At 70.3% G+C, this 45,182-nt stretch carries 44 protein-coding genes and 1 tRNA gene; 8 read left to right on the forward strand and 37 right to left on the reverse strand.

Annotation, left to right across the window (positions count from 1 at the left end):
* Nucleotides 1-147: 147 nt before the first annotated feature.
* The 3 genes from IM725_RS09140 to IM725_RS09150 all read right to left on the reverse strand — a co-directional run bounded on the left by IM725_RS09140 (nucleotide 148) and on the right by IM725_RS09150 (nucleotide 2,662).
* Nucleotides 148-627 carry an aromatic-ring-hydroxylating dioxygenase subunit beta gene (locus tag IM725_RS09140; protein ID WP_227753709.1) on the reverse strand — a complete coding sequence of 160 codons (480 nt, stop codon included), beginning with the start codon at nucleotides 625-627 and terminating at the stop codon, nucleotides 148-150.
* A complete protein-coding gene (locus IM725_RS09145) occupies nucleotides 627-1,952 on the reverse strand; it encodes an aromatic ring-hydroxylating dioxygenase subunit alpha (protein ID WP_193780273.1) in 1,326 nt (441 codons plus the stop codon). The genes IM725_RS09140 and IM725_RS09145 overlap by 1 nt, the downstream gene beginning before the upstream one ends.
* Before the next feature lie 65 nt (nucleotides 1,953-2,017).
* Nucleotides 2,018-2,662, reverse strand: a complete 645-nt coding sequence (locus IM725_RS09150; RefSeq protein ID WP_193780274.1) for a VTT domain-containing protein — start codon at nucleotides 2,660-2,662, stop codon at nucleotides 2,018-2,020.
* A 43-nt stretch (nucleotides 2,663-2,705) separates the two neighbouring features.
* Here IM725_RS09150 and mutL point away from each other — a divergent pair, with 43 nt between their 5' ends.
* The 3 genes from mutL to IM725_RS09165 all read left to right on the forward strand — a co-directional run bounded on the left by mutL (nucleotide 2,706) and on the right by IM725_RS09165 (nucleotide 6,380).
* A complete protein-coding gene (gene mutL, locus IM725_RS09155) occupies nucleotides 2,706-4,595 on the forward strand; it encodes a DNA mismatch repair endonuclease MutL (protein WP_193780275.1) in 1,890 nt (629 codons plus the stop codon).
* 175 nt (nucleotides 4,596-4,770) lie between these two features.
* Nucleotides 4,771-5,709: a tRNA (adenosine(37)-N6)-dimethylallyltransferase MiaA gene (miaA, locus tag IM725_RS09160; RefSeq protein WP_193780276.1), complete on the forward strand. Its 939-nt coding sequence runs from the start codon at nucleotides 4,771-4,773 to the stop codon at nucleotides 5,707-5,709.
* On the forward strand, nucleotides 5,700-6,380 hold the full coding sequence (locus IM725_RS09165; RefSeq protein ID WP_193780277.1) for an ABC transporter ATP-binding protein: 681 nt from the start codon (nucleotides 5,700-5,702) through the stop codon (nucleotides 6,378-6,380). The genes miaA and IM725_RS09165 overlap by 10 nt, the downstream gene beginning before the upstream one ends.
* An 87-nt stretch (nucleotides 6,381-6,467) precedes the next feature.
* Here IM725_RS09165 and IM725_RS09170 read toward each other — a convergent pair whose 3' ends face one another.
* Entirely contained in the window at nucleotides 6,468-7,448 is a 981-nt protein-coding gene (locus IM725_RS09170; RefSeq protein WP_193780278.1) for a threo-3-hydroxy-L-aspartate ammonia-lyase, read from the reverse strand.
* 133 nt (nucleotides 7,449-7,581) lie between these two features.
* Between IM725_RS09170 and IM725_RS09175 the strand changes: the two genes are divergently transcribed.
* Both IM725_RS09175 and IM725_RS09180 read left to right on the forward strand, forming a co-directional pair.
* Complete coding sequence (locus tag IM725_RS09175; protein WP_193780279.1) at nucleotides 7,582-8,064, forward strand: hemerythrin domain-containing protein; 483 nt, start codon at nucleotides 7,582-7,584, stop codon at nucleotides 8,062-8,064.
* 70 nt (nucleotides 8,065-8,134) lie between these two features.
* Nucleotides 8,135-10,693: an ABC transporter permease gene (locus tag IM725_RS09180; RefSeq protein WP_193780280.1), complete on the forward strand. Its 2,559-nt coding sequence runs from the start codon at nucleotides 8,135-8,137 to the stop codon at nucleotides 10,691-10,693.
* 21 nt (nucleotides 10,694-10,714) lie between these two features.
* Here IM725_RS09180 and IM725_RS09185 read toward each other — a convergent pair whose 3' ends face one another.
* Complete coding sequence (locus tag IM725_RS09185) at nucleotides 10,715-11,260, reverse strand: GNAT family N-acetyltransferase (RefSeq protein WP_287066236.1); 546 nt, start codon at nucleotides 11,258-11,260, stop codon at nucleotides 10,715-10,717.
* Between the two features lie 197 nt (nucleotides 11,261-11,457).
* Here IM725_RS09185 and IM725_RS09190 point away from each other — a divergent pair, with 197 nt between their 5' ends.
* Both IM725_RS09190 and IM725_RS09195 read left to right on the forward strand, forming a co-directional pair.
* Entirely contained in the window at nucleotides 11,458-12,528 is a 1,071-nt protein-coding gene (locus tag IM725_RS09190) for a lipocalin-like domain-containing protein (protein ID WP_193780281.1), read from the forward strand.
* A 24-nt stretch (nucleotides 12,529-12,552) separates the two neighbouring features.
* Nucleotides 12,553-12,795 (forward strand): hypothetical protein, encoded by a 243-nt coding sequence (locus IM725_RS09195; protein WP_227753708.1) that lies wholly within the window; start codon nucleotides 12,553-12,555, stop codon nucleotides 12,793-12,795.
* 9 nt (nucleotides 12,796-12,804) lie between these two features.
* Here IM725_RS09195 and IM725_RS09200 read toward each other — a convergent pair whose 3' ends face one another.
* The 6 genes from IM725_RS09200 to IM725_RS09225 all read right to left on the reverse strand — a co-directional run bounded on the left by IM725_RS09200 (nucleotide 12,805) and on the right by IM725_RS09225 (nucleotide 19,059).
* Nucleotides 12,805-12,999, reverse strand: coding sequence for a DUF3606 domain-containing protein (locus IM725_RS09200; protein ID WP_193780282.1), 195 nt, complete (start codon nucleotides 12,997-12,999; stop codon nucleotides 12,805-12,807).
* A 73-nt stretch (nucleotides 13,000-13,072) separates the two neighbouring features.
* On the reverse strand, nucleotides 13,073-14,629 hold the full coding sequence (locus IM725_RS09205) for a DHA2 family efflux MFS transporter permease subunit (protein ID WP_193780283.1): 1,557 nt from the start codon (nucleotides 14,627-14,629) through the stop codon (nucleotides 13,073-13,075).
* Nucleotide 14,630: 1 nt separating this feature from the next.
* Nucleotides 14,631-15,959 carry an efflux RND transporter periplasmic adaptor subunit gene (locus IM725_RS09210; RefSeq protein ID WP_193780284.1) on the reverse strand — a complete coding sequence of 443 codons (1,329 nt, stop codon included), beginning with the start codon at nucleotides 15,957-15,959 and terminating at the stop codon, nucleotides 14,631-14,633.
* Between the two features lie 53 nt (nucleotides 15,960-16,012).
* Complete coding sequence (locus IM725_RS09215) at nucleotides 16,013-17,461, reverse strand: efflux transporter outer membrane subunit (RefSeq protein ID WP_407692514.1); 1,449 nt, start codon at nucleotides 17,459-17,461, stop codon at nucleotides 16,013-16,015.
* A 5-nt stretch (nucleotides 17,462-17,466) separates the two neighbouring features.
* Nucleotides 17,467-18,009, reverse strand: coding sequence for a MarR family winged helix-turn-helix transcriptional regulator (locus IM725_RS09220; RefSeq protein WP_193780286.1), 543 nt, complete (start codon nucleotides 18,007-18,009; stop codon nucleotides 17,467-17,469).
* 126 nt (nucleotides 18,010-18,135) lie between these two features.
* Nucleotides 18,136-19,059, reverse strand: coding sequence for a hypothetical protein (locus IM725_RS09225; protein ID WP_193780287.1), 924 nt, complete (start codon nucleotides 19,057-19,059; stop codon nucleotides 18,136-18,138).
* Between the two features lie 126 nt (nucleotides 19,060-19,185).
* On the opposite strand from IM725_RS09225, the gene IM725_RS09230 reads away from it, so the two are divergent.
* Complete coding sequence (locus tag IM725_RS09230; RefSeq protein ID WP_193780288.1) at nucleotides 19,186-20,967, forward strand: ABC transporter transmembrane domain-containing protein; 1,782 nt, start codon at nucleotides 19,186-19,188, stop codon at nucleotides 20,965-20,967.
* Between the two features lie 57 nt (nucleotides 20,968-21,024).
* Here IM725_RS09230 and IM725_RS09235 read toward each other — a convergent pair whose 3' ends face one another.
* The 26 genes from IM725_RS09235 to IM725_RS09360 all read right to left on the reverse strand — a co-directional run.
* Nucleotides 21,025-21,456, reverse strand: coding sequence for a DUF1178 family protein (locus IM725_RS09235; RefSeq protein ID WP_193780289.1), 432 nt, complete (start codon nucleotides 21,454-21,456; stop codon nucleotides 21,025-21,027).
* A gap of 9 nt (nucleotides 21,457-21,465) precedes the next feature.
* Nucleotides 21,466-22,056 (reverse strand): NUDIX domain-containing protein, encoded by a 591-nt coding sequence (locus IM725_RS09240; RefSeq protein ID WP_193780290.1) that lies wholly within the window; start codon nucleotides 22,054-22,056, stop codon nucleotides 21,466-21,468.
* Nucleotides 22,053-22,358: a DUF2818 family protein gene (locus IM725_RS09245; RefSeq protein ID WP_193780291.1), complete on the reverse strand. Its 306-nt coding sequence runs from the start codon at nucleotides 22,356-22,358 to the stop codon at nucleotides 22,053-22,055. The genes IM725_RS09240 and IM725_RS09245 overlap by 4 nt, the downstream gene beginning before the upstream one ends.
* 23 nt (nucleotides 22,359-22,381) lie before the next feature.
* On the reverse strand, nucleotides 22,382-23,869 hold the full coding sequence (nuoN, locus tag IM725_RS09250) for an NADH-quinone oxidoreductase subunit NuoN (protein ID WP_193780292.1): 1,488 nt from the start codon (nucleotides 23,867-23,869) through the stop codon (nucleotides 22,382-22,384).
* A 21-nt stretch (nucleotides 23,870-23,890) separates the two neighbouring features.
* The gene (locus IM725_RS09255) at nucleotides 23,891-25,369 is read right to left on the reverse strand and encodes an NADH-quinone oxidoreductase subunit M (protein WP_193780293.1); all 1,479 of its coding nucleotides are present in this window, start codon (nucleotides 25,367-25,369) and stop codon (nucleotides 23,891-23,893) included.
* A gap of 25 nt (nucleotides 25,370-25,394) precedes the next feature.
* Complete coding sequence (gene nuoL / locus IM725_RS09260; protein ID WP_193780294.1) at nucleotides 25,395-27,479, reverse strand: NADH-quinone oxidoreductase subunit L; 2,085 nt, start codon at nucleotides 27,477-27,479, stop codon at nucleotides 25,395-25,397.
* 7 nt (nucleotides 27,480-27,486) lie between these two features.
* Entirely contained in the window at nucleotides 27,487-27,795 is a 309-nt protein-coding gene (nuoK, locus tag IM725_RS09265; protein ID WP_193780295.1) for an NADH-quinone oxidoreductase subunit NuoK, read from the reverse strand.
* Entirely contained in the window at nucleotides 27,792-28,448 is a 657-nt protein-coding gene (locus IM725_RS09270; RefSeq protein ID WP_193780296.1) for an NADH-quinone oxidoreductase subunit J, read from the reverse strand. The genes nuoK and IM725_RS09270 overlap by 4 nt, the downstream gene beginning before the upstream one ends.
* Nucleotides 28,449-28,453: 5 nt before the next feature.
* Complete coding sequence (nuoI, locus tag IM725_RS09275) at nucleotides 28,454-28,972, reverse strand: NADH-quinone oxidoreductase subunit NuoI (protein ID WP_193780297.1); 519 nt, start codon at nucleotides 28,970-28,972, stop codon at nucleotides 28,454-28,456.
* A gap of 12 nt (nucleotides 28,973-28,984) precedes the next feature.
* Nucleotides 28,985-30,061, reverse strand: a complete 1,077-nt coding sequence (gene nuoH / locus IM725_RS09280; protein WP_193780298.1) for an NADH-quinone oxidoreductase subunit NuoH — start codon at nucleotides 30,059-30,061, stop codon at nucleotides 28,985-28,987.
* Nucleotides 30,058-32,196 carry an NADH-quinone oxidoreductase subunit NuoG gene (gene nuoG, locus IM725_RS09285; RefSeq protein WP_193780299.1) on the reverse strand — a complete coding sequence of 713 codons (2,139 nt, stop codon included), beginning with the start codon at nucleotides 32,194-32,196 and terminating at the stop codon, nucleotides 30,058-30,060. The genes nuoH and nuoG overlap by 4 nt, the downstream gene beginning before the upstream one ends.
* On the reverse strand, nucleotides 32,193-33,521 hold the full coding sequence (gene nuoF, locus IM725_RS09290; RefSeq protein WP_193780300.1) for an NADH-quinone oxidoreductase subunit NuoF: 1,329 nt from the start codon (nucleotides 33,519-33,521) through the stop codon (nucleotides 32,193-32,195). The genes nuoG and nuoF overlap by 4 nt, the downstream gene beginning before the upstream one ends.
* Nucleotides 33,518-34,009 carry an NADH-quinone oxidoreductase subunit NuoE gene (nuoE, locus tag IM725_RS09295; protein WP_193780301.1) on the reverse strand — a complete coding sequence of 164 codons (492 nt, stop codon included), beginning with the start codon at nucleotides 34,007-34,009 and terminating at the stop codon, nucleotides 33,518-33,520. The genes nuoF and nuoE overlap by 4 nt, the downstream gene beginning before the upstream one ends.
* Nucleotides 34,006-35,259 (reverse strand): NADH-quinone oxidoreductase subunit D, encoded by a 1,254-nt coding sequence (locus IM725_RS09300; RefSeq protein WP_193780302.1) that lies wholly within the window; start codon nucleotides 35,257-35,259, stop codon nucleotides 34,006-34,008. The genes nuoE and IM725_RS09300 overlap by 4 nt, the downstream gene beginning before the upstream one ends.
* Nucleotide 35,260: 1 nt before the next feature.
* Nucleotides 35,261-35,875: an NADH-quinone oxidoreductase subunit C gene (locus IM725_RS09305; RefSeq protein ID WP_193780303.1), complete on the reverse strand. Its 615-nt coding sequence runs from the start codon at nucleotides 35,873-35,875 to the stop codon at nucleotides 35,261-35,263.
* A gap of 5 nt (nucleotides 35,876-35,880) precedes the next feature.
* A complete protein-coding gene (locus tag IM725_RS09310) occupies nucleotides 35,881-36,360 on the reverse strand; it encodes a NuoB/complex I 20 kDa subunit family protein (RefSeq protein ID WP_193780304.1) in 480 nt (159 codons plus the stop codon).
* 39 nt (nucleotides 36,361-36,399) lie between these two features.
* Nucleotides 36,400-36,771 (reverse strand): NADH-quinone oxidoreductase subunit A, encoded by a 372-nt coding sequence (locus IM725_RS09315; RefSeq protein ID WP_193780305.1) that lies wholly within the window; start codon nucleotides 36,769-36,771, stop codon nucleotides 36,400-36,402.
* Between the two features lie 58 nt (nucleotides 36,772-36,829).
* Nucleotides 36,830-36,914 (reverse strand) — tRNA-Leu (locus IM725_RS09320).
* Between the two features lie 143 nt (nucleotides 36,915-37,057).
* Nucleotides 37,058-37,462 (reverse strand): preprotein translocase subunit SecG, encoded by a 405-nt coding sequence (secG, locus tag IM725_RS09325; protein ID WP_193780306.1) that lies wholly within the window; start codon nucleotides 37,460-37,462, stop codon nucleotides 37,058-37,060.
* Between the two features lie 34 nt (nucleotides 37,463-37,496).
* Nucleotides 37,497-38,252 carry a triose-phosphate isomerase gene (gene tpiA / locus IM725_RS09330; protein WP_193780307.1) on the reverse strand — a complete coding sequence of 252 codons (756 nt, stop codon included), beginning with the start codon at nucleotides 38,250-38,252 and terminating at the stop codon, nucleotides 37,497-37,499.
* Between the two features lie 2 nt (nucleotides 38,253-38,254).
* Nucleotides 38,255-39,241: an NAD(P)H-quinone oxidoreductase gene (locus tag IM725_RS09335; protein WP_193780308.1), complete on the reverse strand. Its 987-nt coding sequence runs from the start codon at nucleotides 39,239-39,241 to the stop codon at nucleotides 38,255-38,257.
* Between the two features lie 3 nt (nucleotides 39,242-39,244).
* Nucleotides 39,245-41,545, reverse strand: coding sequence for a polyribonucleotide nucleotidyltransferase (gene pnp / locus IM725_RS09340; protein ID WP_193780309.1), 2,301 nt, complete (start codon nucleotides 41,543-41,545; stop codon nucleotides 39,245-39,247).
* Between the two features lie 180 nt (nucleotides 41,546-41,725).
* Nucleotides 41,726-41,989, reverse strand: a complete 264-nt coding sequence (gene rpsO, locus IM725_RS09345; protein WP_193780310.1) for a 30S ribosomal protein S15 — start codon at nucleotides 41,987-41,989, stop codon at nucleotides 41,726-41,728.
* Between the two features lie 197 nt (nucleotides 41,990-42,186).
* On the reverse strand, nucleotides 42,187-42,768 hold the full coding sequence (locus IM725_RS09350) for a hypothetical protein (protein WP_193780311.1): 582 nt from the start codon (nucleotides 42,766-42,768) through the stop codon (nucleotides 42,187-42,189).
* Nucleotides 42,769-42,771: 3 nt separating this feature from the next.
* On the reverse strand, nucleotides 42,772-43,944 hold the full coding sequence (locus IM725_RS09355) for a pyridoxal phosphate-dependent aminotransferase (RefSeq protein WP_193780312.1): 1,173 nt from the start codon (nucleotides 43,942-43,944) through the stop codon (nucleotides 42,772-42,774).
* Nucleotides 43,945-43,960: 16 nt separating this feature from the next.
* A partial coding sequence (locus IM725_RS09360; protein ID WP_193780313.1) for a branched-chain amino acid ABC transporter substrate-binding protein occupies nucleotides 43,961-45,182 on the reverse strand: 1,222 nt, incomplete at its 5' end.

Below are 45,182 nucleotides of genomic sequence, written 5' to 3' on the forward strand. Positions count from 1 at the left end.
GGGTGGTGGGTGACGCCGTGGGCGGCGGCCCGATCGGCACCCTGGGCGGCGCGGCCGCCGGCGCCTACATCGGCAACAAGGCCACCAAGTAAGAAGGCCGGATGCGCGGCGGCGCCGTGGGCGCGCCGCGCAGCAGCGCCCGGGCGCTTAGATCGGGTAGATCAGCGAGTTGAGCACCATCTCGCTGTCGTACACGCAGGTGCGGCTGGCCAGCTTCAGGCCGTCCGGGGCGCGAACGAACTCGTCGATGTAGCGGCCCACGTTGTAGACCTCGCTGGTGTCGCCCGGCCGGGTGCGGAACACGGCGTAGCTGGCCTGGGCCATGACCCGGTCCCCCTGCTCGCCCAGCACCCGCGCCGGGCCGACCACGTGCCGGGTGTAGTAGGGCGCGTGGTAGATGGTCTGGGTGATGCCGTAGACCCGGTCCTTCATCATCCCCTGGCTCTCGAAGGCCAGCAGCGCGAGCGGCAGGCCGCGGTCGAAGTTCTCGCGGGCCTGCACCTTGTAGCAGCCGTCCTCGGCGAAGAAGCCGGGCCAGTCCTCGAAGCGGCGCTCGTCCAGTGCGGCGCCGTAGTCGGCGTTGAAGCGGTCCACCGCCAGCTGCAGCATGAGGTCGTGGCCGGCCATCATTCCCCCATCACCTGGCGCCAGTAGGCGTACATGCTGCGGATCAGCGTCTCGGTGACCATGTGCTCGGTCATCTCGGTGCCGGTGCCGCCCAGTTCGCAGAGGGTCTCCCCGCCCTGCCCCCACTGCCGGAAGCCGTCCTGGCTCAGCTCGATCACCTCGCCGTCGTCGGCGCTCACGAAGCCGGCCGGGCCGAACAGGTTGGCCTGGCGCAGCCGGCGCCGCGTCATCTCGGGCGTGTCCTCGGTGAAGCCGAAGTGGGTCCAGACGAAATCGAACTCGCCCTCGCCGCGCGGCACGATGTGGCGCGTGGACAGCGAGTTCACCTGCTGCTGCACGATCAGGCTCGGAAACAGCGTGATCATGGTGACGGTGGGCGTGATGGATTCGCCCGGACGCGACGGGTCGGGCACGGTCCACCAGGGCTCGGGCACCACGTCCAGGATGCGCGCGTCGTTCAGTTGCATGCCGGCCTTGAAGGAGGTCACGCCCTGGGTCACCGTGCGGTTCTCGCCGCCCTCGTTGCGGCGCGAGATCATCACAGCGTGGCGCCCTTTCGCGTCCATCACCATCCGGCTCTTCTGGTCGGCGCGCCACAGGCCGAAGGTGACGAACCAGGTGTGCAGCAGCCCCGGGTGGTAGGGGTCCTTGATGTTCTCCATCATCAGCTTCCAGTTGCCCGGGATGCGCTGGCGGTTGTAGCCCAGCAGCTGCAGCTGTCGGCCCTGGAAGATGCGGTCCAGCCAGGGCATGACCTCGGCGCCCAGGTAGTCGCGCAGCGGCTCGACCGTGTCGCTGAAGGTGGCGAATACCAGCCCGTGCAGCACCTCCACCCGCAGCCGGGTCAGGCCGTGCTGCTTCAGGTCGAAGCCCTCGGGCATGCCGCCGTTCACGCAGGGCTGGCCGTCCTCGCCGGTGGCGGGGACGCCGTCCTTGAAGGGCAGGCCCGCCAGCTCGCCGTTGAGCTTGTAGGTCCACTGGTGGTAGGGGCAGACGAAGCTGCGCGCGTTGCCGTGCTGCTGCTGGCAGAAGCGCACGCCGCGGTGGGCGCAACGGTTCTCGACCACGCGGATGCCGGGGTCGGTGTCCCGCTCGCGTGGGGCGACCCGGTCGCGCACCATGATCACCTGGCGCTCGCCCACGTGGCTGAGCCGGTAATCGCCCACCTTGGGGATCTCCACCTCCAGGCCCACGTAGCACCAGTGCTCGCCGTAGAAGATCTTCTCCAGCTCGCGCTGATAGAGGGCGGGATCGGTGTAGGCCCAGAAGGGGACCCGGCTGGAGCCCGGGCCGGCCCAGCGCGAGAGTGCCTGCGGTGCGTTCATGTCGTGCCTCCTCGGGAAATGATACGCGTGCTTATCAATTCCCCGTGAAAGGCCCCGGCCTGCGCTCAGGCAGGTGCGCGGCGCCTGGCTTTCCAGGCCCCGGCCAGGATGATGAGGCCGGGGATGAGGATCATGGCCCAGATGATCTTGTCCAGGTGGGCCTTGACGAAGGGGATGCCGCCGAAGAAGTAGCCGGCGGTGACCACGCCGCCCACCCACAGCAGCGCGCCCGCCACGTCGAACAGCGCGAAGCGGCCGCGTTCCATCTGCGCCACGCCGGCGACGAAAGGCGCGAAGGTGCGCACGAAGGGCATGAAGCGCCCCGCGATGAGCGTGAAGCCGCCGTATTTTTCGTAGAAGGCGTGGGCCTGGTCGAAGGCCTGCCGGTTGAAGAAGCGCGACTGCTCCCACTGGAACACGCGCGGCCCGAAATGCCGCCCCAGAGTGAAGTTGCTCTGGTTGCCCAGCACCGCCGCGGCCACCAGCAGGCCGACCGCGAGCGGGTAGTTCAACAGCCCGACGCCGCACATCGCACCCACGACGAAGAGCAGCGAATCGCCGGGCAGGAAGGGCATGACCACCACGCCCGTCTCGACGAAGATCACCACGAAGAGCAGCGCATACACCCAGGCGCCATAGCTGGTCACGAAGGCCTCCAGGTGGCGGTCCACGTGGAGGATGAAATCGAGCAGGAAACCGAGGAACTCCATCGCCCGATTATCAGCGGCGCGGCAGGGGGCGCCCATCCCTACAATGGGCCCCGTGAGTGCTGTCCTCTCCCCCCTGGCGCGCCGGCCGATCCGCGACCTCCCCGATGAGCTGGTGAGCCAGATCGCCGCCGGCGAGGTGGTTGAACGCCCGGCCTCGGTGGTGCGCGAGCTGGTCGACAACGCCCTGGACGCGGGCGCCACCCAGGTCACGCTGCGCCTGGCCGCGGGCGGCGTGCGCCTGATCTCGGTCGAGGACGACGGCTGCGGCATCGCCCGCGAGGAGCTGCCCCTGGCCCTGCGCCGCCACGCGACCAGCAAGATCGCCTCCCTGTCCGACCTGGAGTCCGTGGCCACCATGGGCTTCCGGGGCGAGGCCCTGGCCGCCATCGCTTCCGTCTCCGAGCTGGCGCTGGTGTCGCGCACGCCCACGCAGCCCAGCGGCTTCCTGCTCGATGCGCGCAGTGGCGAGCTGCGCCCCGCCGCCCGGGCCACCGGCACCACGGTGGAGGTCAAGGAGCTGTTCTTCGCCACCCCCGCGCGGCGCAAGTTCCTGAAGTCCGACGCCACCGAGCTGGCGCACTGCATCGAGGCCGTGCGGCGCCATGCACTGGCGCGCCCGGACGTGGGCTTCGCCATCTGGCACGAGGGCCGGCTGGTGGAACAGTGGCGCGCCGCCGAACCCGGCCAGCGCTGGGCCGACGTGCTGGGCGAGGAGTTCATGGCGCAGAGCGTGGCCGTGGACTGGCGGTCCGGCCCGCTGCGGGTGACCGGCCGCGCCGGCCTGCCCGATTTCGCCCGCTCGCGCGCCGACCACCAGTTCGCCTACGTCAACGGCCGCTACGTGCGCGACAAGGTGCTCATGCACGCGGCCCGCAGCGCCTACGAGGACGTGCTGCACGGCCAGCGCCAGCCGGTCTACGCGCTCTATGTGGAGATCGCGCCCGAGCGGGTGGACGTGAACGTGCACCCGACCAAGATCGAGGTCCGCTTCCGCGACAGCCGCGAGGTGCACCAGGCGGTGCGGCATGCGGTGGAAAACGCCCTGGCCGCGCCGCGCGCCGCGCTGGTGGCGGCGCAGGCGCTCGCCCCGGGCGCCAGCCCTGCGGCCTACGGCGAGGCGGCCTCTTCCGGTGACCCCGGCGCGACGTCGGCCTGGCCCCCCGCCCCTCCCGCGGCGGCACCGGCCTGGACCCAGTCCGCCCTGCGCTATGCGCCGCCGCCCGCGGTCGGCCAGCCGGTGCGCGACCTGGGCCTGCTGTGGCAGCCCGCGGCGGCCGGCCCGGTCGCCGCGCCGCTCGCGATGGAAACGCCCGCGCCGGCCCAGCCGCTGCCGGCCGGCGAGTTTCCGCTGGGCCGCGCGGTGGCCCAGGTGCACGGCGTCTACATCCTGGCCGAGAACCAGGCCGGGCTGGTCATCGTCGACATGCACGCCGCCCACGAGCGCATCGTGTACGAGCGGCTCAAGGCCCAGATGGAGGCCGCGGGCGACGCCGGCCTCGCCAGCCAGCCGCTCCTGATTCCCGCCACCTTCGCGGCCACGCCGCAGGAGCTGGCCACGGCCGAGTCCTGCGGCGACGCCCTGGCCACGCTGGGCCTGGAGATCACGCCCTTCTCGGCCCGCACCCTGGCCGTGCGGGCGGTGCCGACCAGCCTGGCGCAGGGCGACGCGGTGGAGCTGGCGCGCAGCGTGCTGGCCGAACTGGCGCAGCACGATGCCAGCACGGTGGTGCAACGCGCACGCAACGAGCTGCTGGGCACCCTCGCCTGCCACGGCGCGGTGCGCGCCAACCGGCGCCTGACCCTGGCCGAGATGGACGCGCTGCTGCGCCAGATGGAAGCCACCGAGCGCTCGGACCAGTGCAACCACGGCCGGCCGACCTGGCGCCAGCTGTCCATGCGCGAACTCGACACGCTGTTCCTGCGCGGGCGCTAATCGCCGGGCGTGCCCGGTAGGGTCTCTGGCCCCGGGCTGCCGGTCGCGGACCACGGCTGGGGGCTGCGGCGCCCGCGGACCCCGCCAGCGCCTGCGCAGCCGATAGCCGCCCGGCCGCCTGCGCATTGCCCGCACGGCCCGGCCCGCTGCGGCCCTTCTGCTACCCTTGCGCGCGATGTCTTCCTCCCGCATGCCGCAGGCGCTGGCCCTCGCGGGCCCGACCGCCTCCGGCAAGTCGGCCGCGGCCCTGGCGCTCGCCGAAACCTTTGGCGCCGAGATCGTCAGCGTGGACTCGGCGCTGGTCTACCGCGGCATGGACATAGGGACCGCCAAGCCCAGCCGCGAAGAGCGGGCCCGCGTGGCGCACCACCTCATCGACATCCGCGACCCCCTGCAGGCCTACAGCGCGGCCGAATTCGCCAGCGACGCCCGCCGCCTCATCGGCGAGATCCAGGCCCGTGGGCGGCGCGTGGTGCTCGCGGGCGGCACCCTGCTCTACTTCAAGGCCCTGATCGAGGGCCTGGACGCGATGCCGCCCGCCGACCCGGCCGTGCGCGCGGCACTCGAGGCCGAGGCCGCCCGGCGCGGCTGGCCCGCCCTGCACGCAGAGCTGGCGGAGGCCGACCCGGTCACCGCCGCACGGCTCGCACCCGGCGACACGCAGCGCATCCAGCGCGCGCTGGAGGTGCTGCGCGTGAGCGGGCAGCCGCTGTCCAGCTTCCATGGCCGGCGCGAGGGCGGCCTGGCCGGGCTGCCCCTCGTGTCCCTGGAGCCGCAGGACCGCGCCTGGCTGCACGAGCGCATCGCGGCACGCTTCGACGCCATGCTGGCCGCCGGCTTTCTTGACGAGGTGCGCGCGTTGCGGGCCCGCGGCGACCTGCACCCCGGCCTGCCCAGCATGCGCAGCGTGGGCTACCGCCAGGCCTGGGAGGTGCTGGACGGCACGGCCCCGCCGGAAGGCCTGCGCGACCGCGGCGTCTTCGCGACCCGCCAGCTGGCCAAGCGCCAGCTCACCTGGCTGCGCGGCATGCCGCAGCGCCAGGTGATCGCCTGCGACGCACCCGGCGCCCTGGACGCGGTGCTGCAGGCCGCACGGGGGCTGGGATGGCACTGAACCTGGAACTGCAGGACCTCGCCAAGCGCTATGGCGAGACCCCGGTCTTCTCCGGGGTTTCGCTGCAGGTGGCGCCCGGCGAGTTCGTGGCCATCGTCGGTGAATCCGGCGTCGGCAAGTCCACCCTGCTCAACTGCATGGCCGGGCTGGACACCTGGGACGAAGGCCGGGTGATCGTGGCGGGCACCGACCTGGGGCCGCTGGATGCGGACCGTCGTGCACTGCTGCGGCGGCGCCAGGTGGGCTTCGTGTTCCAGGCCTTCCACGTGCTGCCGCACCTGGACGTGGCGCAGAACGTCGCACTGCCGCTGATGCTGCTGGGCCAGCACGACGACGCGCGCGTGCAGGGGCTGCTGGACGAGGTCGGCCTGTCCGGGCTGGGCGCGCGCCTGCCGCAGCAGCTCTCGGGCGGCCAGCTGCAGCGGGTGGCGATCGCGCGGGCGCTGGCCCACCGCCCCGCCCTGATCCTGGCCGACGAGCCCACCGGCAACCTGGACCCGGCCACCGCCGCGCGGGTAATGGACGTGCTGGTGGCCCAGGCGCGCGAGCACGGTGCCTCGCTGGTGCTGGTGACGCACTCCGAAGGCGCGGCGACGCGCGCCGACCGCGTGCTGCTGCTCACGCCGCAGGGCCTGCGGCCGCGCGTGGGCGACGACCCAGCGAGCGCGTAGCGGCGCAGCGCCGGCGCCGCGGGCCGGCGGGTGCCCGGGCAAGGGCAGCATCCCTGCCAGCGCACGGCCGCAGCAGCCAGGCGAAATTCAGCCGGGCCCGCCCGTGACCAGCGAGGCGAAGCGCGCCAGGTCCACGTTGCCGCCCGAGAGCACGATGCCCACGCGCTGGCCGGCCAGCGGCACGCCGGCGCCCAGCGCCGCCGCCAGCCCCAGGCAGCCGGTGGGTTCCACCAGCAGCTTCATGCGCTCGGCCATGAAATGCATGGCCGCGACCAGCTGCGCGTCGGTGGCGGTGAGCACGCCGGCGCAGTCGCGCCGGATGATGGGAAAGGTGAGCTGGCCCAGGTGCTGGGTCTGCGCGCCGTCGGCGATGGTGCGCGGCGTGTCGATGTGCACGATCTCGCCCCGGGCCATGGACTGCTGGCCGTCGTTGCCCGCCTCGGGCTCCACGCCCCACACGCGGCAGCCGGGCGCCAGCGCCCGCGCGGCGAGCGCGCTGCCGGCCAGCAGGCCGCCGCCGCCCAGGGGCACGAAGAGGTGGTCCAGCGGCCCCGCCTCCTCGAACAGCTCGAGCGCGGCCGTGCCCTGCCCGGCGATCACGTCGGCGTGGTCGTACGGCGGGATCACGGTCATGCCGCGCGCCTGCGCCAGCTCGCGCGTGAGCGCCTCGCGGTCCTGCGTGTAGCGGTCGTAGGTGATGACTTCGGCGCCGTAGCCGCGCGTGGCCTCCATCTTCAGCCGCGGCGCATCCAGCGGCATCAGGATGGCGGCGGGAATGCCCAGTTCGCGCGCCGAGAGCGCCACGGCCTGCGCATGGTTGCCGGACGAGAAGGTGGCGACGCCGGCCGCGCGTTGCGCGGGCGTGAAGCGCGAGAGCGCGTTGAAGGCGCCGCGGAACTTGAAGGCGCCCATGCGCTGCAGGTTCTCGCACTTGAAGAAGAGCTTTGCGCCGGCGCGCGCGTCGGCCGTGGCCGAGCGCAGCACCGGCGTGCGGTGGGCGTGGCCGCGCAGGCGCGCGGCGGCGGCGGTGACATCCTCGAAGGCCGGGAGCGGGCGGTCGGTCTGCATTCGCCGCAGCTTAGCGCAGGCTGCGCGCCGGTCGGCCGGCTTCGCCCGCGTGCTGCCGACCTTTTCCTACACGCCCTGCACCGGCCGCGCCGGATCATGCCCCGATCCCACGCCACAACCCGGAGAACGACCCATGGCCACCCGCACCGCCAAAGACGCCTGCGACCTGCTCGACGCCGACCATCGCAACGTCAAGAAGATGTTCAAGGAATACGAGGAACTGACGCAGTCGCGCGCGCGCAGCGCCGGCCAGCGCAGGCAGGAACTCGCCGAGCGCATCTGCCTGGAGTTGACCGTGCACACGCGCATCGAGGAGGAGATCTTCTACCCCGCCCTGCGCGACGCCCTGCGCGACACCGATGCGCTGGACGAGGCCGAGGTCGAGCACCAGAGCGCCAAGGAGCTGATCGCGCAGATCCAGGGTGCCGAGCCGGACGACCGGGTGGACGCCAAGGTCAAGGTGCTGGGCGAGTACGTGGACCACCACGTGAAGGAAGAGCGCAACGAGATCTTCCCCAAGGCCCGTTCGGCCCGCAAGCTGGACCTGGTGGCGATGCGCGACGAACTCGAGGCGCGCAAGGAGGAGCTGATGGCCGAGATGGGCGCCATGGCCTGAGCCTGCGGCGCGGCGGCGGGCCCGGCCCCACGGGCCGTAGGCCCGGGCGTGCGGCCCCACAATGCGGCCCATGCTCGCGCTGCTGCGCACCTTCTCCTGGCAGGAACTTAAGCGCCATCCCTGGCGCAACGCGGCCGCCGTCCTGGCCGTGATGCTGGGCGTCGCCCTGGCGTTCTCGGTCCACCTGATCAACCAATCCGCGCTCTCCGAGTTCGCGGGCGCGGCGCGTGCCGCCAGCGGCCAGGCCGACCTGGAGGTGCGCGGCATCGCGGGCCGCCTGGACGAGGCCCTGTTCGCCCGCATTGCCGCCGATCCCCGGGTGGCCCTGGCCAGCCCGGTGCTGGAGCTCAACACCTTCGTGCGCACGCCGGGCGGTGAGCGCAAGCCCTTGCGCGTGCTGGGCATCGACGCGCTGGTGGCACCCGCGGTCACGCCCGAACTGCTGCCCCGGCCCGCGCCGGGCAGCGACCGCTTCGCACTCTTCGCGCCGGCCCGGCTGTTCCTGAACGCGGCCGCCGCCGCCGCGCTGGGGCTGGACACGGCCCCGCAGGCGCAGGGCGGATCTGCCGCCGCAACCTTGCAACTGCAGGACGGCCTGCGCTGGGTGACGGCCCAGGTGGCCGGGCGCGTCGCCGCGGGCGGCACCCCGCTGGCCGTGATGGACATCGGTGCCGCGCAGGACCTGTTCGGCCGCGGCGGCGCGTTGAGCCGCATCGACCTGCGCCTGGCAACCGGCGTGCCGCCGCAGGCCGTGCGCGACAGCCTGGCCGCGCTGCCCGGCGTGGTGGTGTCGCAGCCTTCGGATGCCGCGCTGCGCGTGGGCAGCCTCTCGCGCGCCTACCGCGTCAACCTCACGGTGCTGGCCCTGGTGGCGCTGTTCACGGGCGCCTTCCTCGTCTACTCGGTGCTCTCGCTGAGCGTGGCGCGGCGGGCGCAGCAGTTCGCGCTGCTGGGCGTGCTGGGCCTCACGGCGCCCCAGCGGCGCTGGCTGGTGATGACCGAGTCCACGCTGGTGGGCGTCATCGGCAGTGCCCTGGGCATCGCCCTGGGCGCGGCCCTGGCGGCGCTCGCGCTGCGCCTGCTGGGCGGTGACCTGGGCGGCGGCTACTTCCCCGGGGTGGCGCCGCACTTCCAGTGGAACGGCCTGGCGGCGGCGGGCTACGGCCTGCTGGGCGTCGTGGCCGCGGCCGCCGGCGGCTGGCTGCCCTCGCGCGCGGCCGAGCAGCTGCCGCTGGCGCAGACGCTCAAGGGACTGGGCGGCGCCGGCCAGGGCTCGCGGGCGCGCCGCATCGCCAGCCTGGGCCTGCTGGCCACCGGTGTGGCGCTGGCCTTCCTGCCGCCCATCGCCGGGCTGCCGCTGGGCGCCTACGTCTCGGTCGCGCTGCTGCTGGTGGGTGGCATCACCGCCCTGCCGATGGGCGTGGCCCTGGTGTACGACCGCCTCGCGCCGCTGATCGCGCGGCGCCCCCTGCCCCTGCTGGCGGTGGAGCGCGCGCGCCGCGTGCGCGAGACCGCGGCGGTCGCCGTGAGCGGCGTGGTGGCCGCGCTCAGCCTGGCGGTGGCGCTCACGGTGATGGTGGCGAGCTTCCGCGATTCGGTGGCGCGCTGGCTGGACGTGGTGCTGCCCGCCGACCTGTACGTGCGCACCGCCGCCTCCAGCGGCAACGCCGACAGCGCCTTCCTGCCGCCGGGCTTCGTGGACCAGGCCGCGCGCCTGCCGGGGGTGCGCGAGGCCACCGGCCAGCGTCTGCGCGCCCTGCTGCTGGACCCCGCGCGGCCGCCGGTGACGCTGCTGGCGCGCCCGCTGGGCGAGCCCTCCCGCTCCATGCCGCTGGTGGGCGACGCGCTCACGGCGCCGGCGGGCCGCATCCCGGTCTACGTGAGCGAAGCCATGGTGGACCTGTACGGCGCCCGGCCGGGCCAGGCCCTGCCGCAGCTCTCGGCCGCCTTCGAGGGTCGGCCCGCCTTCTTCGTGGCCGGCATCTGGCGCGACTACGTGCGGCAGACCGGCGCCGTGCTGATGGACCTGCGCGACTACCGGCGCCTGACCGGCGACGAACGCATCAACGACCTGCAGCTGTGGCTCACGCCCGGGGCCGATGCGCGCGCCACCCAGGCCCGCCTGCGCGCGCTGGCCCAGCGCGAGGGGGGCGACGCCGCGGCGCTGGATTTCGCCAGCGCGCAAGAGATCCGCGCGCTCTCGCTGCGCATCTTCGACCGCAGCTTCGTGGTCACCTACTGGCTGCAGGGCGTGGCCATCGCGATCGGCCTGTTCGGGGTGGCGGCCAGCTTCAGCGCGCAGGTGCTGGCACGGCGCAAGGAGTTCGGCCTGCTCGCGCACCTGGGCCTCACGCGGCGCGAGATCCTGGCCGTGGTGGCCGGCGAAGGCGCGGCCTGGACGCTGATCGGCGCCGCGGCCGGCCTGGCGCTGGGCCTGGCGGTGGCGGTGGTGCTGGTGAAGGTGGTCAACCCGCAGAGCTTCCACTGGACCATGGACCTCATGCTGCCGGGGCTGCGGCTGGCCGCGGTGTGCGCCGCCGTGGTGGTGGCCGGCACCCTGACCGCCTGGCTGGCCGGCCGCGCGGCGGCGGGCCGCGACGCGGTGCTGGCGGTGAAGGAAGACTGGTAGCGCGGCCCCGGCGGCGCGCGCTCAGGCCTGTGGCGGCCAGGCCGGCAGGGTCTCGGCCAGCTGCTTGAAGTACAGGCGCGTGCCGCAGTAGCGCCCGTCCGGCAGCAGCGCGTAGTTGGGGATGAAGCCGCAGCGCTGCCAGCCGCCGCGCTCGTACAGGCGCTCGGCCTCGGGGCTGGCGGTGTCCAGCACCAGCAGCGGCCTGCCCGCCTGCAGGGCCTGCGCCTCGGCCGCCTGCAGCAGGGCCGCGCCCACGCCCTGGCGCCGTGCGCGGCCGTGCACCAGCATCTTGGCCAGGTCGGCCCGGTGCGGCTGGTTGGGGGGCTGGGCCACCACCAGCTGCACCGTGCCCACGCAGCCCGCGCCGTCGCGCGCGACCAGCAGGATGCGGTCGCCGCGCGCCACCTCCGCCGCGATCCCCGACCACCAGGCACGCGCCTGGTCCAGCGACAAAGGCGCCATGAAGCTCACCGAGGCGCCCCGCGCGACGCAGTCGACCAGCACCTGGGCCAGGCCCTCGAGGTCCGCGGCGGACACGGCCCGCAGCCGTTCGATGTGGATGGACACGCTTCGCCTCCCGGTTCGTGGCCGGCCCCGTGCAGGCCTGGCGCAGCCCTATCCTACCCAGCCCGGCCGCGACAGGGCTGCCGCAGGCGCGCAGACCGCCTGCTATGCTGGCCGGGCCGCGGCCGCCCCACGTGCGGCGCGCGCCCCCCAGGGTCCGCGCGTCCAGGGGCGACAATGCCGACCGCCCCCGAACCGCCATGCTGTCCCGCCGTACCCTCCTGCTGGCCGCGCCCGCCCTGGCGCAGGGCCTGCCCTTGCGCGCCGCGGCCCAGCCGCTGCCGCCGGCGCACATCGTGTTCCCGCTCGACCACGGCTCGCACCCCGACTTCCGCACCGAGTGGTGGTACATCACGGGCCGGGCCACGGCCGGGACGCGCGAGTTCGGCTTCCAGGTCACCTTCTTTCGCAGCCGGGTGGACGCGGCCCAGCCCTTGCAGTCGCGGTTCGCGGCCCGGCAGCTGGTGTTCGCCCACGCCGCGCTGACGGATGTGCAGGGCGGCCGCCTGCTGCACGACCAGCGCATCGCGCGCGAGGGCTTCGGCGTGGCGCAGGCCGGGCTGGCCGATGCCGACGTGCACATCCGCGACTGGCACCTGCAGCGCGCCGCCGATGGCCGCTGGCAGGCTCGGGTGGACGCGGGCGATTTCGCGCTGGACCTGCAGTTCGAGCCCACCCAGCCCGTGCTGCTGCAGGGCCAGGAGGGCCTCTCGCGCAAGGGCCCGGACGCGGCGCAGGCGAGCTACTACTACAGCCTGCCGCAGCTGGCGACGCGCGGGCAGCTGCGGCTGCGCGGCGAACGCTTCCCGGTGACGGCAGGCCGGGCCTGGATGGACCACGAGTGGAGCCGTGAACTGCTGCACCCGCAGGCCGTGGGCTGGGACTGGATCGGCATGAACCTGGACGACGGCGGCGCGCTCACGGCCTTCCGCCTGCGCACCGCCCAGGGCGACGCGCTGTGGAGCGGCGGCTCCTTCCGCGCGGCCTCGGGCAGCGTTCGCAACTTCGCGCCGGGCGAGCTGGAATTCAGCCCGCAGCGCAGCTGGACCAGCCCGCGCACCGGCACCCGGTACCCGGTGGCGTGGCAGCTGCGAACGCCCCAGGGCCCGTTCGCCGTCAAGGCCGTGGTGGACGACCAGGAACTGGACAGCCGCGGCTCCACCGGCTCCGTGTACTGGGAAGGACTGTCCGGCCTCTGGGACGGCCAGGACCGGCGCGTGGGCTGGGGTTACCTGGAAATGACGGGCTACGGCCAGCGGCTGCAGCTCTAGCCAAGCACAAGGAAGAAACGACCGATGGATCTCGCCAACCTGCCGCTGGGCGACCTGCTGCCCACGCCCTGGGGCTTTGCCGCGATGGTGGTCTTCAGCATCGCCGGCATCGTCGGCTGGCGCCACGGCCGGCGCGAGAAGAAGCCGGCGCCCAAGTGGCTGGGCCTGGCGCTCATGCTCTACCCCTATGGCGTCTCGGGCGACGTGATGCTGTGGGTGGTGGGCGCGGCGCTCACCGCCGCCATGGTGCTGCTCTGGGACCGCTGAGCCGGGCCCTCAGGCCTGCGGGCGCTCGGTGCTGCGCAGGTGCTCGCGCACGCGCACGGCGCGGTCGCCCACGGCGGCCACCGCCTCCTTCACCCGGCGCTCGCTGGCGTTGAAGTAGTGCGCCCAGGCGCTGAGCTCGTACTCTTCGTCGACGCGGATGCGGTCGTTCTCGCGCGGCTCGATGCCGGCGTGCTGGATGGACATGGGGACCTCCCTGAAATGACAACGGGCGCCATGCTAGGGCGCCCGTCGGGCTCGCGCTTGTAGGAACGCGGCGTCAGTGCGCCCCGGCGGCCGCCTCGGCACCGCCGCCGCCGCGCTGCGGATGGCTCAGCCACACCAGCGGGATCAGCAGCAGGAACACCATCGCCGAGGCGAAGAAGATGTCGTCGGCCGCGAGCGTGAAAGCCTGCTGGTCGACCAGGCGGTTGATCTGCGCCAGCACCTGCTCGGTGCTGAAGCCGGAGGCCGTGAGGCCCGAGATCATGGACTGCGCGGCCTGGCTGCCCTGGTTGACCTGCTCCGACAGCTGCGCATGGTGCAGGCTGGCCCGGTTCTCCCACAGCGTGGTGGAGATGGAGGTGCCGAAGGCGCCCGCGGTGATGCGCGCGAAGTTCGACAGGCCCGAGGCGCCGGGGATCTTGTCCGGCGGCAGCCCCGACAGCGTGATGGTCGTCAGCGGGATGAAGAAGCAGGCCATCGCGATACCCTGGATCACCGTCGGGATCAGGATGGTCTTCATGTCGACCTGGGTGCTGAAGTGCGAGCGCATCCACAGCACCAGGCAGAACACGATGAAGGCGAAGGTCACGTAGCGGCGCGGGTCGAAGCGGGCGATGGTGTTGCCCACCACGGGCGAGAGCACGATCGCGAGCAGGCCCACGGGCGCCATCACGATGCCGGCATCCGTCGCCGTGTAGCCCATGAACTGCTGCAGCCACAGCGGCAGCAGCACCACGTTGCCGAAGAACAGGCCGTAGGCGATCGAGGTCGAGAGCGTGCCGACCCAGAAGTTGCGCTTGAGGAACAGCCGCAGCTCCACCACCGGGTGCTCGTCCGTGAGCTCCCAGGCGAGGAAGAAGGCGAAGCCGACCACTGCCACGATCGCCAGCGTCACCACCAGCGAAGAGTGGAACCAGTCGTTCTCCTTGCCGATGTCCAGCATGATCTGCAGCGCCGCGATCCAGGTCACCAGCAGCGCCAGCCCTACCTTGTCGATCGGCAGCTTGCGCGTCGCGCTTTCGCGCTTGCGGTACAGGCCCCAGGTCACGGCGGCGGACAGGATGCCGACCGGGATGTTGATGTAGAAGATCACCGGCCAGCTCAGGTTGTCGGTGATCCAGCCGCCCAGCAGCGGCCCGGTGACGGGCGCGACCAGCGTGGTCATGCCCCACAGGGCCATCGCGAGGCCCGCCTTGGCGCGCGGGTAACTGGACAGCAGCAGCGACTGCGACAGCGGGATCATGGGGCCGGCCACGAAGCCCTGGATCGCGCGGAACGCGATCAGCATGGCCATGTTGGGCGCGAAGCCGCACAGCCAGGACGCCACCACGAACAGCAGGATGCTGGCCACGAAGAGCCGCACCTGGCCGAAGCGCTGCGACAGCCAGCCCGTGAGCGGCACGGCGATCGCGTTCGACACGGCGAAGCTGGTGATGACCCAGGTGCCCTGGTTCGGGCTCACGCCCAGATCCCCCGCGATCGCCGGCAGCGACACGTTGGCGATCGAGCTGTCCAGCACGTTCATGAAGGTCGCGGCCGACAGGGCGATGGTGCCCCACAGGCGCGCGCTGCCCTCCAGCGGCTGCAGCGGCTGTTGCTGTGCCTGCGCCATGTCAGTGGGCGGCGCTGGCGGCGGCCGCGCGGGCGACCACGTTGTCGGTGGCGGGCTGGGCGGCCGGGGCCTTGGAGCCTGCCGAGGCCGCGGCCATCGCGGGCGCACGGCCGAGGTTGGCGGCGATCACGCGGCGCACCTCGGCCTCGGCGCCCTTGTCGGCGCTGCCGAAGACCTGGGTCTGGGCCACGGCGGCGTTGCGCGGCGCCTCGGCCAGGCTCTTGCCGTCCTGGGTGTGCACGTCGACCTCGGCGTCCATGGACAGTCCCACGCGCAGCGGATGCTCGGCGATCTCCTTGGGGTCCAGCGCGACGCGCACCGGCACGCGCTGCACCACCTTGATCCAGTTGCCGGTGGCGTTCTGCGCCGGCAGCAGCGCGAAGGCCGAGCCCGTGCCCGCGCCCAGGCCTGCCACCTTGCCGTGGTACTCGACCTTCTTGCCGTACACGTCGGCGGTGAGCTCGACCGGCTGGCCGATGCGGATCTGGCGCAGCTGGCTTTCCTTGAAGTTGGCGTCGACCCACACTTCACGCAGCGGGATGATGGACATCAGCGGCGTGCCGGCGGCCACGCGCTGGCCCAGCTGCACGGTGCGCTTGGCGACGTAGCCGTCCACCGGCGCCGGCAGCGCGGCGCGCTGCGAGGCCAGCCAGGCTTCGCGCACCTTGGCGGCGGCGGCCTGCACGCTGGGGTGCTGCTCCACGCTGGTGCCTTCGGTCATGGCCTGGTTGCTGGTGAGCTGTTCGCGCGCGGCGGTGACGCCGGCCTGGGCCGCGGCCAGGGCGCTGCGCGCGGCCGTGAGCTGGGCCTGGGCGTGCTCGATCTCCTCCTTGGAGACCGCGCCGTTGCCGGTCAGCGACTGGCGGCGCGCCAGGTCGTCGCCGGCGCGGGCGACCTCGGCCTGCGCCTTGGCCACGTCGGCTTCGCGCAGCGACACCTGCGCCGCCAGCGAGCCGTTGTTGGCGTACAGGGTGCGCACCTGGCGCACCGTCTGCGCGAGGTTGGCCTCGGCCTGGTCCAGCGCGACCTTGGCGTCCGCCGGGTCCAGCTGCACCAGCGGCTGGCCGGCCTTCACGTAGTCGGTGTCGTCGGCGTAGATGGCCTGCACCGTGCCGCCGATCTGCGGCGTGATCTGCACCACGTTGCCCTGCACGTAGGCGTTGTCGGTGGACTCGTAGTGGCTGGCGACCAGCCACTCGTAGGCGCCCCAGGAGAGGCCGCCGATCACGACCACCGCGGCGATCGAGAGCAGGGCCTTGCGGCGGCGGGTGTTGGGCGCGGTCGGCTCGGGCGCGGCGGGGCGGGCGGCGGCGGCGTTGTCGTTGCTCATGGGACTTCCTTGTTTCTGTCTGTTCTGGCGGGCTTGCGTGTTCGGGTTCTGCGTCAGCGGGCGGCGAGGTCGGTGCCGGCGGCCGGGGCGGCCGGCTGCCAGCCGCCGCCCAGCGCGCGCACCAGCGAGACCTGCGTGTCCAGCGCGCGGCCGGCCAGGTCCACCGCGAGGCGGCGCTGCGCCAGCACCGCTGTTTCCGCGCTCAGCACGTTCAGGTAGGTGCCCAGGCCGGCCTTGTAGCGCTGCACTGCGATCTGGTAGGCGTCCTCGGCGGCCTTCGCCGCCTGCTGCTGTTCGGCCTGCTGGCGCTCGATGGAGCGGCTGCTGCTGACCTGGTCGGCCGTGTCGCGGATCGCGTCCAGCAGCGCGGCGTTGTAGCTCTCGACGGCGGCGTCGTAGTCGGCGGACTTGCCGCGCAGGTTGGCCCGCAGCTGGCCGCCCTCGAAGATGGGCAGGCGGATGGCCGGGCCCACGCCCCACTGCTCGCTGCCGCTGTGCAGCAGGCGGTCCAGGCCGAAGCTGGAGAGGCCGGCGAAGGCGACCAGGTTCACGTTGGGATAGAACTGCGCGCGTGCGTTGCGGATCTCGGCGCCCGCGGCCTCCACGCGCCAGCGGGCGGCGGCGATGTCGGCGCGCTGGCCCAGCAGGTCGGCGGGCAGCGCGGCGGGCAGGCCCAGGCGGCGCGCGGTCGCCAGGCTGGGCGAGGCCTGCAGGGGCTGGTTGCCCAGGCCGGCCAGCGCGGCCAGCGCGTGGCGCGCGATCTCGGCCTGCTCCGACAGGGCCTCGATCTGCTGCCGCGCCTCGGGCAGCGAGCCTTCGCTCTGGCGCAGCTCCAGCGTGGTGTCCAGGCCCGCGTGCACCCGGTCCTGCACCAGCTTGAGCGATTCCTCGCGCTGGGCCAGGGTGCGGCGCGCCACCTCGAGCTGGTCGTCGATGCGGGCGAGCTGGAACCAGGCGCGCGCGACGTTGGTGGAGAGCAGCACGCGGGCGGCGTCCGCGTCGGCGCGCGCGGCCTGCGCCGCATTCAGCGTGGCGTCCAGCGCGGCCCGGTTCTTGCCGAAGAAATCGATCTCCCAGTTGCCGGCGAGCTGCAGCGTGCCCGTGTTGAAGACCGCGCCGCCATAGGGCGGCGGGTACAGGCTGTTGGCGCTCAGCTTCTGCCGCTGCGCGTCCAGCTCGCCGCCGAGCTTGGGCAACAGCGCGGCCTGGGCGGCGCCGGTCATGGCCTGGGCGCGCTCCACGCGGGCCTGGGCCGCACGCAGGTTGGGGTTGCCCTGCAGGGCCTTGTCCATGAGCGCGTCGAGCTGGGCGTCACCGAACTCACGCCACCAGTCGGCGTGCAGCGGGGCGGCCGGCTGGGCGCTTGCAGCGACCGGGGCCGCGAGGCCCAGCGATTCGGGACTGCGCAGCTGGGCCTGGGGCGCGATGCCACCGGTGCTGGCACAGCCGGCCAGCGCGAGCGCCGCGGCCAGGGGGGCCAGGCGGGAAAAGGGGAAGGTCATGCGTTTCATCGTTCTTGTCCTTGGGCGGCCTGGTCGCGCTCGGCGCGGATCTGCACCGCGTTGTCCAGGATGCGGCGCAGCAGGCCGCGCAGCAGCTCCCATTCGTCCTTCGAGAAGCCGCGCAGGTGGTTGTTCTGCACACCGCAGAGCACGGCGGGGATTTTTTGCGCACGCTCGCGGCCTTCGGGCGTCAGCGCGAGGTTGACCACGCGGCGGTCGGTCTGCGAACGCTCGCGCCGCACCAGGCCCTTGGCCTCCAGGCGGTCCAGCATGCGGGTCATGCCGCCCACGTCCAGGCGGCACTGCCGCGCCAGCTCGGCGACGGTCATGTTGCTGCCCATCAGCATCTTCACCAGGGGCAGCCATTGCGAATTGGTCAGGCCCTCCGGCTCGAGCTCGTCCTCGACCGCGTCGGCCACCCGGTCCAGGATCTGGCGCATGAGGTAGCCCACGCTTTCCTCGGGCCGGTAGGTGCGGGGGTCGTAGAAGGCCGGCACCGGACCGGTGGCCCGGGCCCGGTGCTGCTGGGGGGTGGTGTCGGTTTCCATCGAGCCCGGATATTATTTGACTAGACAAACATTGTCAAGTCACTGTTTGCCTCGGCAATTAATCCGCAGACGGGCGCGGGTCTTGGTTTTGTGCTGGGGTGGCGGCGCGCGGGGCGCGCGCGGGCTTCAGTCCAGCCGGCGCAGCAGCACCAGCTTGCCGGAGAGGAAGTCGCCCGGCTCCAGCACCTCCTTGAGCGAGGCACAGGGCTTGGGCGTGTAGAAGACCGGCGGCTGGCCGAAGCGCTCGTAGCCCCGCTGGTGGCAGCCCTCCGCGGTGGCCACCAGGAACAGGGGCTTGCGCTGCAGGTCCTGCTCGGGCAGCGAGACGGCCGCCGTGAGCGGGACCCGCCAGCTGTGGGCGAAATCGTTGCGGAAGTCGGCGTGGGTGCCCAGGAAGGCCCCGTAGTCGCTCCAGCGCGAGAACCGGTAGCGCAACTCGCCCACGCGCCGCAGCCGGGCGCCATCGGCCACATAGGCGGCGAGGCCGAAGAGCGCCGGCTCGCGCTGGCGCGAACTCACCGTCACGCGGGCCACCAGCAGCCGGTGCTGCTTCTCGGCATCCTCGAAGCGCCAGCCCTCGCCCCAGGAATCGAACACCCAGCGGTGCAGCAGCGCCGCCGAGGACAGCGCGAGCGTGGTGTCGCCGGCATTGAGCGTGCCCGCCACCGGGAGCGCCTTCAGCCCCTGGGCGGCGAGCCGGCGCTCGGCCTCGGCCTGGGCGTCGCGCGCCTTGTCGAAGGCCGCGACGCGCTGCGTCATGGTCTCGGTCTCGGGGCTGACGGGGAAATTCTGCGACAGCGTGCGCAGGCTGGCATGCACGCGCTGCGCATCGCCCGCCCGCAGTGCCTCGTCGACCTCGCGGCCCAGCAACCCGGGCGAGAGCCGCAGCTGGGCGTTCTCCTCGCGCAGGTGCGCGACCTCCAGGCGCAGCTTCTGCAATTCGCCGGGCTCGTCGGCCGCCGAGGCCGTGTTCGACGGACCGCAGCCCGCGCACAGCAGCGCCGCCGCGAGCAGGCCCGTGGAGACGCTGGCCTGGCCAGCCACTTTCAACGCACGCCGGGGCATCACTTCACCCTCGCTTTCCCTGTGCGGCCATTATTGGCGAGCCAGCGCGCGCCGTGGGGCGATGCAAGGGACACTACCGAGTGCGGGTGCACGGTTCAGTACACTGCCGCGATGCCCGACCCCAAGCCCGCACGGGGCTCGCCCCGCTCCCTCTCCGGCCTGCTGCCCTTCATGCGGCCCTACCGCGCCCGCTTCGCGCTGGCCGTGCTCTTCCTGGGCCTGGCGGCGGCCACCACCCTGCTCTTCCCTGTCGCGCTGCGCGGACTGATCGACGGCGGCCTGGCGGCGTCGGCCGACGCCAAGGGCGAGAAGCTGATGGCGCTGCGCACCCATTTCCTGGAGCTGTTCGCCGTCGCCGTGGCGCTGGGCGTCTCCTCGGCCCTGCGCTTCTACATGGTGACCTGGCTGGGCGAGCGCGTGACGGCCGACCTGCGCAACGCGGTCTACGCGCACGTGCTGCGGCAGAGCCCGCAGTTCTTCGAGACCACGCAGACGGGCGAGGTGCTCTCGCGCCTGACCACCGACACCACGCTGGTGCAGTCCGTGGTCGGCTCGCAGCTCAGCCTGGGGCTGCGCAACACCGTGCTGGGCCTGGGCGCGATCGGCATGCTGGTCTGGACCAACCCGTACATCATGCTGCAGGTGCTGCTCATCATCGTGGTGGTGGTGCTGCCCTCCATGGCCTTCGGCCGCCGGGTGCGCAGGCTCTCGCGCGCCAGCCAGGACCGGCTGGCCGACTCCAGCGCCATCGCCGCCGAGGTGCTGAACGCGATCCCCGTGGTGCAGGGCTACACGGCCGAGGGCCGCGAGGCCTCGCGCTTCGACGACGCCACCGAGCGCACCTTCCAGACCGGGGTGCGCCGCACCCGGGCGCGGGCCGTGCTGGTGGCCTTCATCATCATCGCCACCGCGGCGCTGCTGCTGTGGGGCCTGTACCAGGGCACGCAGGCGGTGATGGCCGGCCGCATCAGCGCCGGCCACCTGGGCGAGACCATCGTCTACGTCATCATCCTGGCCGGCGCGGTGGCCGTGCTGGGCGAGGTCTACGGCGACGTGCTGCGCGCCGCGGGCGCCACCGAGCGCTTGATGGAACTGCTGGACAGCCGCTCGCCCGTGCAGGGCCCGGCCCGGCCGGTCGCCCTGCCCGCGCCGGCGCGCGGCAGCACCGTGAGCTTCGAGCACATCCGCTTCCACTACCCCTCGCGCCCCGGCCAGCCCGCGCTGGAGGACTTCAACCTCACGGTCACCGCCGGCGAGACCGTGGCCCTGGTCGGGCCCAGCGGCGCCGGCAAGAGCACCGTGTTCCAGCTGCTGCTGCGCTTCTACGACCCGCAGTCGGGCCGCGTGCTGCTGGACGGCGTGCCGCTGGCCGATGCCGCCCTGGAGGACCTGCGAAACCGCGTGGGCATCGTGCCGCAGGAGGCGGTGGTGTTCTCCAGCAGCGCGATGGAGAACATCCGCTACGGCCGGCCGGACGCCAGCGACGAGGAGGTGCGCGAGGCCGCGCGCGCGGCCTTCGCGCACGAATTCATCGAAGCCCTGCCCGAGGGCTACGCCACTTTCCTGGGCGAGCGCGGGGTGCGGCTCTCCGGCGGCCAGCGCCAGCGCATCGCAATCGCGCGGGCCATGCTGAAGAACCCGCCCCTGCTGCTGCTGGACGAGGCCACCAGCGCACTGGACGCCGAGAGCGAGCGCATGGTGCAGGCCGCGCTCACGCGCGCCATGCAGGACCGCACCACGCTGGTGATCGCCCACCGCCTGGCGACGGTGCAGCAGGCCGACCGCATCGTGGTGCTGGACCATGGCCGCATCGTGGAACAGGGCACGCACGAGCAGCTGGTGGCCGCGAACGGGATGTACGCGCGCCTGGCGGCGCTGCAGTTCATGGCCTGACACGGGGGGATCGCTTTCCCCTGTGACTGAAAGGCCTGTTGCAGGCCTGTCGCAGGCCTATTGCAAGGGTTCCTTGAGGGCCTTGGGCACGGGCAGGGGCAGCACCGGAATGCCCTCCTCCAGCAGCGCCCGGGTCTCCTCCGGCGAGGCCTGGCCGCGGATGGCACGCTCGCCAGCTTCGCCATAGTGCATGCGGCGGGCTTCTTCGGCGAAGCGTTCGCCCACGTCCTCGGTGCTGGCCATCACCTGGCGCATCAGCTTCAGCCATTCAGCCTGCTGGCGCGCATCGGGCGTGGCCGCCACGGGCTGGCGCGGGGCCTCGGCGCCCAGGTTCAGGCGCGGCGCGCTCAGGCGCTTGGCGATGCCGGTGTCGCCGCAGATCGGGCATTCCACGAGCTGGCGGGCGAGCTGGCCCTGGAAATCATCCTCGGAGCCGAACCAGCCCTCGAAACCGTGGCCGTGGGTGCATTGGAGGTCGAGTACCTTCACAGCACGGAATTATGAGCGCCAGTCCAGTTTCCAAGCCCCGGACAGGACATTCTGGAGCCAGAGCGTACCGGTCAGCGTCTTGGCATCGGTGATGCCGCCGTCGCGGCAGGCGGCCAGCACCCAGTCCGGCGACTCGGCGAACACGTCCAGGAATTCGCCGTGATCGAGCTGGCGCTGCTGCAGGCTGAGGCCGCGGCAGAACCAGACCTCGATGAACTCGGTCGAGTAGGAGATGACGGGGTGCATCACGCCGGCGCGGGCCCACTCACGCGCCACGTAGCCGGTCTCCTCGAGCAGCTCGCGGCGCGCGCAATCGAGCACCGCCTCGCCGGCATCGAGCTTGCCGGCCGGGAATTCGACCATCACGCGCCCCATGGGGTAGCGGAACTGGCGCTCCAGCACCACCCGGCCGTCGTCCAGCAGCGGAATCACCATCACCGCGCCGGGGTGGATGATGTATTCGCGCGTGGCCGAATGCCCGTCGGGCAGGCGCACCGTGTCGCGCTTGGCATGCAGGAAATTCCCCCGCAGGATGTCCTGGCTGTCCAGGCGTTCCTCGAAGAGGTGCCGGTGCGGGCCGGCCGGGTCGGCCTCGCTCATCGGGGGTCGTTCTTCCAGAGGTACTGGTAGACGAAGCCCGGAAAGGCGAAGACCAGGAACAGCGCGCCGGTCACCACGTAGAACTCCCAGCCCTGGGGCGCCACCTGCCCGGCACGCGCCTCCAGGCCCACGCCCAGGGCGCCGACCAGGCCGTACAGCACCGCGAGTTCGGCCAGCCGCAGGGCCAGCGGCTTGCGCCCGCTGCGCGGCACCACGCCCAGCCAGCGCTGGTTCAGGAATGGCAGGTTGGCGGCCACCAGGGCCGCCACGATGATGATCCAGATCGACGCGGTGAGGGACATCGTGGGCCGCGCGGGTTGCCGGCTCAGCTCGCCAGGGTCTTGATGATGGCCTGGGCGCAGAGCGTCATCAGGCCACCCGGCAGGATGCCCAGCAGCAGCACCAGGGCGCCGTTCAGCGACAGCACCACCCGCACGTCGGCCGGGGCCGAGACCGTGGTGGCCGTGATCGGTTCGTCGAAGTACATCACCTTCACCACGCGCAGGTAGTAGAAGGAGCCGATCAGCGAGAGCAGCACGGCGAAGATCGCGACGCCCACGGCGCCCGGGGCGTGCGAGGACACCAGGGCCTGCAGCACCGACAGCTTGGCGTAGAAGCCGACCAGCGGCGGCACGCCGGCCAGCGAGAACATGCAGATCGCCATTACGCCGGCGTACAGCGGGCTGCGCTGGTTGAGGCCGGCCAGATCGGAGATCTCCTCGCTCTCGAAGCCTTCACGGGCCAGCAGCAGGATGATGCCAAAGCTCGCCAGCGTGGTGAGCACGTAGGTCACGATGTAGAACATCGCCGAGCTGTAGGCGTTGGCGGCCGGGGCGGTGTTGCCGTTGACCACGCCGCAGCTCAGGCCCAGCAGCACGAAGCCCATCTGGCCGATGGTCGAGTAGGCCAGCATGCGCTTGAGGTTGGTCTGGGCGATGGCGGCCAGGTTGCCGACCAGCAGCGAGCCGATCGCCATGATGAGCAGCATCTGCTGCCAGTCGATGGCCAGGGGCAGCATGCCTTCCACCAGCAGGCGGATCGCGATCGCGAAGGCGGCCAGTTCGGGCGCGCTGCCGATGATCAGCGTGATGGCGGTGGGGGCGCCCTGGTAGACGTCGGGGATCCACATGTGGAAGGGCGCGGCGCCCAGCTTGAAGGCCAGGCCGGCGACGATGAACACCAGGCCGAACACCATCACCTGGTGCTTCACGGCGCCGGAGCCCACGACCTTGAACACGGTGCCGATGTCCAGCGAGCCGGTGGCGCCGTAAAGCATGGACAGGCCGTACAGCAGGAAGCCGCTGGCCAGCGCGCCCAGCACGAAGTACTTCATGGCCGCCTCGGTGGCGGTGGCGTGGTCACGGCGCAGCGCCACCAGGGCGTAGCTGCTCAGCGTCATCAGCTCCAGGCCCAGGTAGATGACCAGGAAGTTGCTGCCCGAGATCATCACGAACATGCCCAGCAGCGAGAACAGCGAGAGCGTGAACAGCTCGCCGCCGCGCATCATGTCGCGGTCGGCCGCGTAGGGGCGCGCATAGACCAGGCAGACCATCATGGCCAGCGAGGCGAAGCACTTGAGCCAGTTGCCCATGGGGTCGGTGACCACCATGCTGCCGAAGCCGTAGACGGTGGTGTTGTCGGCGGCGAGCTGGCCGGTCCACAGGGCGATCACGCCCAGGGTGATCATGGACAGCACGTAGGTGAGGTTGCGCAGGCGCGTGGTGACCCCCAGGTCCAGCAGCGCGATGACGCAGGTGGCCGCCAGCAGCACGATCTCGGGCGCGACGGCGAACAGGTTGAAGTGATCCAGCATGGCTTTCTTTCCGGCGCGGCGTCAGGCGGGCAGCTTCGAGGTGGCGACGTGCTTCAGGAACTCGGTCACCGAGGGGCCCATCACGTCGGTGAAGGGCTTGGGGTACAGGCCCATGTAGAGCACGGCCACGGCCAGCAGCGCCAGCATCAGGAATTCGCGGCTGCCGATGTCGGTGAGCTCGCGCACGTGGTCGTTCGCCACGGGACCCAGGTAGACCCGCTTGAACATCCACAGGGTGTAGCCGGCGCCCCAGATCAGGGCGGAGGCGGCCACCATGCCGATCCAGAAGTTGGCCTTCACGCTGCCCAGGATCACCATCCACTCGCCCACGAAGCCGGCCGTCGCGGGCAGGCCGCAGTTGGCCATGGCGAACAGCAGCGCGAAGGCGGTGAAGTTGGGCATGGTGTTGACCACGCCGCCGTAGGAAGCGATCTGGCGCGAGTGCACGCGGTCGTACAGCACGCCGATGCACAGGAACATGGCGCCGGAGACGAAGCCGTGGGCGATCATCTGCACCAGGCCGCCCTGCACGCCCAGGTCGTTGAAGATGAAGAAGCCCAGGGTGACGAAGCCCATGTGGGCCACGGACGAATAGGCCACCAGCTTCTTCATGTCCTGCTGCACCATGGCCACCAGGCCCACGTAGACCACGGCCACCAGCGACAGGCCGATCATCAGCCAGGCGTATTCATGCGCGGCGTCGGGCGCGATGGGCATGGAGAAGCGCAGGAAGCCGTAGGCCCCCAGCTTCAGCATGATCGCGGCCAGCACGGCGGAGCCGCCGGTGGGCGCCTCCACGTGCACGTCGGGCAGCCAGGTGTGCACCGGCCACATCGGCACCTTCACCGCGAAGGCGGCGAAGAAGGCGAAGAACAGCAGGGTCTGCGCCGACATGGGCAGCGGCAGCTTGTGCCAGGCCAGGATGTCGAAGCTGCCCTGCGAGGCGCTGTACAGGTAGATCAGCGCGATCAGCATCAGCAGCGAGCCGAGCAGCGTGTACAGGAAGAACTTGAAGGCCGCGTAGATCTTGTTCGGGCCGCCCCACACGCCGATGATCAGGTACATCGGGATCAGGGTGGCTTCGAAGAAGGTGTAGAACAGGATGCCGTCGAGCGCGCAGAACACGCCGATCATCAGCCCCGACAGGATCAGGAACGCGCCCATGTACTGGTTCACGCGCTCGGTGATCACCTCCCAGGCCGAGATCACCACGATCAGCGTGATGAAGGCCGTGAGCACCACGAACCACAGCGAGATACCGTCCACGCCCAGGGCGTAGTTGACGTTGAAGCGCTCGATCCAGGGCGCCTTCTCGGCGAACTGCATCGCGGCGCTGGTGGTGTCGAAGCGCGTGTAGACCGGAATGGTCACCAGGAAGCTCACCAGCGCGCCGATCAGCGCGATCCAGCGAACCGCCCGGGCCTGGTCGTCCCGCCCCAGCGCGAGCAGCACGGCGCCAAAAAAGATCGGCGTCCAGATGGCAAGGCTCAGCAAACCCATTGTTTCTTCTTTCCGTTCTTTGTTCTTATCGGCCGGGCCACCAGACGAACCAGGTCATCAGGACGAACACGCCCACGATCATCGCGAACGCGTAGTGGTAGATGTAGCCCGTCTGGAACCAGCGCACGATCCCCGCGACCCAGCCCACGCTGCGCGCGCTGCCGTTCACGAAGGCACCGTCGATCACGGCCTGGTCGCCGCCCTTCCACAGGCCGGTGCCCAGCAGGCGGGCGCCGCGCGCGAGGACGTTCTCGTTGAACCAGTCCATGTAGTACTTGTTCTCGAGCAGGGTGTAGATGGGCTGCGCGGCGCGCTTGATCGCGGCCGGCACGCGCGGGTTCACCAGGTACATGTACCAGGCGCTGACCACGCCCGCCAGCGACAGCCAGAAGGGCGCGCCCAGGAAGCCGTGCAGGGCCATCTGCACCGGGCCGTGGAACTCTTCCTTGAGCGCTTCCATGGAATGGTGCAGTTCGCCATTGACGAAGATCGCATCCTTCAGGAAGTCGCCGAACAGCAGCGGCTGGATGGCCCAGAACCCGATCACCACCGAGGGCACCGCCAGCAGCAGCAGCGGTGCCGTCACCACCCAGGGCGACTCGTGCGGCTCGTGGTGGCCGTGCGCATCGTGGCCGTGGCCATGGTCGTCGTGCCCGTGGTGCCCGTCGTGGGGCTGGTGGTCGGGCTCCTCGTCCGAGAAGTGGGCGTGGTGGGCATCCGGGTTCTGGTCGTAGCGTTCCTTGCCGTGGAAGACCAGGAAGTACATGCGGAACGAGTAGAAGGCCGTGACGAACACGCCCGCCAGCACCGCGAAGTGGGCGAAGCCCGCACCCGGCAGGTGGCTCTCGCCCACGGCCTCGATGATGCTGTCCTTGGAGAAGAAGCCGGCGAAGAAGGGCGTGCCGATCAGGGCCAGCGAGCCGAGCAGCGAGGTGATCCAGGTGATGGGCATGTACTTGCGCACGTTGCCCATCCAGCGGATGTCCTGGTTGTGGTGCATGCCGATGATGACCGAGCCCGCGCCCAGGAACAGCAGCGCCTTGAAGAAGGCGTGCGTCATCAGGTGGAACACGGCCACCGAATAGGCCGAGGCGCCCAGCGCCACCGTCATGTAGCCCAGCTGCGAGAGCGTGGAGTACGCCACCACGCGCTTGATGTCGTTCTGGATGATGCCCAGGAAGCCCATGAAGAGCGCGGTGATGGCGCCGATCACGAGGATGAAGTTCAGCGCGGTGTCGGACAGCTCGAACAGGGGCGACATGCGCGCCACCATGAAGATGCCGGCCGTCACCATGGTGGCGGCGTGGATCAGCGCGGAGATGGGCGTCGGGCCTTCCATCGAATCAGGCAGCCACACGTGCAGCGGGAACTGCGCGCTCTTGCCCATGGCGCCGATGAACAGGCAGATGCAGATCACGGTGACCAGCATCCAGTCGGTGCCCGGGAAGCCGATCTTGGCCAGCTCGCCCACCTTGGCGAAGGTCTCCGCGTAGGACAGGGTGTTGGCGTAGGCGGCGATCAGGCCGATGCCCAGGATGAAGCCGAAGTCACCCACCCGGTTGACCAGGAAGGCCTTCATGTTGGCGAAGACCGCGCTGGGCTTGGTGAACCAGAAGCCGATCAGCAGGTAGGACACCAGGCCCACCGCTTCCCAGCCGAAGAACAGCTGCAGGAAGTTGTTGCTCATCACCAGCATCAGCATGGCGAAGGTGAACAGCGAGATGTACGAGAAGAAGCGGTTGTAGCCTTCGTCCTCTTCCATGTAGCCGATGGTGTAGATGTGGACCATCAGCGAGACGAAGGTCACCACGCACATCATCATGGCGGTGAGGCCGTCGATCAGGAAGCCGACTTCCATCTTCAGGCCGCCGACCACCATCCACTGGTAGAGGGTTTCGTTGAAGCGGGCGCCGTCCATGGCCACGCTGCGCAGCGTCATGGCCGAGAGCAGGAAGGCCACCAGCACGCCCAGGATGGTGAAGGTGTGCGAGAGCCGGCGGCCGATGACGTTGCCGCCGAAGCTGGTGCCCAGGATGCCCGCGAGCGCGGCGCCCACCAGGGGCGCCATCGGCACGGCCAGCAGCGTGGAGGCGTTGAGGGTCTGGCTCATTGTTGTCTTAACCCTTGAGGGTGTTCAGTTCGTCCACGTTGATGTTGTTCTTGTTGCGGAACAGCAGCACCAGGATGGCCAGGCCGATCGCGGATTCGGCGGCAGCCACCGTCAGGATGAAGAACACGAACACCTGGCCGTGCATGTCGCCCAGGTAGTAGGAGAAGGCGACGAAGTTCATGTTCACCGCCAGCAGCATCAGCTCGATCGCCATCAGCAGCACGATCAGGTTGCGGCGGTTCAGGAAGATGCCGATCACCGACAGCGCGAACAGGATCGCGCCCAGCGAGAGGAAGTGGCCCAGGGTGAGCGTCATGCCTTGTTCTCCACGGCGGCCGCGACGGGCTGCGGCGCCGCCACCGTGGGCGGCAGCTTCACGATCTGCAGGCGGTCGCGCGCCTTCACGCGCACCTGCAGCGAGGGGTCCATGGCGCGGCTGTCCTTGCGCTGGCGCAGGGTCAGCGCGATGGCGGCCACGATGGCGACCAGCAGCAGCACGGCCGCGATCTCCAGCGGGTACAGGTACTGGCTGTAGATCAGCTTGCCCAGTTCCTTGGTGTTGGAGTACTGCGCACCGGCGGCGGCGGCCTGGGCCACGGCTGGCATGGGGCGCGGCTCCTCGGGACGGAAGCCGGCCATCAGCACGCCGGCCATCTCCAGCACGATCAGCACGCCCACGCTGGCGGCCAGCGGGAAGTGCTTCCAGAAGCCCACGCGCAGGCTGTCCATGTCGATGTCCAGCATCATCACGACGAAGAGGAACAGCACCATCACGGCGCCCACGTAGACCAGCACCAGCGAGATCGCCAGGAACTCCGCCTTGAGCAGCATCCAGACCGCGGCGGCCTGGAAGAAGGACAGCACCAGGAACAGCGCGGCGTGCACCGGGTTGCGGGCCGTGATCACACGGAAGGCCGCGACCAGCAGCAGCGCCGAGAAGAGGTAGAAGAAACCGGTTCGGATGTCCATGGCGATCAACGGTATTTGGCGTCCTGCGCCTTGCGGGCCGCGATCTCCGGCTCGTAGCGGTCGCCGACGGCCAGCAGCATGTCCTTGGTGAAGTACAGGTCGCCCCGCTTCTCACCGTGGTACTCGAGGATGTGCGTCTCGACGATGGAGTCGACCGGGCAGCTTTCCTCGCAGAAGCCGCAGAAGATGCACTTGGTCAGGTCGATGTCGTAGCGCGTGGTGCGGCGGGTGCCGTCGGTGCGCTGGTCGGACTCGATGGTGATCGCGAGCGCGGGGCACACGGCCTCGCAGAGCTTGCAGGCGATGCAGCGCTCCTCGCCGTTCTCGTAGCGGCGCAGCGCGTGCAGGCCGCGGAAGCGGGGCGACAGCGGCGTCTTCTCCTCCGGGAACTGCACGGTGATCTTGCGGGAGAACATGTACTTCCCGGTGATCGCCATGCCCTTGAACAGTTCGATCAGGGCGAAGCTCGACAGGAAGTCCTTCAGCGAGAAGGCCGGCGTGGGGTTCAGCGTTTGGGTGGACATGACGAGTCCGCTTTAATTCCAGATGTTGTAGGGCGTCTGCATCCAGAGGCCGACCACAACGAGCCAGACGAGGGTCACAGGGATGAAGATCTTCCAGCCCAGGCGCATGATCTGGTCGTAGCGGTAGCGCGGGAAGGTCGAGCGCACCCACAGGAACATGGTCACGACCATGAAGGTCTTGATGCCCAGCCAGATCCAGCCGGGAATGAAGGCGAGCGCGGCGAACGGGGGCAGCCAGCCGCCCAGGAACATGACGACGGCCAGGATGGAGACCAGCCACATGTTGGCGTACTCCGCCAGGAAGAACATGGCGAAGCTCATGCCCGAGTACTCGATCATGTGGCCGGCGACGATCTCGGACTCGCCTTCCACCACGTCGAAGGGGTGGCGGTTGGTCTCGGCAAGGCCGGAGATGAAGTAGACGACGAAGATCGGCAGCAGCGGCAGCCAGTTCCAGGAGAGGATGCCCACGCCCATGCTGGCGAACTGGCCCTTGGCCTGGCCCATCACCACGTCGGTCATGTTCAGGCTGCCGGTCACCATGAGCACCACCACCAGGGCGAAGCCCATGGCGATCTCGTAGCTCACCATCTGCGCCGAGGCGCGCAGCGCGCCCAGGAAGGCGTACTTGGAGTTGGACGCCCAGCCCGCGATGATCACGCCATACACCTCGAGCGAGGTGATCGCCATCAGGAACAGCAGGCCGGCGTTGACGTTCGCCACCGCGACTTCAGGGCCGAAGGGGATCACCGCCCAGGCGGCCAGCGCCGGCATGATGGTCATGATGGGGCCGAGCAGGAACAGGCCCTTGCTCGCCACCGTCGGCAGGATGATTTCCTTGGTGAGCAGCTTGAGCGCGTCGGCGATGGGCTGCAGCAGGCCGGAGGGCCCGATGCGGTTCGGGCCCACGCGGATCTGCGTGAAGCCGATGGCCTTGCGCTCCCAGAGCGTGAGGTAGGCCACGGCGCCCATCAGCGGCGCCACCACCACGATGATCTTGATCAGGGCCCACACCGTGGGCCAGCCCATCGCGGTCCACCAGGGCGCCGCGATCAGGCCGTTGCCGAAGCCGTAGAGCTGGTCGATCATGCGGGGACTCCTTCACGGACCGGCGCCGCGCTGCGGGCATCGGCCGTGAGTTGCAGCGAAGGCGCGCGGCGCACGATGCCGTCGAGCTGGTAGATCGAAGCCGCAGCGGGACGGCCCGGCGTGACCGACAGGTCGATCGCGGCCGCGGTTGCGTTGGACAGCTTGCCGCCCTGCACCAGGGGCTGCTCCAGGTCGGCCTTGCCGCGCGCGGCGGCCAGGACGTCCTGGGCGGACTCGAAGTCGAAACCGGCGAGGCCCAGCATGTTGCCCAGCACGCGCAGCACCTTCCAGGCGGGGCGGGATTCGCCCTGCGCCTTGACCACGGCGTGGAAGGACTGCACCCGGCCTTCGGCGTTGACGAAGGTGCCGGGGGTCTCGGTCCACGGCGCGATGGGCAGCAGCACGTCGCTGATGTCCATGTTGGCCTTGAACGGGCTGAGCGTGACGACCATCTCGGCCTTGTTGATGCCTTCGCGCGCGGCGGCGCCGTTGGCGGCGTCGAACGCGGGCTCGGTGTTCAGCAGGATGGCGGCCTTGAGGCCGCCCGCCAGCATCTGGCCGGCGTTCAGGCCACCGGCGCCGGGCACTGCGTTGACCAGCTGCGCGCCCACGGTGTTGGCCGCCTCGGTGAGGTAGCCCACGGTCGCGCCGGTCTGCGCGCCGATCCAGTTGGCCAGGGCCAGCAGGGACGCGGCGTTGGCGTGGTGCGCAGCGGCGTTGCCCAGCAGGAGGGCCTTGCGCTCGCCCGACAGCAGCGCGGCGGCCAGCGCCTTCGCGCTGTCGGTCGCGTTCCCGGCGGCGGGGGCGGCAACGCCCTTGTCCGCGGCCACGGCGGCGGCGATGTCGGCCAGGGCCTGGGCCCACTGGCCGGCGGCCACGACCTGGCGCGCGGCGATGGGCATGGCCCAGTCGTCGGCGGCGTCATGCAGCACGGCCACGCGCGCACCCTTGCGGGCCGCGGCGCGCAGGCGCATGGCGAACAGCGGGTGCTCCTTGCGCAGGTTGGAGCCGACCACCAGCGCGCCCTGCAGCGAGGACAGCGCGGCGATCGTGGTGCCCAGCCAGCGCACGCCTTCGGCGGGCGCGAACTGCGCGTGGCGCAGGCGGTGGTCGATGTTCTCGGAGCCCAGGCCGCGCACCAGCGCGCCGGCGAGGAACAGCTCCTCCACCGTGCTGTGCGGGCTGGCCAGCAGGCCCAGGGCCTTGGCGCCGTGCTGGTCCTTGACCATCTTCAGACCGTTGGCCACGTACTCCAGCGCGGTCTGCCAGTCGACGGTCTTCCACTCGCCGCCCTGCTTGAGCATGGGCGCCGTCAGGCGCTCCTCGCCGTGCAGCGCCTCGTAGGAGAAGCGGTCGCGGTCGGCGAGCCAGCATTCGTTGACCTCGTCGTTCTCCAGCGGGAGCACGCGCAGGACCTTGTTGTTCTTGACCTGGACGATCAGGTTGGCGCCGGTGGAATCGTGCGGGCTGACCGACTTGCGGCGCGACATCTCCCAGGGCCGGGCCTGGTAGCGGAAAGGCTTGCTCGTGAGCGCGCCCACCGGGCACAGGTCGATCATGTTGCCCGAGAGCTCGGAATCGACGGTGTCGCCCAGCACGGTGGTGATCTCGGAGTGCTCGCCCCGGTTCACCATGCCCAGCTCCATCACGCCGGCCAGCTCCTGGCCGAAGCGCACGCAACGGGTGCAGTGGATGCAGCGGCTCATCTCCTCCATGGAGATCAGCGGGCCCACGTCCTTGTGCATGACCACGCGCTTTTCTTCCTCGTAGCGCGAGGCGGAACCGCCGTAGCCCACGGCCAGGTCCTGCAGCTGGCACTCGCCGCCCTGGTCGCAGATCGGGCAGTCCAGCGGGTGGTTGATCAGCAGGAACTCCATGACCGACTGCTGGGCCTTGATGGCCTTGTCGCTCTTGGTGCGCACGATCATCCCGTTGGTCACGGGCGTGGCGCAGGCCGGCATGGGCTTGGGCGCCTTCTCCACGTCCACCAGGCACATGCGGCAGTTGGCGGCGATGGAGAGCTTCTTGTGATAGCAGAAGTGGGGGATGTAGACGCCCGCCTTCTCGGCCGCATGCATCACCATGCTGCCTTCGGCGATCTCCACCTTCTGGCCGTCGAGATCGATTTCAATCATGACGTGACGGTCGCTTTCTGGATCTTGGCCTCGAACTCGTGCCGGAAGTGCTTGATCATGGCGCGCACGGGCATGGCCGCGGCGTCGCCCAGCGCGCAGATGGTGCGGCCCTGGATGTTGTCGGCCACGGAATTGAGCAGGTCGATGTCGGCCTGGCGGCCGTGGCCGTTCTGGATGCGGTCCACCACGCGCCACAGCCAGCCCGTGCCTTCGCGGCAGGGCGTGCACTGTCCGCAGGACTCGTGCATGTAGAAGTACGACAGGCGCAGCAGGCTCTCGACCATGTCACGCGTCTCGTCCATCACGATCAGCGCGCCCGAGCCCAGCATGGAGCCGGCCTTGGCGATGGAGTCGTAGTCCATGGTGCAGGACATCATGATGTCCGCGGGCAGCACGGGCGAGGACGATCCGCCGGGGATCACGGCCTTGAGCTTCTTGCCACCGCGCACGCCGCCGGCGAGCTCGAGCAGCTTGGAGAAGGGGGTGCCCAGCGGGATCTCGTAGTTGCCGGGCATCTCCACGTCGCCGGACACCGAGAAGATCTTGGTGCCGCCGTTGTTCGGCTTGCCACACTCGAGGTAGGCCTGGCCGCCGTTGCGGATGATCCAGGGCACCGCCGCGAAAGTCTCGGTGTTGTTGATCGTGGTGGGCTTGCCGTACAGGCCGAAGCTGGCCGGGAACGGCGGCTTGAAGCGCGGCTGGCCCTTCTTGCCCTCCAGCGATTCCAGCAGGGCGGTCTCTTCGCCGCAGATGTAGGCGCCGAAGCCGTGGGCCGCGTGCAGCTGGAAGCTGAACGTGGAGCCCATGATGTTGTTGCCCAGGTAGCCGGCCGCCCTCGCCTCTTCGAGCGCTTCCTCGAAGCGGTCGTAGGTGTCGAAGATCTCGCCGTGGATGTAGTTGTAGCCCACGGAGATGCCCATCGCGAAGGCGGCGATGATCATGCCCTCGATGACGATGTGCGGGTTGTACTGCAGGATGTCGCGGTCCTTGCAGGTGCCCGGCTCGCCCTCGTCCGAGTTGCACACCAGGTACTTCTGACCCGGGAACTGGCGCGGCATGAAGGACCACTTCAGGCCGGTGGGGAAGCCCGCGCCGCCGCGGCCGCGCAGGGCGGATTCCTTGACGGTGGCGATGACCTGGTCTTGCGTCAGGCCCTCCGAGAGGATCTTGCGCAGCGCCTTGTAGCCGTCGCGCGCCTCGTAGTCCTTGAGGCGCCAGTTGGTGCCGTCCAGGCCGGCGTAGATCTGCGGCTCGATGTGGCGGCCGTGGAAGCAGGTCTGCACCCCGGTGGCCTGGAATTGGGAAAGAACTTGCTGCGGGGTCATGACTGCTGCTCCGCCTTCCTCAGTCCGTCGATCAGCTGGTCGAGCTTGTCGTTGCTCATGAAGCTGCACATGGTGCGATCGTTCACCAGCATCACCGGCGAGTCGGCGCAGGCGCCCAGGCACTCGCTCTGCTGCAGGGTGAACAGGCCGTCGGCCGTGGTCTCGCCCATGGCGACACCCAGCTTGTGCTCCAGGTGGTGCAGCGCCTTCGCGCCATCACGCAGCTGGCACGGCAGGTTGGTGCAGACGTTGAGCTTGTACTTGCCCACCGGCCGCTGGTTGTACATGTTGTAGAAGGTCGTGACCTCGCGCACCGCGATCTCGGGCATGCCCAGGTGCTCGGCGATTTCGCGCTCGGCATCCTGGCTGACCCAGCCCTGCTCCTGCTGCACGATGGCCAGGCAGGCCATCACGGCCGACTGTCGCTGGTCGGCAGGGTACTTGGCGACCTCGCGGTCGAAACGCGCACGGGTGGCGTCGGAAATCATCGGTCGATCTCCCCGAAAACAATGTCCATGGTTCCAATGACGGCCACGGCGTCGGCAATCATGTGGCCGCGGGACATCTCGTCCATCGCGGCGAGGTGGGCGAAGCCCGGCGGGCGGATCTTCAGGCGGTAGGGCTTGTTGGCGCCATCGCTCACGATGTAGATGCCGAACTCGCCCTTGGGGTGCTCCACCGCGGCATAGGCCTCGCCCTCGGGCACGCGCATGCCCTCGGAGAAGAGCTTGAAGTGGTGGATCAGCTCTTCCATGTTGGACTTCATGGACTCGCGGCTGGGCGGCGCGACCTTGTGGTTGTCGGTGATCACCGGGCCCGGGTTGGCGCGCAGCCAGGCCACGCACTGCTGGATGATCTTGTTGGACTCGCGCATCTCCTGCACGCGCACCAGGTAGCGGTCGTAGCAGTCGCCGGTCTTGCCGACCGGGATGTCGAATTCCATCTGGCCGTACACGTCGTACGGCTGCTTCTTGCGCAGGTCCCAGGCGATGCCGGAGCCGCGCAGCATGGGGCCGGTGAAGCCCAGGTTCAGCGCGCGCTCGGGCGTGACCACGCCGATGCCCACGGTGCGCTGCTTCCAGATGCGGTTCTCGGTCAGCAGCGTCTCGTACTCGTCCACGTAGTGCGGGAAGCGCTTGGTGAAGTCTTCGACGAAGTCGAGCAGCGTGCCCTGGCGGTTCTCGTTCAGGCGCTTGATGTCGCGCTCGTTCTTCACGCGGCTGGCCTGGTACTGCGGCATGCTGTCCGGCAGGTCGCGGTACACGCCGCCCGGGCGGAAGTACGCCGCGTGCATGCGCGCGCCGGACACCGCCTCGTACATGTCGAACAGGTCTTCCCGCTCGCGGAAGCAGTAGATCAGCATGTTCATCGCGCCGCAGTCGAGACCGTGCGCGCCCAGCCACAGCAGGTGGTTGAGCAGACGGGTGATCTCGGAGAACATGACGCGGATGTACTGCGCGCGCACCGGCACCTCGATGCCCAGCAGCTTCTCGATGGCCAGGCAGTAGGCGTGCTCGTTGCACATCATGGACACGTAGTCCAGGCGGTCCATGTACGGCAGCGCCTGGATGTAGGTGCGGGTCTCGGCCAGCTTCTCGGTCGCGCGGTGCAGCAGGCCGATGTGCGGGTCGGCACGCTGGATCACCTCGCCGTCCAGCTCCAGCACCAGGCGCAGCACGCCGTGCGCGGCGGGGTGCTGCGGGCCGAAGTTCAGCGTGTAGTTCTTGATTTCTGCCATATCACTGAAGTCCGCCGTACTTGTCTTCGCGGATCACGCGGGGCGTGATCTCGCGCGGCTCGATGGTCACGGGCTGGTAGATGACGCGCTGGCGCTCGGGGTCGTAGCGCATCTCGGTGTAGCCGGAGACCGGGAAGTCCTTGCGGAAGGGGTGGCCGATGAAGCCGTAGTCGGTCAGGATGCGGCGCAGGTCGTCGTGGCCCTCGAAGACGATGCCGTACAGGTCGAAGGCCTCGCGCTCGAACCAGTTCGCCGAGTTCCAGAGGTGGTTGATCGAATCGATCACCGGCAGGTCGTCGTCGGCGCAGAACACCTTCAGTCGCACGCGCTGGTTCAGCGACACCGACAGCAGGTGCGACACCACCGCGTAGCGCGGGCCGTCGTACTCGCCGTTGCGGTAGTCGGCGTAATCCACGCCGCACAGATCCAGCAGCTGCTCGAACTTGCAGCCGGGCGCGTCGCGCAGCATCTGCGCGACGGTCAGGTAGTCGGCGGGCTTGACCGTGACGGTCACTTCATCGAGGCGCAGCTCGATGGACTTCGCCTTGTCGCCGAGGACGGCGGCCAGCGTCTCGCGCAGCGCGGCGGGATCGATCGCGAAGGGGGTGGTCGTCATGCGCGTCAGGCCCTCGCGATGGTCTGGGTGCGGCGGATCTTCTGCTGCAGCTGGATGATCCCGTACAGCAGGGCCTCGGCCGTGGGCGGGCAACCGGGCACGTACACGTCCACCGGCACGATGCGGTCGCAGCCACGCACCACCGAGTAGCTGTAGTGGTAGTAGCCGCCGCCGTTGGCGCAGGAGCCCATGGAGAGCACCCAGCGCGGCTCGGGCATCTGGTCGTACACCTTGCGCAGCGCCGGCGCCATCTTGTTGCACAGCGTGCCGGCCACGATCATCAGGTCGGACTGCCGGGGGCTGGGGCGGAACAGCATGCCGAAGCGGTCGATGTCGTAGCGGGCCGCACCCGCGTGCATCATCTCCACCGCGCAGCATGCGAGGCCGAAGGTCATCGGCCACAGCGAGCCGGTCTTGGCCCAGTTGATCACGGAGTCGACGGTCGTGGTCACGACTCCCTTGTCGAGGATGCCTTCAGTAGCCATTCGCAGAACCTTGTTGGCGGCAATCGGCGCGCCGGGAGATCACTCCCAGTCGAGCGCGCCCTTCTTCCACTCGTACACGAACCCCACCACGAGGATGGTGAGGAAGATCATCATCGACCAGAAGCCCACGGGCCCGATCTCCTTGAGCGCGACGGCCCAGGGGAAGAGGAAGGCGATTTCGAGGTCGAACAGGATGAAGAGGATGGCGACCAGGTAGTAGCGCACATCGAACTTCATGCGTGCGTCCTCGAAGGCTTCGAAGCCGCACTCGTACGGGGAATTCTTCTGCGCGTCGGGCTTGGTGAAGCCTGCGCCCGTGGCGAAGAGCCAGCCCAGGACCTGCGGCAGGACCCCGACTGCGACCCCCACGAGAATGAAGAGGAGGACTGGGAGGTATTGGTCTAGGTTCATGTAGCGCCCGCTCTCACCGCAACAAGCCCCGGACGCGCCGGGGCTTGCATTTCTTGTTTGGTGCCGTCGGCGAGACTCGAACTCGCACAGCTTTCGCCACTACCCCCTCAAGATAGCGTGTCTACCAATTTCACCACGACGGCGTAATGCACCCTGCCGCAAGCGCTGCGCGTGCTTCTCTGTCACGCGCCAGAGGCAACTGACTTATTTTGTTGCGCTTCCGGACAGCCTTGGAGTTTACCCTGAAATCAGGTCCGTCCCCAAGGGAGAACGGACCTTCCCGCCATCATTTGGTCGGGATCTGCGCAGCGCCCGAAGCCGGGGCCGCGGGCACGGCCGCCGCAGAGGCGGCCGGCTGCCCCACGGAGGCGGGAATCTGTGCGGACGAGGCCGGCGCGGCAGCGGGCACGCCGGCGCGCTCGAGCACGCTGCCCGCCGAGTCGGTGGCCGGGCGCAGGTTGCCGAAGTAGGCCAGCGCCAGCGTGCAGGCGAAGAACACGGCGGCCAGCACGGCCGTGGTGCGCGAGAGGAAGTTGGCGCTGCCGGAGGCGCCGAAGAGGCTGCCGGACGAGCCGCTGCCGAAGGCGGCGCCCATGTCGGCGCCCTTGCCGTGCTGGATGAGGATGAGGCCGATCATGCCGACCGCCGCCAGCATCTGGACGGCGAGCACGATGGTGAGCAGTACGTTCATTCTTGTTGACTCCGTGGGCGCGCCCTGCCCCGCTTCAGCGGGCGGACGCGACGATCTGTAGAAAATCCTGGGCCTTCAGCGAGGCACCGCCGATGAGGCCGCCGTCGATGTCGGGCTGGGCCAGCAGCTCGGCCGCATTGGCCGCGTTCATGCTGCCACCGTAGAGCAGCTTGACCCGCTCCGGATGGGTGCTCGCCGCCGCCAGCTGCGCGCGCAGCAGGGCGTGCACCTCCTGCGCCTGCGCCGGCGTGGCCGTCTTGCCCGTGCCTATGGCCCACACCGGCTCGTAGGCCACGACGATCTCGCTGATGCAGTGGCCGTTGGTGTGGATCACCGCCGCGAGCTGGCGCTTGACCACCTCGTGCGTGCGGCCCGCCTCGCGCTCGGCCAGGGTCTCGCCCACGCAGACGATGGGCGTGATGCCCGCCGCGAGCGCGGCCCGGGCCTTGTCGGCCACCAGCGCGTCGCTCTCGCCGTGGTACTGGCGCCGCTCGGAGTGGCCGACGATCGCGTAGCGCACGCCGAACTCACGCAGCATGGCCGCCGAGACCTCGCCGGTGTAGGCGCCCTTCTCGTGGCAGGACAGGTCCTGCGCACCCAGTTCCAGGGCCGAGCCTGCGCACAGGGCGGCGACCTGGGCCAGGTAGGGCGCAGGCACGCAGACGGCGGCGTGCGCGCGCGCGGCACCGGCCTGGACAAGCCCCGCCGCCACCTCGCGCACCAGGGCCTCGTTCGCGGCCAGGCTGCCGTTCATCTTCCAGTTGCCGGCGATGAGCTGTCTCGTGTCCATGCTTACCAGGTCAGCACGATCTTGCCGACGTGCTGGTTCGATTCCATGAGTTCGTGCGATCGGGCGGCGTCGCCGGCGGCGAAGGTGCTGTGGATCACCGGACGGATCGCGCCCGACTCGATCAGCGGCCAGACGTGCTGGCGCAGCGATTGCGCGATGGCGGCCTTGAACTCGACCGGGCGCGGGCGCAGGGTCGAGCCGGTGACCGTGAGGCGCCGGCGCAGCACCAGCCCGGCACTGAAGCCGGCCTGCAGGCCGCCCTGCACCGCGATGATGACCAGGCGGCCGTCCTCGGCCAGGCACTCGACCTCGCGTGCGACGTAGTCGCCCGCCACCATGTCCAGCACCACGTCCACGCCGCGGCCGCCGGTCAGGCGCAGGGCCTCCTTGGCGAAGTCCTGGCTGCGGTAGTTGATCGCGTGGTCGGCGCCCAGCTTCAGGCAGGCGGCGCACTTGTCGTCGCTGCCGGCCGTGGCGATCACGGTCGCGCCCAGGGCCTTGGCCATCTGGATCGCGGTGACACCGATGCCGCTGGTGCCGCCCTGCACGAGCAGGGTCTCGCCCGCCTTCAGGCGGCCGCGGTCGAAGACGTTGCTCCACACGGTGAAGAAGGTCTCCGGCAGCGACGCCGCCTCGATGTCGGACAGGCCGCGCGGCACCGGCAGGCACTGGCCGACCGGGGCCACGCACAGCTGTGCATAGCCACCGCCCGCCACCAGCGCGCAGACGCGGTCGCCGGGCTTGAAGCCGGCCGCGGCCATGGCCGCGGCGTCGCCCGAGACGATCTCGCCCGCCACTTCCAGGCCGGGGATGTCGGACGCGCCGGGCGGCACCGGGTAGTTGCCCGTGCGCTGCAGCACGTCGGGCCGGTTGATGCCGCTGGCCGCGACGCGGATGAGCAGCTCGCCGGCGCCCGGCACCGGGTCCGGACGCTGGCCCAGCCGCAGGACCGCCGGTGCACCCGGCTGGGTGATCTCGACCGCTTGCACGGCTTACTCCTGGCGCGGGTTCTCGTTGATGTCGACCTGCGGCAGCGGCTCGCGCGGCGCCTGCTCGGAACGCTCGCCGCGCGGCTCGCGGGCCTCACGCGGCTCGCGATCTTCGCGCGGGGCGCGGTCTTCACGCGGACGGCGCTCGCCGCGCGGCTCACGGTCGCGGTACTCGCGCGGCTCGCGCGGACGCTCTTCCGGCATGCCGGCCGGGCGCTCGAGCAGGGCCTTCATGGACAGCTTCACGCGGCCCTTCTCGTCCGTCTCCAGCACCTTGACGCGCACCACCTGGCCTTCGCTCAGGTAGTCGCTGACCTTCTCCACGCGCTCGTGGGCGATCTGGCTGATGTGCAGCAGGCCGTCCTTGCCGGGCAGCAGGTTGATCAGCGCGCCGAAGTCCAGCAGCTTGGTGACCGGGCCTTCGTAGATCTTGCCCACTTCCACTTCGGCGGTGATCTCGGCGATGCGCTTCTTGGCGAACTCGGCCTTGTCGGCGTCGGTGGAGGCGATGGTGATGGTGCCGTCCTCGCCGATGTCGATGGTGCAGCCGGTTTCCTCGGTCAGCGCGCGGATGGTGGCGCCGCCCTTGCCGATCACGTCGCGGATCTTCTCCGGGTTGATCTTCATGGTGTACAGGCGCGGCGCGAAGGTGCTGACCTCGGTCTTGGCCTCGCCCATCGCTTCCTGCATCTTGCCCAGGATGTGCATGCGCGCTTCCTTGGCCTGGGCCAGGGCGACCTGCATGATTTCCTTGGTGATGCCCTGGATCTTGATGTCCATCTGCAGGGCGGTGATGCCGTTGGTCGTGCCGGCCACCTTGAAGTCCATGTCGCCGAGGTGGTCCTCGTCGCCCAGGATGTCGGTCAGCACCGCGAAGCGGTTGCCTTCCTTGATCAGGCCCATGGCGATGCCCGCCACGTGCGCCTTCATGGGCACGCCGGCGTCCATCAGGGACAGGCAGCCGCCGCAGACCGAGGCCATGGAGGACGAGCCGTTGGACTCGGTGATCTCCGACACCACGCGCATGGTGTAGGGGAACTCTTCCTTGCTCGGCAGGCAGGCGATCAGCGCGCGCTTGGCGAGGCGGCCGTGGCCGATCTCGCGGCGCTTGGTCGAGCCCATGCGGCCCACTTCACCGGTGGCGAACGGAGGCATGTTGTAGTGGAACATGAAGCGGTCCTCGAACTCGCCGGCCAGCGCGTCGATGCGCTGGGCGTCGCGTTCGGTGCCCAGGGTGGTGACCACCAGGGCCTGCGTTTCGCCACGCGTGAACAGGGCCGAGCCGTGGGTGCGGGGCAGCACGCCGTTGCGGATCTCGATCGGGCGCACGGTGCGGGTGTCGCGGCCGTCGATGCGCGGCTCGCCGGCCAGGATCTGGCTGCGGACGATGCGCGACTCGATGTTGAACAGCAGCTCGTCGACCTTGGGGCCATCAACGGCGACGCCGCCTTCCTTCAGGCTGGCGTGCACGCTGGCGGTCACGTCGCGCAGGGCCTGGGTGCGGGCCTGCTTGCTGCGGATCTGGTAGGCGGCGCGCAGCTTTTCCTCGGCCAGCTGCTCGACGCGGGCGATGAAGGCCTCGTCGCGGGCGGGCGGCTGCCAGTCCCACACCGGCTTGCCGGCGTCACGCACCAGCTCGTGGATCGCGTTGATCGCGATGCGGGCCTGCTCGTGGCCGAAGACCACGGCGCCCAGCATCACTTCCTCGGACAGCTGCTGCGCCTCGGACTCGACCATCAGCACGGCGGACTCGGTGCCGGCGACGACCAGGTCCAGGTCGGACATCTTGCGGGCGGTCTGGCCGGGGTTCAGCACGTACTCGCCGTTGACGTAGCCCACGCGGGCCGCGCCCACCGGTCCGGCGAAGGGGATGCCGGAGATCGCCAGCGCGGCGCTGGTGCCGATCAGGGCGGCGATGTCGGCGTCGACCTCGGGGTTCAGCGACAGCGTGTGGATGACCACGTGCACTTCGTTGAAGAAGCCCTCGGGGAACAGCGGGCGGATCGGGCGGTCGATCAGGCGGCTGGTCAGGGTCTCGAGTTCGCTGGGCTTGGCTTCACGCTTGAAGAAGCTGCCGGGGATCTTGCCGGCGGCGTAGGTCTTCTCGATGTAGTCGACGGTCAGGGGGAAGAAGTCCTGGCCGGGCTTGGCGGTCTTGGACGCGGCCACGGTGGCCAGGATGACGGTGTCGTCGATGTTGACGATCACCGCGCCGTTGGCCTGGCGCGCGATCTCGCCGGTTTCCAGCGTGACGGTGTGGGAGCCCCACTGGAAGGTCTTGGTGACTTTGTTGAAGATGCTCATGTTCTCTCTCCTGTTCGTGATGGAAGGGAGGGACAGGGGGCGAACACGATGCCATTCCAGAAGCAGCCGGGGGCCGCTTGTGGAATGACACAGCGCGCGTTCGTTTCTGTCGTCTCCGGATGTGAAAAACGCCTGAGCAAGCGCTGTCGCTTCCTCAGGCGTCGTTCATTCGGTGCAGGCTTACTTGCGCAGGCCCAGCTTGCCGATCAGGGCCGTGTAACGCTCGGCGTCCTTGTTCTTCAGGTAGGCCAGCAGGCTCTTGCGGCGGTTCACCATGCGCAGCAGGCCACGGCGGCCGTGGTGGTCCTTGGCATGGGTCTTGAAGTGGGGGGTCAGTTCGTTGATGCGCGCGGTCAGCAGGGCGACCTGCACTTCCGGGCTGCCCGTGTCGGCGGCGCCGCGGGCGTTGGCCTTGACGATCTCGGCCTTGTCGATATTGCTCATGGATGTCCTTGAAGGTTTTTGACTTGCGAGGGCCGGCGGGACTGCCCACCCACGTGCGTTCCACCCATCTCGGGCAGAACCGGTGGAGTATAGCAGGAGACACCGTCCCCCCCGAAGCGCCTGCGGCGCCTCCCCCCAGGGGGCGCCACCACTGGCCCGGCAGAGCCGGTTCCAGGGCGGCCCTGGGGCTGTCGCGCTCAGGGCGCTCGCAGGGCCGTCACCAGCAGGGCCGCCAGCCCCGGCCACTGGGCGAAAGGCGCCAGGAAGCGGGCGTAGGCCTCGTACTCGGCCTTGTTGGTGGTCGTCATGGCCCGGCCCTGGTGCAGGCCGGGGAAGCTGCGGGCCACCACCTCGCGGTCGCAGGCGACGCACAGGCGGTCGCGCTCGACCGGGGCCGCGCTGAGCGGGGCCCAGTCCAGCACCCAGCCGCCGGCGGCCGCGAAAGCGGCCAGGAACTCGCGAAGCGCAGGTCGGCACTCGGCGTCGAAGGGGTGCAGCTGGTCCAGGTCACCGTGCAGTCGCGCCAGCAGCGCAGCCGCCGCAGCCGGCTCCAGGCCGCGCAGGGCCGCCGGCCCGCCGGTGGCCGCCAGGGCCGCCGAGACCCGGGCCTCGAGCCCACCGCCCGGCGCGAACTGCAGCTTGTAGTGGTGCCAGGAGGCCTCGAGCTGGCGCCCGGCCACCGGCGCGTCCGCGCCCGCGCGCCAGGGCGCAGGCGCCCCGCCCTGCTGGCGAGCCTGCGCAGCCTGGAGCGCCGCCGCGTCGAACACCGCTGCGTCCATGCCTCAGCCCTGGTGGCGCTGCGCCAGCAGCCAGCGCTTGAGGCGGGTGATGCCGTCCTCCAGCCGCGAGATCTCGCGCGAGGCGAAGCACCAGCGCAACCAGCCCTGCCCTTCCGGCCCGAAGGCATTGCCGGGCGCCAAGCCCAGCCCGGCCTCGGCCACCAGGCGCTTGGCCAGGTCCAGCGAATCGGGAAAGCCCTGGATGCGGAAGAAGGCGTACATGCCGCCGGGCGACGGCGCCACGGTCACGCCCGGCAGCTGGCGCAGGCGCCCGACCAGCGTGTCGCGGCAGGCCTTCAGGTGCCGCACCACGCGCGGCGTCACCTCGTCGGTGCGCTCGATCGCGACCTGGGCGGCGCGCTGCGTGAACACGCTCGCGCAGGAGGTGTTGAACTCGATCAGCTTGCCCACGTGCGGGGCCACCGCGGTGGGCAGCACCAGCCAGCCCATGCGCCAGCCGGTCATGAGGAAGCTCTTGGAGAAGCTGTGCACCACGACCACGCGGTCCTCGGCGGTGGCGATGTCCAGGAAGCTGGGGGCGCACCCGTTGGGGCTGGGCTCGTAGTAGAGGCGCTCGTACACCTCGTCGGCGAGGATCCAGGTCCCGGTGGCCCGGCAGTGGTCCAGCAGGGCCTGCTGCTCGGCGCGGCTAGCGCTCCAGCCCGTCGGGTTGTTGGGTGCGTTGATCACCAGCAGGCGCGTGGCCGGGGTGATCGCGTCCAGCAGGGCCTGCAGGTCCAGCGCCCAGGCGCCGTCCTCGCGCGGGGCCAGCGGCACGCAGCGAACCTTCGCCCCGAGGATGGCGGGCTGCGCCGTGAGGTTGGGCCAGACCGGCGTCACCGCCACCACCTCGTCGCCCGGGTCCACCAGCGCCTGCACCGCCACCATGAGCGCGCTCACGCCCCCCGAGGTGACGGCGATGCGCGCCGCGTCCACGGGGCCGTGCAGCCGGCTGGTGTAGGCCGCGATGGCGGCACGCAGGCCGGGCTCGCCGTAGTTGTGGGAGTAGAAGGTCTCGCCCTCGCGGATCGACGCGATGGCGGCCTCGCGGATGAAGTCGGGGGTGACCTCGTCGCTCTCGCCGAACCAGAAGGCGAGCACGTCGCGCCGGCCCAGGCCGGCGTTGGCCACTTCGCGGATCTTGGAATCCTCGAGGTTCAGGATGGCACTGCGCATGGCGGGCAAGTATCCCTCAGGCCGGCCGCTGCATGCGGCAGGTGGTGGGCATCTCGGCCTGCGCCGGGCTCAGCACCTTGACCACGCGGAAGCCGTAGCCCGAGCCCTCGACGTCGAACTTCACCCCCGGCGCGCCCTGGCGGTCCATCAGGCCCACCACCAGCGGCTGCTGGAACTGGTGGTCGGACGCGCGCATGGTGCCGGTCTGGCCGGCCATGCTGACCTGCGCATGCTCCAGCTGGCGCGCCACGGCCACCGCCTCGGTGCCGCCGGCGGCGTCGATGGCCTGGGCCAGCGCCTCCACCATCAGCTGCATGCGCAGGTGCACGTAGTCGTCGGCGGGGTTGGGATAGCGGCGGTGGAAGGCCTCGTAGAAGCTCTCGCTCGCGGCGCCCGGCATGTTGGGCAGCCAGTCGGCCACGGCCAGCACCTTGCCCACGCCGGCGTCGCCGATGGCGGCCGGCGCGCCCAGCGCGTTGCCGTAGAAGGTGTAGAACTTGCCCTCGAAGCCGGCCTCGCGCGCGGCCTTCACCAGCAGGGTGAGGTCGCTGCTGAAGTTGCCGGTGATGACGGCCTGCGCGCCGCTGGCCTTGATCTTGGCCGCATAGGGCGCGAAGTCCTTGATGCGCAGCAGCGGGTGCAGCTCGTCGCCCACGATGCGCACGTCGGGGCGCTGGGCCGCCAGCTGGCGGCGTGCCTCGCGCAGCACGCCCTGGCCGAAGCTGTAGTCCTGCCCGATGAGGTAGGCCGAGCCGACCGAGCGGTCCTCCTTCAGCAGCGACATCAGCGCGGCCATGCGCATGTCGGCGTGCGCGTCGAAGCGGAAGTGCCAGAAGCTGCACTTCTCGTTGGTGAGCACCGGGTCCACCGCCGAGTAGTTGAGGAACAGCACACGGCGCTGCGGATCGCGCGCGTTGTGCTTCTCCACGGCCTCGACCAGCGCGGCCGCCACGGCCGAGGAATTGCCCTGCAGGATGAAGCGCGCGCCGTCGTCGATGGCCGAGCGCATGGCGGAGAGCGCCTCCTCGATCTGGCCCTTGCTGTCGTAACGGATGAGCTCCAGCGGCCGGCGACCGTCGGCTGTCTTCACGCCGCCGCGCTGGTTCACGCGCTCCACCGCCCACACGAGGTTGCGGAACACGGCCTCGCCGCCGTTGGCGTTGCCGCCGGACAGGCCTTCCACCAGGGCCAGCTTCACCGTCCGCGGCGTGGCCTGGGGGGCGGGCTGGGCGAATGCG

Origin of the sequence: Ramlibacter aquaticus (assembly GCF_015159745.1) — a bacterium.
Taxonomy (GTDB): domain Bacteria; phylum Pseudomonadota; class Gammaproteobacteria; order Burkholderiales; family Burkholderiaceae_C; genus Ramlibacter; species Ramlibacter aquaticus.

What these genes read in the sequence shown, in the direction of transcription:
- IM725_RS09140 (WP_227753709.1), bottom strand. Translation starts at nt 627, where the DNA reads ATGGCCGGCCACGACCTCATGCTGCAGCTGGCGGTGGACCGCTTCAAC.
- IM725_RS09145 (WP_193780273.1), bottom strand. Translation starts at nt 1,952, where the DNA reads ATGAACGCACCGCAGGCACTCTCGCGCTGGGCCGGCCCGGGCTCCAGC.
- IM725_RS09150 (WP_193780274.1), bottom strand. Translation starts at nt 2,662, where the DNA reads ATGGAGTTCCTCGGTTTCCTGCTCGATTTCATCCTCCACGTGGACCGC.
- mutL (WP_193780275.1), top strand. Translation starts at nt 2,706, where the DNA reads ATGGGCCCCGTGAGTGCTGTCCTCTCCCCCCTGGCGCGCCGGCCGATC.
- miaA (WP_193780276.1), top strand. Translation starts at nt 4,771, where the DNA reads ATGTCTTCCTCCCGCATGCCGCAGGCGCTGGCCCTCGCGGGCCCGACC.
- IM725_RS09165 (WP_193780277.1), top strand. Translation starts at nt 5,700, where the DNA reads ATGGCACTGAACCTGGAACTGCAGGACCTCGCCAAGCGCTATGGCGAG.
- IM725_RS09170 (WP_193780278.1), bottom strand. Translation starts at nt 7,448, where the DNA reads ATGCAGACCGACCGCCCGCTCCCGGCCTTCGAGGATGTCACCGCCGCC.
- IM725_RS09175 (WP_193780279.1), top strand. Translation starts at nt 7,582, where the DNA reads ATGGCCACCCGCACCGCCAAAGACGCCTGCGACCTGCTCGACGCCGAC.
- IM725_RS09180 (WP_193780280.1), top strand. Translation starts at nt 8,135, where the DNA reads ATGCTCGCGCTGCTGCGCACCTTCTCCTGGCAGGAACTTAAGCGCCAT.
- IM725_RS09190 (WP_193780281.1), top strand. Translation starts at nt 11,458, where the DNA reads ATGCTGTCCCGCCGTACCCTCCTGCTGGCCGCGCCCGCCCTGGCGCAG.
- IM725_RS09195 (WP_227753708.1), top strand. Translation starts at nt 12,553, where the DNA reads ATGGATCTCGCCAACCTGCCGCTGGGCGACCTGCTGCCCACGCCCTGG.
- IM725_RS09200 (WP_193780282.1), bottom strand. Translation starts at nt 12,999, where the DNA reads ATGTCCATCCAGCACGCCGGCATCGAGCCGCGCGAGAACGACCGCATC.
- IM725_RS09205 (WP_193780283.1), bottom strand. Translation starts at nt 14,629, where the DNA reads ATGGCGCAGGCACAGCAACAGCCGCTGCAGCCGCTGGAGGGCAGCGCG.
- IM725_RS09210 (WP_193780284.1), bottom strand. Translation starts at nt 15,959, where the DNA reads ATGAGCAACGACAACGCCGCCGCCGCCCGCCCCGCCGCGCCCGAGCCG.
- IM725_RS09215 (WP_407692514.1), bottom strand. Translation starts at nt 17,461, where the DNA reads ATGACCTTCCCCTTTTCCCGCCTGGCCCCCCTGGCCGCGGCGCTCGCG.
- IM725_RS09220 (WP_193780286.1), bottom strand. Translation starts at nt 18,009, where the DNA reads ATGGAAACCGACACCACCCCCCAGCAGCACCGGGCCCGGGCCACCGGT.
- IM725_RS09230 (WP_193780288.1), top strand. Translation starts at nt 19,186, where the DNA reads ATGCCCGACCCCAAGCCCGCACGGGGCTCGCCCCGCTCCCTCTCCGGC.
- IM725_RS09240 (WP_193780290.1), bottom strand. Translation starts at nt 22,056, where the DNA reads ATGAGCGAGGCCGACCCGGCCGGCCCGCACCGGCACCTCTTCGAGGAA.
- IM725_RS09245 (WP_193780291.1), bottom strand. Translation starts at nt 22,358, where the DNA reads ATGTCCCTCACCGCGTCGATCTGGATCATCATCGTGGCGGCCCTGGTG.
- nuoN (WP_193780292.1), bottom strand. Translation starts at nt 23,869, where the DNA reads ATGCTGGATCACTTCAACCTGTTCGCCGTCGCGCCCGAGATCGTGCTG.
- IM725_RS09255 (WP_193780293.1), bottom strand. Translation starts at nt 25,369, where the DNA reads ATGGGTTTGCTGAGCCTTGCCATCTGGACGCCGATCTTTTTTGGCGCC.
- nuoL (WP_193780294.1), bottom strand. Translation starts at nt 27,479, where the DNA reads ATGAGCCAGACCCTCAACGCCTCCACGCTGCTGGCCGTGCCGATGGCG.
- nuoK (WP_193780295.1), bottom strand. Translation starts at nt 27,795, where the DNA reads ATGACGCTCACCCTGGGCCACTTCCTCTCGCTGGGCGCGATCCTGTTC.
- IM725_RS09270 (WP_193780296.1), bottom strand. Translation starts at nt 28,448, where the DNA reads ATGGACATCCGAACCGGTTTCTTCTACCTCTTCTCGGCGCTGCTGCTG.
- nuoI (WP_193780297.1), bottom strand. Translation starts at nt 28,972, where the DNA reads ATGTCCACCCAAACGCTGAACCCCACGCCGGCCTTCTCGCTGAAGGAC.
- nuoH (WP_193780298.1), bottom strand. Translation starts at nt 30,061, where the DNA reads ATGATCGACCAGCTCTACGGCTTCGGCAACGGCCTGATCGCGGCGCCC.
- nuoG (WP_193780299.1), bottom strand. Translation starts at nt 32,196, where the DNA reads ATGATTGAAATCGATCTCGACGGCCAGAAGGTGGAGATCGCCGAAGGC.
- nuoF (WP_193780300.1), bottom strand. Translation starts at nt 33,521, where the DNA reads ATGACCCCGCAGCAAGTTCTTTCCCAATTCCAGGCCACCGGGGTGCAG.
- nuoE (WP_193780301.1), bottom strand. Translation starts at nt 34,009, where the DNA reads ATGATTTCCGACGCCACCCGTGCGCGTTTCGACCGCGAGGTCGCCAAG.
- IM725_RS09300 (WP_193780302.1), bottom strand. Translation starts at nt 35,259, where the DNA reads ATGGCAGAAATCAAGAACTACACGCTGAACTTCGGCCCGCAGCACCCC.
- IM725_RS09305 (WP_193780303.1), bottom strand. Translation starts at nt 35,875, where the DNA reads ATGACGACCACCCCCTTCGCGATCGATCCCGCCGCGCTGCGCGAGACG.
- IM725_RS09310 (WP_193780304.1), bottom strand. Translation starts at nt 36,360, where the DNA reads ATGGCTACTGAAGGCATCCTCGACAAGGGAGTCGTGACCACGACCGTC.
- IM725_RS09315 (WP_193780305.1), bottom strand. Translation starts at nt 36,771, where the DNA reads ATGAACCTAGACCAATACCTCCCAGTCCTCCTCTTCATTCTCGTGGGG.
- secG (WP_193780306.1), bottom strand. Translation starts at nt 37,462, where the DNA reads ATGAACGTACTGCTCACCATCGTGCTCGCCGTCCAGATGCTGGCGGCG.
- tpiA (WP_193780307.1), bottom strand. Translation starts at nt 38,252, where the DNA reads ATGGACACGAGACAGCTCATCGCCGGCAACTGGAAGATGAACGGCAGC.
- pnp (WP_193780309.1), bottom strand. Translation starts at nt 41,545, where the DNA reads ATGAGCATCTTCAACAAAGTCACCAAGACCTTCCAGTGGGGCTCCCAC.
- rpsO (WP_193780310.1), bottom strand. Translation starts at nt 41,989, where the DNA reads ATGAGCAATATCGACAAGGCCGAGATCGTCAAGGCCAACGCCCGCGGC.
- IM725_RS09350 (WP_193780311.1), bottom strand. Translation starts at nt 42,768, where the DNA reads ATGGACGCAGCGGTGTTCGACGCGGCGGCGCTCCAGGCTGCGCAGGCT.
- IM725_RS09355 (WP_193780312.1), bottom strand. Translation starts at nt 43,944, where the DNA reads ATGCGCAGTGCCATCCTGAACCTCGAGGATTCCAAGATCCGCGAAGTG.